Below are 57,671 nucleotides of genomic sequence, written 5' to 3'. Positions count from 1 at the left end.
TCGTCCATCTGGAACAGAGCCACTTATTCGTGTAATGGCAGAAGCACCAACACAAGAAGTTTGTGATGCATTTGTACATCGCATTGTAGAAGTTGTGAAAGCTGAAGTTGGCGCTGAATAATTAGCTGAATTTATATGAAAAAGGAGCACAATAAGTGCTCCTTTTTCATATGTTTTATAGACGATGAAAAAAATTTCATTGACGGTTTATCCATGTTTGTTATAAGATGGTCTTGTTCTTTTTCTCAAAGGAAATATTGTAAATTATAAAAGCGCCAGAACTACAAATAGTGTAGTTGACGAGGTGGGGTTTATCGAGATTTCGGCGGATGACTCCCGGTTGTTCATCACAACCGCAAACTTTTACTTAAATCATTAAGGTGACTTAGTGGACAAAGGTGAAAGTGTGATGAGAGAAGAGGAACGGATGAAAACTAGCTGTATAAGTATATACGGACTTAAACCCAATCGAGAGGAAGGTGAAAGCCGTTACAAGCTTACAGGGCTAGCAATATGTAATCCGTTTTTTAGTATAAATAAAAATGGTATCGGACTATGTCGTTACATGTTCGCAGAGCAGTGTAAGCATTTGTAACGGCGACTAAACATGTGTGGAATCGTAGGATTTATTGGAGAGCAAGATGCAAAGGAAATTTTATTAAAAGGTTTAGAAAAGCTAGAATATCGTGGATATGATTCAGCAGGTATTGCAGTACAAGCAGAGAACGGTGTTGTTGTATACAAAGAAAAAGGCCGTATCGCAAAACTTCGTGAAATCGTAGATGAGAACGTAGCAGCAAGCGTAGGTATCGGACATACACGCTGGGCTACACACGGTGTTCCAAGTAAAGTAAACGCGCATCCGCATCAAAGTACATCAAAACGCTTTACACTAGTTCATAACGGTGTAATTGAAAACTATGAATTAGTGAAAAAGGAATATTTACAAGATGTAACGTTCGTAAGTGAAACAGATACAGAGATTATCGTACAGCTTATGGAACAACAAGTGAGCACAGGATTAAGTGTAGAAGAAGCGTTCCGTAATACGCTATCTCTTTTACATGGCTCTTATGCAATCGGATTACTTGATGCTGAAAATCCAAACATGATTTATGTTGCTAAAAACAAAAGCCCGCTATTAGTAGGTGTTGGTGACAACTTTAATGTTGTGGCAAGCGACGCTATGGCGATGTTACAAGTTACAGATCAATTTATTGAGTTAATGGATAAAGAAATCGTAATCGTAACGAAAGAAAGTATTACAATTAAAAACTTACAAGGTGAAACGATTGAACGTGCACCTTTTACAGCGGAATTAGACGCAAGTGATATTGAAAAGGGAACATATCCTCACTTCATGCTTAAAGAAATCGATGAGCAACCACTTGTAATCCGTAATATAATTCAAAAGTATCAAGATGAAAATGGCGAAATTGAATTAAATCAAGACATCCGCAATGCGATTTTAGATAGCGATCGTATTTACATCATTGCATGTGGAACGAGTTATCATGCAGGTCTTGTTGGAAAACAATTTATCGAGAAGTTTGCAAAAATGCCAGTTGAAGTACATGTAGCAAGTGAATTCTCTTACAACATGCCATTATTAACAGAAAGACCATTCTTCATTTACATTTCACAAAGTGGTGAAACAGCTGATAGCCGTGCAGTACTTGTACAAACAAATGAAATGGGTCATAAAGCATTAACAATTACAAACGTGCCTGGTTCTACTCTTTCTCGTGAAGCTGATTATACACTTCCATTATACGCTGGACCAGAAATTGCAGTTGCATCAACGAAAGCTTACACAGCACAGCTTGCAGTACTTTCAATTTTAGCAGCTGATATTGCTAAAGCAAAAGGTGAAGTTCTTGATTTCGATTTAACACACGAACTAGGACTTGTAGCAAATGCAATGATAGAACTTTGTGATCAAAAAGAAGAAATGGACGCATTAGCAAAACAATTTTTAGCAACAACGCGTAACTGTTTCTTCATCGGACGTAGCGTAGACTTCTACGTAGGATTAGAAGGTGCGTTAAAACTAAAAGAAATCTCTTACATCCAAGCAGAAGGATTCGCTGGAGGAGAGTTAAAACACGGTACAATCGCTTTAATCGAAAATGGTACACCAGTTATCGCACTTGCTACACAAGAGCACGTAAACCTTGGAATTCGTGGTAACGTGAAAGAAGTAGTAGCACGCGGTGCTAACCCATGTATCATCTCAATGAAAGGCTTAGAAATGGAAGGTGACAGCTTCGTATTACCAGCTGTCCATGAAGCACTAGCACCGCTAGTAGCAGTTATTCCATTACAACTTATCTCATACTACGCAGCACTTCACCGCGAGTGTGACGTTGATAAGCCACGTAACTTAGCTAAATCTGTTACTGTTGAGTAGGAGATTGGTAGGTTAATAAATATAGTTATAGCTTTAAAATAAATTTACAAATTTGCACCCCTTTAGATATTTTATCTAAAGGGGTGTTTTTGTGCCGAAAAAGAACATCTAGAATTGGTAAGTGGATAGAACCCTATAGATTAATGTTTTACTTTTATTTATCTGAATTTTCCGTTATCATTTTAAGTATCTGTGAAAAATCTCCTTTATTACGACAAAAAGAGACGAGAGATTTATGGACATTTCAAGGGGGGATATTGATGAAAGTGAATAAAAAAACATATCTAAGTATAGAAGAGATTATTTCATTACCAACCTTATCAAGTACAAACATAAGTGATGATGGTAAAAACGTAGCGTTTGTTAAGAAGACGGCTAACTGGAAAGACAATACATATAGGAATCATGTATGGATATATGGAAAAGAAAAGGGACAGAGTTGTTTATTGATAAATGGAGATATAGAAAGTACATGCCCATTATGGTCTCCAAATTCTAGGGATATAGCATATCTTAGCCCCGTTGGTAATGGGAAAAATCAGATCTTTGTTAAGTCACTAGATGGTTATGAAGGGGTTCAAATTACTGATGAGAAAGAAGGAGTCAGTACATTCAAATGGGGTCCTACTGGCAAGGGTCTTTATTATGTTACGCAGTCAAAAGAATGTGTGGAGATAAAGAAGCGTAGGGATCTATATGGAGAGTTTCAACATATAGGTAAGGAACACCAGAATAATTGTTTATATTACATTGAAATAGAAAAGGTGATACAAAGTGATACATATGAACACGAGAAAAGAGTTGTTTATCAATTAACTGATGGTAAGGATTTTCATATCCATGAATTTGATATTTCAAATGATGGGAAGAAGATTGTGTTTATGGCGACACCAAGCTCAAATATGGCGGATTATATAAATGGAGATTTATACATACTCCATACTAAAGCTGGAGAGCTACAAAAGCTGAATGTGGATAAGTTGTTGGGCGGTAGCGTCTGCTTTTCTCCTGAAGGCAGTAAAATATGTTACACAGCAAGTATAAGAGAGAAGGATTACTATAGAAACCATATACAAGACAGTACGTTAGAGGTATATGATATAAATACAGGAGAGGTAATTCAACCTGTAACAGATTTTGATAGTACTGTTATGCCATTACAGTGGACAGCTAAAGGAATTTTAATTAGATGGCAGGATAAAACGAATTATCGTATTGGATTACTAGCTGAAGATGGTACTGTAGAAGCATTAAGCGAAAAAGTAGATGGCTTTATAATGGATGCTTCTATAACAAAGGATGGAAAACATATATCCTATAATAAGGCTATAACAAATGAAACCTTTGAAATCTATTTAGACGATAAAAAAATAACGGATGAAAATAACTTTTTCAAAGGGAAACTTAAAAGTAACAGGGAAATCATCTCATGGAAAAGTAGTGATGGTCTTGAAATAGAAGGTGTTTTATCAACGCCAGTAGAGTTTGACGTAAATAAAAAATATCCTTTATTAGTAGTAATTCACGGCGGTCCGGCTTGGGCATCCTTTCCGATATTTTCAGACTGCTTCAATGAGAAATATCCGATTGAACAGTTTATCGAAAAAGGCTTTATCGTTTTAGAGCCAAACTACAGAGGAAGTTCTGGTTATGGTAATGAATTTTTAAAAGCAAACTATAGAAAACAGGGAATCGCTGACTATGATGATGTTATATCAGGGGTGGATAAACTAGTTGATCAAGGGATTGTAGATAATGATAAAGTAGGAGTTATGGGATGGAGTAACGGAGGATATATATCAGCTTTCTGTTCTACATTTAGTAGCAGGTTTAAAGCTATTTCAGTTGGAGGCGGAATCACGAACTGGAGTACTCATTATGTAAATACAGATATCCCTTATTTTATTAGAATGTATTTAGGAAATACCCCATGGAATGATCGAGAGATATATACGAAGACATCACCTATGACGTATATTAAATCAGCTTGTACACCTACCTTAATTCAACATGGGGAAAAGGATGCAAGAATTCCAATTACAAATGCATATGATCTATATCAAGGATTAAAGGATATGGAAGTTGATACAGAATTAATTATATTTAAAGGAATGGCATATAGTCCTAATCAGCCGGGAATGAATGTAGCTATTATGAAGCAGAATTTGATGTGGTTTTCACACTATATTCTTGGAGAGAGTGTAGAGGGTTTTAGGACTTTATAATGGATGTTTGTAAAAGACATAAGGTTGAAACGCTCTTCATATTGAGATGATTTATTATAAAATATATACTTAAACTACTATCCGTACACATATCAGGGAGGATTAATATGACAGGAAATAAAAATGACTTACTAGTAGAAAAACGTGAAGAGTTATTGAAAGTATTGAAAGCTCGTTTTGAGAAAAACATGAACCGCCATGAAGGTCTTGAATGGGCTAAAGTTGAAGCGAAGCTGACTACTAATAATGAAAAATTGTGGTCACTTAATGAAATGGAAGTAACTGGCGGTGAGCCGGATGTTGTTGGTTATGATGAAGAAAAGGACGAGTATACTTTCTATGATTGTTCAAAGGAGAGTCCTAAAGGCCGCAGGAGTCTTTGTTATGATCTTGAAGCGTTAGAATCAAGAAAAAAACATAAACCAGAAAATAACGTTATTGATGTTGCAAATGCTATGGGCATTGAACTATTAACTGAAGAACAATATCGGGAATTGCAAAAACTTGGGGATTTCGACATGAAATCATCAAGCTGGGTACAAACACCTTCAGATATTCGAGAACTCGGTGGTGCTCTATTTTGCGATTATCGCTTCGGACATGTTTTCGTGTACCACAATGGAGCAGACTCTTACTATGCTGCCAGAGGTTTTCGTGGCTCGTTAAAAGTTTAAATTAGGATAAATAAGAAAAAGAGCCTATACTCAGGCTCTTTTTCTTATTTATATTTTAAAAGTAAACTGTTACTACGCAGTTTTACTTAATTTATATGTTCCGTGGTTGTTTTTATGGAAAAGTTTAGGGAAAATATAGCCATCTAATCCAATACGTCCAGCGTTCTGCCCTGCAACTAAAATGAATATAGTCAAAATAAGCAGGTTTGGGTTTACACTAACAGTTCCACTTAATAAAAATGAAAGATTCATTATGATTCCGAAAAATGCAGCTGTTTTTGTTAATCCGCCTAAAATTAAACCTAGACCTACTAAAATTTCTCCCCATTGAACTAAAAAGCTAAATAGGTCTGCGTTTGGAAGGACAAAATGTTGAAGAAAATCTGCCCACCAACTTTGTACTGCAGGGTGGTCACCTGATGCTTGAGCAATAGCACCCTTTAGAAAACCACTTGCGTCAAAAGATTGTCCGAAGACTTTGCCTATCCCAGCAGCGAGCCATGTATATCCTATGTAAAGACGTAAAAGTAATAATATGAAAGTAGCACGTTTATCAGTTCTTAAAAAATTGATAATCATTGAAATCCCTCCAATATTGTATTTACAAGTTTATTATATATTCAATGTGAAAAGATTCACAATGAAGAGAATGTGAACAAGGATAGGTTGTGAGTAATTGTTTTATTTTTTGTAACATTTTATCTGTTTTGGTAAACTAAGAATAGAGATATATGTAAAGGGGACAAAGACTTAATATGTGGATGAACTTGTAATGATTAGAAATTAGATAGATGAATTTTTCTCTCATAAGTGAGGGTTTATTTAGCTATCTGTAAATCATCCAAGGACTGCATATTTGGCTTGTACATCCCTTTTGTAAGGATAGATGCCTATTTTATGTATCTGTCTTTTTTTGTGGGAAATTTTATATCTCTTATATAAAGTATGCGCCCTTTAAACTTGGAGGAGTATATGATGAATCAATTAAAAAATAAAGTAGCAGTTGTTACAGGGGTAAGTCGTCTAGATGGTATTGGGGCAGCGATTTGTAAAGAATTAGCTGAAGCAGGATACAATATGTTTTTTACGTATTGGACAGCTTACGATAAAGAGATGCCTTGGGGCGTCGATAAAAATGAACAAATACAATTAAAAGAAGAGCTATTGCAAAACGGTGTTAGAGTATCGAGCATGGAGATAGATTTAACTCGGAATGATGCACCGAAAGAGCTTATAAATAAAGTTACTGAACAATTAGGGTACCCTCATATATTAATTAATAATGCAGCATATTCTACGAATAATGATTTCTCTACGTTGACTGCTGAAGAACTAGATAAGCATTACATGGTAAATATCCGTGCGACTACATTGTTAAGTAGTCAATTTGCCCGGAGATTTGATAAGAAATCTGGTGGTAGAATTGTTAATATTACTTCGGGGCAATTTCAAGGTCCTATGGCAGGAGAACTAGCTTATGCGACAACGAAGGGAGCTATTGATGCTCTTACTAGTACATTGTCAGCAGAGGTAGCTCATTTAGGAATAACAGTGAATGCAATTAATCCAGGACCAACCGATACAGGATGGATGACTGAAGAGATAACACAAGGGTTAAAGCCGATGTTTCCTTTTGGCAGAATTGGTGAGCCAAAGGATGCAGCTAGACTCATTAAATTTTTAGTAAGTGAAGAAGCTGAGTGGATTACTGGGCAAGTTATTCATTCAGAAGGTGGATTTAAAAGATAAAAAAAGAAGGCATCTCACCCTGGTGAGATGCCTTCTTTTTTTAATCTTTCTTCAATCTTCGTGCAACACCATTCCCTAAAGACTGTAATCCTTGAACGAGGATAATTAAAATAAAGACTGTTGCATACATTACTTCAGGTTCATAGCGTAAATGTCCGAAGCGGTATGCCAAGTCCCCTAGCCCTCCAGCACCTACGAGTCCAGCCATTGCTGTTGCGCCAATTAAGCCAATTGTTGCAATTGTTAATCCAAGTACAAGGGAGGGACGAGCTTCTTTCACCATGACGTGCCAAATGATTTTAATAGTAGAGATACCCATTGCTTGATAGGCCTCAATGACACCGCGATCTACTTCTAGTAAGGCTGTCTCCATTAAACGTGCGATATAAGGAGCTGTGAAGACGACAAGCGGTACGATCACACCTTGCACGCCAATGGATGTTCCCATTAGAAACTTTGTAAAAGGTAAGATGAAGAATAATAGAATGATAAATGGAAGAGAGCGAATTATATTAATAATTGTATTAAGAATAGGATAAATGATTTTATTTTCGTGCTGTCCACCAGGTCTTGTTAAAACAAGTGTTACACTAAGTGGCAGTGCAATAAGGATCGAGATGAGTAATGAAATAGATGTCATTTGAAAGGTTTGGATTGTGGCTTCCCATATGACTTTACTCCATTCATCCAAAAAGGACTTGTTTTCCATAGTCTGTTTTCCCTCCCTCTACGATGATACCTTTCTCTTGTAAGAATGCTAAAGCACGGTTTACTTCATTTTTTTCACCTTGCATATGAACGACAAGTTTCCCATATGCCTCATGTTTTAACTGTGTAATATTACCAGATAAAATATTTGGATATACTTGGAAACGTTTTGTGGCGACAGCTAGTGCTGGTTCCCCTGAAGAACTTCCTATAAAAGAAAGTGTTACAATTTCTCCAGTACTTTGTAGTTCTTTCTGTACCTCTTCTGGAATTTTCGCTGCAAATGCGCTATTTACAAATTTCTTCGTTGTTACATGTTGTGGGTTTGTGAAAATATCTTTCACAGTCCCGCTTTCGACTACAGATCCATGTTCCATAACGGCAACGCGGTCGCATATACGTTGGATGACATTCATTTCATGTGTAATGAGTAAAATCGTAATTCCAATTTCTTCGTTAATCTTTAATAACAAATCAAGAATAGAATCAGTTGTTTCTGGATCTAAAGCGCTCGTTGCTTCGTCACTTAATAACACTTCAGGCTCATGTGATAGTGCACGTGCAATTGCAACGCGCTGTTTTTGACCGCCAGAAAGTTCGCTTGGATAAGCATCTTTACGGTTAAAAAGATCCACGATGCGTAAATATTTTTCTACTCTTTTTTCAATTTCCGCTTTTGGAATGCCAGCAAGGCGTAAAGGTAATGCAATGTTTTCATAGATGCTAACAGTTTTAAGTAAATTGAATCCTTGAAAGATCATTCCAATTTTTTGTCTCGCTTTTGCTAGTTCTTTTGTCGATAACGTTGTTAAGTCTTGTTCGTTTACAATGATATTTCCTGTCGTTGGTTTTTCTAATAAATTTACACATCGAATCAATGTACTTTTACCAGCGCCACTATACCCAATGATTCCAAATACCTCGCCTTTTTCTACTTTAAGGGAAGTAGACTTAAGAGCCTCAACATTCCCTTTTTTTGTTGTAAATACTTTGGATATATTTTTTAATTCAATCATTATCGTCAGCTCCTACCAAGATGGTAAAACTGAACCATCAAATTTTTTCTCGATAAACTCTTTTACTTCTTTAGATTGATAAGCTTTCTTTAATTTATTTACAACGGCATCATCTTTATTTTCAGTACGAACAACGACCCAGTTCACATATGGTGAATCTTTTCCTTCGCGGAAAATAGAATCTTTCGCTGGACTTAATTTTGCACCTAATGCAAAGTTTGTGTTAATTGCAGCTGCTTTCACTTCACTTAGTTGCGTTGGTAATTGAGAAGCTTCTAATTCAACAATCTTTAAATTTTTCGGGTTTTCAATTACATCTTTCGCAGTCGCTTTTTCTGTAGCCTTCGGATCAACTTTTAAAACCCCTGCTTTTTCAAATAATTTTAAAGCTCGCAGTTCATTCGTTGGGTCATTTGGTACAGCAATTGCATCGCCCTCTTTTAAGTCTTTTACATCTTTTATGTTTTTAGAATATATGCCCATAGGGAATGTTACTGTTGAAAATACTTCAGCTAATTTCATATTGCGTTCAGCTTTAAATACATCTAAATACGATTTTGTTTGGTAGCTATTTACATCAAGGCTTTTTTCATCTAAAGATACGTTCGGCGCTACATAATCATTAAATACTTTTATATCAATTTCGAGACCATCTTTTGCTGCAACTTCTTTTACCTTTTCAAAAATTTGTTCATGTGGTCCACCTGTTACACCGACAGTAATCTTTTTCTCGTCTAATGCTTTTACCTCTTTATCTGAACTCACGCTACAGGCGCCTAATAATAATACTGCTCCGCTTACAATGCTTAATAATACCTTTTTCATCTATAAATCCCCCTTCATATACGTTCCAAAATAAAAAGCACCTCCCAAAAATAAGAGAGGTGCCGAATAGACGAAATAGATTCCTCTCTTATCTTCCAAAACGAAAACTCGTTTTGCAGGAATTAGCACCTTAGCTTATATGTTATAAGCTCGGTTGCCGGGCATCATCGGGCCAGTCCCTCCGCCACTCTTGATAAGAGTATGTGTATGTAGTTTTGAATATGGTACTAATAGTAAATCGTACAAAAAGAATTGTCAATGATATTTTCAGAATATATTTTATTTTAAGGTAATCGAAACATTTCCTTTCTTATGGCCCATTTCTACATACGTATGGGCTTCTACAACTTCTTCTAATCGGTAAGTTCTATCAATAACAGGTTTTAGCTTTTCTGTTTCAGCTAGTTGTTTTAGTAGGTTCATATCTTCTTTACTGACCTTTGCCATCATTCCATTCACAGATACATATTTTCCATTAGGCATTAATGCATCTGTACAAAGAGACTTTTTATATTTTCCAACTGCATCAAATATAATATCGTAGTGCTCGCCCTGCTTAGTAAAATCTTCTTTCATATAATCAATTACGTTGTCTGCCCCTAAGGATGTAACTAAATCGAAATTCGAACTACTACAAATAGCTGTGACAGTCGCCCCGAAGTATTTAGCAAGTTGTACGGCAGCTGTCCCTACTGAACCAGAGGCGCCGTATATAAGTACTCGTTGCCCTTTTTTTATCTGTCCTTTTCTAAGGAAGTGCAATGCTGAAGTTCCGCCAAAAGGAATAACGGCAGCTTCTTCATATGTCACATTGGTAGGTTTTAATGCTATTAATCCACTTTCATGCACGCATGTGTATTCGGCATAACCACCAAGGTTTAGTTCTGTTAATGCAAAAACTGGATCTCCTTTTTTAAATTGTGTTACATCTGTTCCAATGTCTTCGATTTCACCGGATAACTCTACGCCAAGTATAGGTTTCCTCGGTTTTCTGAAACCTAATATGATCCGCATAGGAATCCAAAATAAGAGGGGGCTATTAAAGCCACGTATTCTACAATCTCCAGTCGATACACTTGTTGCGTGAATTTTAACTAATACTTCATTTTTTTTAGGTTTAGGCTTTTCTACATTTTGAATCTGGAGAACATTAGGTGGTCCATACTTTGTGCAAATAATTGCTTTCATAATGACCTCCTGAAATGAGTTGTTATTATTTACATCATATTTAAACTTTTTCTCAAACATGTTGCTATATAGGAAAAAAATTAAAGAAGAATATTACGAATTATATAGATTTCATAGGAAAAGAGATGATATTATTTTTGGGAAGGAGGGGACGTTATGAAAAAACTTATTTTAATTTCAAGTTTAGTACTTGCAGTTGGTCTAGGAGTAGGGTGTAGTAATGAGGAAACAAAAAAGACTGATGAACCGAAAAAAGAAGCTGTGCAGAAAGAAAAGGAATTAACAGCGAAGGATGTTTTCAATAAAGCGAATGAAGCTTTTAAAAACGAAGAAAATGTAACGATGACATATGATGTGGGAATAAAGGCTGAAGGAACAGAGATGAATGTAATGAAGGCTAAAATGCAACTAGAGCCGAAGAAAAAAAACTCTCGTTCTGAAATGAATGTTTCTGGTACAGAGGTTATTGTTTATGATGTGGGTGGAAAAATTGCTGGTCAGGTGAAAAATCCTAATTCGGGTGAAGTTATGTCTGTACCAGAGGAACAATTAAATGCTAACGGAATGAATGCGACTCAAGGAATGGTAGATAATTTAGAGATTCCATCGGAAATTTTAAATAAAGTGAAGATGGAGAAAAGTGGAGATAATTATAAGCTGAAGTTTGCATTAAAAGGGAAAGAGACAGAGAGTATGCTAGCTAGTATGGATGAAAAGCAGAAACAAATGCTACAAGGCCAAAATGCAAAGATAGAAGAAATAGATGGGGAATATATTATTACAAAAGATTTTAAATATGAATCAGCAAAGATAGATATGGTTATGAGTAGCAATGGTGAAGATAAAGCGCACATTATTACGGATGCAAAGTTTACATCGTATGATAAATTTGATCCAATACAATTGCCAGCAGCAAAGTAATCACTGTCAAGAGAGGTACCTGAAAGAACGGGTATCTCTTTTTGTTGCTAATAAGGAGAGTGTCCTTTGAAAAAAAGAAAGATAGCAGTGGTCATTGCGGCATATACGGTTTTGCTTGCAACGTCTGTACATACGTATAAAAAACAAATTGATCATCCTATTATGAGTGATGTAGGTAAATTGCTTCCGACAAAAATAAAACGAGTTGAAAGTGCTACGGAAGAGCACTCGTTAATAAAATTAGTGCGAGATGCAAAAGTTTCAGGAGAGAAAATTTCCATTGCAGGTATGCAACATAGCCAAGGAGGACAGACATATTATCCGAATGGTACGATGCTCGATATGAAAGGATATAATAAAATATTAGAATTTGATCCAGAGAAGAAGCGGATTACAGTTCAAAGTGGTGTCACGTGGAATGATATTCAGAAGAAAATAAATCCATATGGCCTTGCGGTACAGGTCATGCAGTCTCAAAATATTTTTACTGTTGGTGGTTCATTAAGTGTAAATGTACACGGGCGTGATATTCGTCATGAGGCACTGATTGATACAATAGAGTCATTTAGATTGTTAATGGCAGATGGCACGGTACGTAATGTAAGTAGAGAAGAAAATGCAGCGTTATTTCCATATGTCATTGGTGGTTACGGTTTATTTGGAGTTATTTTAGATGTGACGCTGAAGTTAACAGATGATGAATTATATGAAATGCACACGAGAATGATAGATTATAAAGAATACGCATCTTATTTCAAAGAGAAAGTGAAAAGAGATGAGAATGTTCGTATGCACTTAGCACGTATTTCTGTTGCTCCAAATTCATTTTTAAAAGAGATGTATGTGACAGATTATACTTTGGCACAAAATCAAAATATGAGAGAAGAGTACAGTGAATTAAAGGAAGAAAATATTATAGCTGCACCGAAATTTTTACTTGGGTTATCACGTTATAGTGATTGGGGAAAGAATACATTTTGGAATATACAAAGAGGTTATTTTGAACGTACAGATGGAAAGTATGAGACGCGTAATAATGTTATGAGATCAGATAGTGCTTTTATGGAATATGAAAATCCAAATAGGACCGAAGTGTTACAAGAATACTTTGTGCCTATAGATGCTTTCACGGAGTATATAGATGATTTACGTAACGTATTAAATGAAGAAGAGTTTAATTTGCTCAACATTACGATTCGTTACGTGGAAAAGAATGAAAATGCAGTTTTGTCCTATGCGAAAGATGATATGTTTGCGCTGGTTCTTTTAATTAACCAGGGACGCTCAGATAGTGAGATAAAGAAAACAGAAGATGTCATTCGGAAGATGATTGATGTTACTTTAAAGCATAACGGTAGTTACTATTTGCCGTATTATTCTTATCCAACGAAAGAGCAGTTAAAGAAGGCATATCCTCGTATTGAAGAATTTCTCAAGAAAAAGAAGGAAGTAGATTCAGAAGAGAGATTTGTGAATTTATTTTATAGGGAGTATACGAAATGACATATAGAAGATTTGTAGCTTCGCAAAGTATCATCATGATGGCAGGAAGTATGGTATTTCCTTTTTATATATTATTGCTTCGAAACGTTGGAAATAGCTTCTCGCAATTTGGCTGGGCGTATGGCTTATTTGCTTTAACATCAGCACTTGTATATCCACTAGTGGGAAAGGTATCTGATCAAGTAGGTGATAAAAAATTATTAATAATATACGCTTGGTCCATGGCAATCTTAATGCTTTGTTTTCCGATTGCCACGGAAGTATGGCATGTGTATCTTCTTCAAATTGTAATGGGAGTTTTAGGTGCTGTGCAGCGTAATACTGAGAAGACTTCGTTAGCACGAAAGGTTGCGCAGGAAAAGGCTGGTTATGAGATTGGAAAATACCATGTGTGGACATCCATTGGCGGAGCAGTAGCGGTTATTGCCACGGGATATTTAGTAGATTTCTTTACGATTGGTACAATTTTTTATATTGCATCTATTCTATATGTAGTAAGCGGGATTGTATTAAGTAGTAAAAAAATATAACTATTCCTATTTTCACCTTAATACCCTTTATTTGTTATACTAAAAGGGAATACAAAAGAAAAGGGGACAGTGCCTTTGATGAAATTTGTAGTTTTAGCTATTCTTACTTTGTTTTTGATTCCATGGACAAGAAGTAGTAGTAAGCTTCGAGCAGTGGATAAGAAGGGAGATAAGAAGGTTGTAAAGGGTAAGAAATCATCTATTTTAGTTATTCCTGTTTTATTTTGGATAGGTATTGCAATCTATGAATACTTTTGGCTAATTGATGATCGAGTAGATTCGATTCTTACTCATTATTCTGTTGCAGTAGCAATTTTAATTGGGCTTGTTTTATTTTCACAAGATCAAATAGGTAAATTAGAAGGTACGTTAAAAGGACTTCTAATGTTTATTTTACTCGCAAGTTACGGTTACTTTGGTTATTTGCACGATATAGTAATCTCGCAAAAGAAATATGATTCTGTTGTTAAGGTAGAGAAAGATATTTCAGAGCCATTTACTGAAAATGACCAGCCGTTTACAGTGCCGCCAAAGACAGCGGAGAATAAGATGAAAAAAGTATTTGGTGATATTCCGAAAGTAGCTTATTTTGAGCTAGGAGAATTAACGCCACAAATGGTAAACGGCGAAGCTTTATATGTAGCGCCGATTGAAGTTTCAGGATTTTTTAAAGCGCGTAAAGCTGAGACAATTCCAGGGTATGTAACGATGTCAGGTACAAATCCTGATGCGGAAGCGAAACTGCACCTCGGTTATAAAATGAAATATGTGCCAAGCATGTTTTTTGGTAATAATTTAGAGCGTGTGGTAAGGCAAGCAGAACCAGATTTAATCTTTAAAGGAAAACCTAAATTTGAGGTTGATGATAAAGGGAAACCATATTATACAATGACGTATGGTGAATTTATTTCAGGAAGATCTGGATTTGAGGTAGAGGGTGTTGTCGTAGTAGACGCACAAACAGGTGAAGTGAAAAGGTATGATAAAGGAAAGGCACCTAAATTTGTTGATGGTGTATTAAATCATGAGACTGCATCTACGTTAAATACGTACTTTGGTAAATATATTCACGGATTTTGGAATACGAAATTCTCGCAAACTGATATGAAGATTCCGACTGAGTGGGGAACGAAAGAAGGCGTGACCCCGATCTTTGGTAAAGATGGAACACTATATTATTTTACAGACTTTACTTCTCCAAAAGAAGGAGTAGATTCAGCCCTAGGCTATTCATTAGTAGATGCACGCACAGGCAAGCTATATTACTATAATGGAAAAGAAGTGAAGGGGATTATGGATGGTTCAGCAGCTACAGAAGTAGTGGATAATTCCTTTAAGAGAGAGAAATGGCATGGGACAATGCCTGTCATTTATAACGTATACGGTAAACCAGCTTGGATTATTCCGGTTGTTGATGATGGAGGCCTAGTACGTGCACATACAGTTGTATATGCTGCTAATGCAAAAATATTTGCGACAGGTTCTTCGCAGAAAGAAGCGCTTGAGAATTATAAAAACGTAATGAACGGTAATGGTGATACCTTTAGACCAACCTCAACAGGAAAAGAAGCGCAAAAAGAAGGTATTGTACAACGTGTATATAAAGAGAAATCAGGTGAAAATACAATCGTGTACGTACTTTTAGAGAATGAACAAAAGGTATTTATGATACCGGTGAAGAAATTCCCGTATGCTATGTTTACAGAAGTAGGAGACCCAATTCAAATTACATATTTAGATACAGGAGAGACGATGGCCTCAGTATCTAAATTTACGAATAGCAATGTGAAAAAGTAAAGCGATAGAATTTCTATCGCTTTTTTTACATTATGAAAGAGGAAAATGCGCTGTACTTGACGTATGTTTATGATGTAACTATAATTGTTACGATTCAGTGTGTATAGGAAAGGGTGAATTGAAAAAGTGAATGAAGTTAATCACGAAATATATAAACCTGTAAAGGCAAACAGGTTATGGATGATTCTTGTATTAGGAACACTTACGGCGATTGGGCCATTATCTATTGATATGTATTTGCCTTCATTACCGAAGTTAACGGATGACTTGCAAACAGGTGCATCCCTAGCGCAGCTTACATTAACAGCTTGTCTGCTTGGGCTGTCAGTAGGACAATTATTTGTTGGCTCAATTAGTGACATTTACGGAAGACGCAAACCACTTATTATTGCTCTTATTATTTATGTTGCTTCTTCTTTACTTTGTGCTGTTGCGCCATCTATTTGGACATTAGTGTTATTGCGCTTCCTACAAGGAGCTTCAGGATCAGCCGGGATTGTTATATCACGTGCGATGGTACGTGATATGTACTCAGGTTCTGAAATGACGAAGTTTTTCTCATTGCTTATGTTAGTAAACGGAGCAGCACCTATTTTGGCACCGATTATTGGGGGGCAATTATTACAGTTTACAACGTGGCGCGGTGTTTTCATCGTTCTTGGAGCAATTAGCGTATTCATGTTAATCTCAGCTACTTTTGTATTGCGTGAAACATTACCTCCTGAAGAAAGAGAAACGGGTGGTTTGTCAGGGACTTTGGCGACGTACGGAAAATTGTTAAAGGACCGTCTGTTTATGGGATATGCATTGTCACAAGGATTAGTAACAGCGGCAATGTTTGCATACATTTCGGGCTCACCATTTGTGTTGCAGAACATATACGGAGCATCACCACAGCAATTTAGTTTATTCTTTGCGATTAACGGCATCGGTATTATTATTGCTAGTCAGGTAACGGGTCGTTTAGCGGGGAAAGTGAATGAGAAGACATTATTTGTTGCTGGTATTATTATCGCAGCTGTTGGTGGCCTATCTTTACTACTGACAATCGTACTAGGAATAGGTTTAATCGGTGTTTTATGTTCGTTATTCCTTGTTGTATCAAGTGTCGGGGTTGTATCAACAACTGGGTTCTCATTAGCGATGAGAAATCAGAAGCAAGCTGCAGGAACAGCGTCAGCTTTATTAGGCTTATTACAGTTCATTTCAGGAGCGCTTGTCGCTCCGCTAGTAGGTATTGGTGGGAGTAATACAGCGTTACCGATGGGTGTTGTTATTGCGCTTTGTGAAGTAGGAGCAGTATTATGTTATCTATTTATGGCCAGAAGAAGTGAGAAGCAGTTTGAACTGCAACAAAGGCAAAATTTAGAGGCTTAACAAAAAAGAACTGATTCAAAGGGAATGTTTGAATCAGTTCTTTTTTTCATTTCTTTGAAATACCTCATACATATTATTCATGATCGTATCATATAAAACAGCAAGTTTATCCCACACCCAGCGATTACTATCGACTTCTTTTTCCCCACAGTCGATAATATCGGTATGGTCAGTAATTTTATACGCTTTTTTAACGATAATAGGAGCAATCTTCGGTATACGTGGGATTTCCTTTAAGGTATCTGCAAAGTTTCCAATGTAGACATGACCGATGATTTCGATTGTTAATGATTTATCCGATATATTTAGCACGGTATGAAATTGATTTGTATGTTGTTGTTTTAAATATTGAGCTAACTTAAATGGAGCATGCTTCTTCTTTAATACGCGGCGAAGGCTCTCTGTATTTTCGATATGAAGTGATTTTTCGCGAATAAGGACACGAATATCTTCTCCCATAAAAGGCATTGTGTTGTACATAGATGATTCTCCTTAAAACCTTACATATGTTTGCGTTATGCATATGTAAGTCTAGCATGGTTTGTTCTTTATGTGTGCTTACAGTTTTGTAAGGTGATGTAGTAAAGCATTGCAAAAGTTATTTGTATAAAGTGACGATACTGTGACAAACATGTTGGTATATATATTACGATGTCGTCTTAAGTGTAAAAAGTAGGGCGTTCTCGGTATAATAACAAGTGGAGATAAAAGAAACTATAATGAGTAATAGCTGTAGATAAAAGGAGAAGAAGAGATGAAGAAGGTTTTGGGTATTGCTGTAATGGGAAGTATGATCCTTCTAGCAGGATGTAATGGAAATAAAGATACGAAAGAACCGAAAGAAAAGGTAGAGCAATCTACTGAACAAACAGAAGAGATGAAAGAATACCTTGCAGTACATGAAAAATACGATATAAAAATGAATAAAGAAATTAATAAAGCGCTGCAGTTATTTGAAGTGGCAAAAGAAAAGGGCGGTAAGGAAATAACGAATGCAACATATAAAGAAGACGTGCAAAAGGTAACAACGAGCATGTTAGAAGATATTGATCATATACGTAAAGAAATTCGTGTTCCGAAGTCGAAAGAGCAAGAACATGAGGTATATGTTGGTTTCTTGAATGAATCAGAACAAGCGATGAAAAAATTACAGAAGTTAGCTAAAGAAGAAGATTCATCGTTGATTCGTGATATAGAAATTAACTTTGCAACAGCATCGACATACTATAAACGTTTTCAAGCAGAAACGAAAAAATAACCTTGCCTGTGCAAGGTTATTTTTTCTTCTTGCCATCTCCGTCTTCATCCTCAGATACTAATATTTTCTGTTCTTCGTGAAATTCGGAAATAGTTTGCCCGGTAATATTATCGAAAGGAGTATAAAAAGAAGTAATACGTTTCTTTTTAATAAAGAGTTTATAGGAGCCGATGATGACAAGTATAACGATTGTTAAGGGTAATCCTATAGTAGCAAGAAGTAAGGGGTCCATCTTATAACTCCTTTAACATCATTTCTTTTTATGATAAGCCGAAAACTGTAATTTCGATAAATGAATTAAAAACTGATTTTTCTAAATTTATCCAATTCGATTGACTTTTCAATTTTTCAGAATTATAATTCGAAATATACAATTTGAACCAAATAATAATATAGCAATTTACTTATCCAGAGAGGTAGAGGGACTGGCCCTATGACACCTCAGCAGCGGGTTCTGTAATAGGAACACCGTGCTAATTCCAGCAAGCAAGTCTTGAAAGATAAGTGATGGGCCTTTGTTTGTTAAGCCTTGATCTTATTTTTTAAGATCAAGGCTTTTTGTATTCTAAAAAGAGAAAAGGGAGTAATGGAAAAAGTACATTCATAAAACAAAGTAAATTCATGTGTTTAGGGGGTTATTGAAGTGTATGTAATTAAAAAATTATCGGTTATGGTGTTCACACTATGGGTTATTACGACAGTGACATTTCTAATTATGCATATTATTCCGGGAGATCCATTTTCATCAGATGCAAAAATCTTTCCTGAAGAAGTGATCCAAAACATGAGAGCGAAGTATCACCTTGATGAACCGTTATGGAATCAATATGTTGCTTATTTAGACGGTGTAGTTCATTTTGATTTTGGTGAATCGGTTCAATCAACCGGGCAAGGTGTATCAGAAATTATAACAACTGGCTTTGGTCCATCAGCAATTATTGGTCTACAAGCACTTGTTATTTCATTGTTAGTAGGAATTGCGGCAGGGACATTTGCTGCTCTATATCATGGGAGAGTAATTGACTATAGTGTGAGTTTGCTCGCAATTTTAGGTATTTCTATTCCAAGTTTTATTTTAGCACCACTATTTATACAAGTATTCGCTATCCAATTTGAGTTTTTACCAGTAGCCTCTTGGGGAACATTCGAACATACGGTATTGCCATCCTTTGCATTAGCGTTAGGGCCAATCGCAGTTATTACAAGGTTTGTGCGTTCTAATATGATCGAAGTACTGCAGAGTGATTATATTAAGCTAGCAAGAGCAAAAGGTATACCAATTAAGAAGATTATTATAAGACACGCTCTTCGAAATGCGATTGTTCCAGTACTTACATTTGTTGGACCGTTAATGGCTGGACTCTTAACAGGGACTTTTGTTATTGAAAAAATCTTTTCAATTCCTGGCCTAGGAAAATATTTTGTAGATAGTATTTTTAACCGAGACTATCCGGTGATTATGGGAACAACGATTTTCTATAGTGCGTTATTAATTGCTTGTATTTTCATTACAGATATTATTCATCGCATTGTTGATCCGCGTATTCGTTCTATTACATAAGGAGGGGGGATATTTAAATGGGAGCTTATGAGATTAATGAACAGTTATTAACGAAAGAAGAGAAAAAAGAATTAACGATAAATAAAAATCAGCAAACAATTAGCAGAAAGAAAGAAGTGTTTCGTAAGTTTATATCGAATCCAATCGCAGTTTTAGGAACAGTGACGTTATTGCTAATTATTGTTTTCTCGCTTATTGGCGAAAGTTTAACTTTATTTACTGCGAGTGAACAAGTAAAAAAGGCAACAAATTTACCGCCGAGTAGTGAACATTGGTTTGGAACAGATGATCTAGGGAGAGATATTTGGGCACGTACTTGGGCTGGTGGGAAGATTTCACTAACAGTTGGATTAGTAGCAGCTGCCCTCGATATAGGGCTTGGTGTACTGATTGGTGGATTTAGTGGATATGTGAGAGGGCGTAATCGTCTTGGAACGTTAATAGATGAATGGATTATACGAGGGATTGAAGTGTTATATGGTATCCCATATTTATTAATTGTTATTTTACTATTGATCGTGATGAAACCAGGACTTTTTACAATTATAATCGCTCTTGCGTTAACAGGATGGATTGGCATGGCACGTCTCGTTAGAGCGCAGGTCTTGTCTTTAAAACAAAGAGAATTTGTTATTGCAGCAGAGCGATTAGGTACATCGCATATGAAGATTATATACGGACATATCATTCCGAACTTAACAGGCATTATTATCGTGAATTTATCATTTACAATTCCAGCAGCTATTTTTTCAGAATCATTTTTAAGCTTTATAGGACTTGGAGTACAATCACCAGCGGCAAGTTGGGGGACGATGACGAATGATGCACTCGGGACATTATTGAGCGGAGAATGGTGGCAGCTATTTTTCCCGGCAATCATGATTGCACTCATTATGTTCGCATTTAATGCAATTGGTGATGGTTTGCAAGATGCGATTGATCCAAAAATCGTCAAACGGAATCGAAAGGAGAAAAAACATGGCACAGCTCTTATCTTTAGAAAACGTAACATTGACCGTTGAAAAAGAGAATAGTAAGCAAGCAATTGTGAAGCATGTTTCCTTTTCTATTAATGAAGGTGAAATCGTTGCACTTGTAGGAGAAAGTGGTTCAGGAAAAAGTGTTACAGCACAATCTATTGTCGGATTAAATCAAGAATCTATTCATATCGATGATGGAAATATAGCTTTCCAAGCAAATGAATTAACGAATTTACAAGAGTCAGAATGGAATCAAATTCGCGGAAAAGATATTTCCTTTATATTTCAAGATCCGCTTTCATCTTTAAACCCAACGATGAAGGTAGGCAAACAAATTACAGAAGTAGTTTTGCAACATGGGAAAAAATCGAAAAGAGAAGCAAAGGAAATTGCGATTAACTTGTTAACGGGTTTAGGGATACATGAAGCAGAGAAACGCTTTGAACAGTACCCACATCAATTAAGCGGAGGTATGAGGCAGCGTATTTGTTTAGCAATTGCGTTTGCTTGTCACCCAAAGCTTGTAATTGCAGACGAGCCGACAACAGCGTTAGATGTAACGATTCAGAAACAAATTATGGGGCTATTAAAAGAAAGAAAAGAAAAACAAAATACGAGTATTTTATTAATTACACATGATTTGGCACTTGTACGTGAAGTAGCTGATCGAGTAGTTGTTATGTACGGGGGACGTGTTGTTGAAAAAGGAACGATACAGGAGGTAATAGGTTCTCCTAAACATCCATATACGAAAAGTTTATTACAAGCAATTCCGAATATGGATCATTCCGAAAAGGTATTACGTGCTATAGAAGGAACGACACCTTCCATTGAAACATTAAATAGCTTTGGTTGTCCTTTTGTAAATCGTTGTCCAGTAGCGATAAAAGAATGTATTCATCGTTTTCCAGAGAGAACCACATATTCTAAGGAGCATAGTTCACATTGTTGGCAACATGTTCTAGAGCATAATAAAGCGAAATCAAAAGAGAAGGTGAATGCCTCATGACGACAGATTTAATTACTATAAAGCAAGTAACGAAAACGTATGGAAGTAAAAGTAAAGAAATCACAGCGTTAAAAGACATATCACTTTCTATTCCGAAAGGAACAACACTTGGCATTATTGGTGAAAGTGGTTCAGGAAAAACAACACTTGGAAAGCTCATAGCAGGGATTGAGAGTCCAACGTCTGGTGAAATTGATTATAACGGTCAAGTCGTTCACAAGCTGAAATCAGCTCATAGGCGAGATTTTTTACAGAAAGTACAGTTCATTTTTCAAGATTCCACAGCAGCATTAAATCCGCGCTGGAAAGTACGCGATAGCGTAACGGAGGGTTATATTTCATTCGGTTTAGGTGATAAAGGATTAAAGGATAAAATAGCAGGTGATGTGCTAGAACGTGTGGGATTAGATAGACGATATATCGATCGCTATCCGCACGAATTTAGCGGAGGACAACGTCAACGAATTGCTATTGCAAGAGCGTTATTGTGTGAGCCAGAAGTATTGATTCTTGATGAACCAATTTCAGCATTAGATGTTTCATTGCAAATTCAAATTGTACATCTGCTGCAAAAGATTCAAAAGGAACAAGGCTATACATATTTATTTATCGCACATGATTTGCCGATGGTTCACTATTTATGTGAAAAAGTGGCTGTCTTATATAAAGGAGAACTTGTTGAATTTGGAAATACGGACGAAGTGTTCTGTAATCCACAACATTCTTATACAAAAACACTATTGGCATCAACACCAAAAATTTCAGGTTAAAGGAGAATGTAGGATGAAGAAGTTTTTACTGTTTGTCATTATGACTGTTTTAGCAATTACTTCTGTCGCTTGCGGTAAGAAAGAGACGCAAAAGGCGAGTGCTGGTAAGGGAGAAGGAGATCGATTAGTAACGAATATTGGTAGCGATCCATATACACTTGATTCCGCTATTGCGACAGATAGCACGTCAGGTTATGTAATTGGACATTTATTCTCAAGCTTATATACGCAAGATAGTGATGGGAAATATCAAAATGAATTAGCAGAGAAAGAAGAAGTAAATGCTGATGGAACTGAGTATACAATTCATTTAAAGAAAGATATTAAATGGTCAGATGGTTCTGCTATTACAGCAAATGATTTTGAATTTGCATGGAAGCGATTATTGAATCCGAAAACGGGTTCTATGAATGCAACAGAAATGTATTTTATTAAAGGGGCAGAGGCATACAATACTGGAAAAGGTGAAGAAGGACAAGTTGGTATTCAAGTCGTTGATCCTCAAACATTAAAGGTAACTCTTGAACATCCAGTTGCTTCTATTAAACAGAAATTAGCAAGCTCATTATTTATTCCATTAGCTAAAAAGTCGATTGATGATAATAATAAATTAAAAACAGATCCAAAAGAGTTAATTACGAACGGGCCATTCACATTAAAAGAATGGAAGCATAATCAGGCTATTACAGTACAAAAAAATAAAGAATACTATGATAAAAAGGTAACATTAAAAGAAATTGAGTTTCGTATTATTCCAGATTCTAAAACAGCGTACCAATTATATAAATCAAAAGAATTAGATTTACTAAGCGGTTTACCGCAAGAAATGATTGAAAAAGAAAAAGGAAATAAAGAATATAAACGTGTTGCAGGATTTTCATCTTATATTTATTCGTTTAACGTAGAAAAAGAGCCATTCACAAATGCGAAAGTACGTAAAGCATTCTCATTAGCAGTTGATCGTAAGTTTATTGTTGAAAAACTGTATAAAAACAATGCACAAGAAGCAAATGCATTCGTTCCAGAAGGAGCAAAAACACAAAGTGGGCGTGATTTCCGTAAAGAAAAAGGTGGTTACGTTAAATTTGATCCAGCAGAAGCGAAAAAATTATTAGAAGAAGGCATGAAAGAACAAGGCTGGTCTACATTACCTGAAGTAACATTAAAATTCACTACAGATACACAACATAAAAAAGTAGCAGAAGCAATGCAAGAAATGTTTAAGAAAAATCTTGGCGTAGATATTAAATTAGAAAATAAAGAGTGGAAGAGTTACATCGACACATATAAGCAAAGTGATTTCCAATTGGCTTATATGGGATGGGGCGGTTCTTTATTAGATCCAATTACTAAATTAGATTTATATGCAGGTGATGGTCCAAACAATTATGCAAAATGGCATAATAAAGAATTTGATGCTTTAGTGAAGGAAGCAGAAGTTGAACAAAATGAAGATAAGCGTTTTGACTTATTGCATAAAGCGGAAGATATTATGTTTACAGATTCACCATTAATTCCAATTATATTCCCGTCGGATTCCTATTTACAAAAACAAACGGTATCTGGACTTCAATATTATGTTGGATCTAAACCAGATTTAAGATATGCAAAAATAAAGAAGTAGGCAATCGCCTACTTCTTTATTTTATTTCTCTTTTATATTCTTTTTTCGTTCCATCAGAGAAGACAACTTCTAAATCGAATTTTTGGTAGTCTTTATCAAGTTTGAACACGTTCACTACTTGATCGATTACTTCTTGGTCAGGAGTATCTTTATCAAATTTTAATTCTTGTAGAAGTGGGCTTAATTTTGTAATAGCCTCGTCACCTGTAAACTTTGCATTTGTTTTATGGTCTTCAAGCTTTGCTTCCATTTTCTTATCAGCGGCTACATTCTTATAATCAGCTTCGTAGTCTTTCTTCGTATCTTGATAGTCTGCATCTAAACTAAATTCATTAAAGTTTAGTTTTAAATCTGCAGGAGCCTCATTTTTTGCTTCTTCAGTCGTCTTTTTATTAGAAGTTGTGTCTTCTTTTGCAGGGGCTTTACATCCTGTTAATGCAGGTACTAGCATAAGAGCTAATAAAACTGATAGTAGAATTCTCATTATAAATTCCTCCTTATGTAAATTCGTTCTATACAAGTTTTTCCCAAAAACATGTAATTATGTATGTGTTGAAAATAAATTATTATCCTGCAGTCACAAGGGCTCATCCGCAATTTAAATCAAAAATGATTTGTATGTATATGGTAAATTGAAGTTGTGAGGAGGTACTGAAATGCTTTCTAAAACGTATCAAACGATCGGTGAATTATTTCAAGCAACATATGCAGCAAATGGCTATTATACAATAATATTCGGAGGAGTTAGTTTAGAGAGAAATATTATTTCATTATTAGTTATTGTATTGGTTACACAATTAGTAGCAGTGACGACTTTAGCTATAAAAGGAATGGTAAAGGGAAGAGGAAGCTCTGTAGTTAAAGTTGTATAAAAGTAAAAGGTATCCTTCGTAGGATACCTTTTACTTTTGTTATTTTGCAACTTCTGTCCACTTATAGTTAAATTCACCGCCGAAGTCAGTCGTTACAAGTCCTTTAATGAAAGAGCGTTGTAAGTAAGAACGACCTTGTTGGTATAAAGGAGCGACAGCGCCGTCTTGTAATAGAATTTTTTCAGCTTGCTTCATTGCTTCAAAGCGTGCTTTTTCATCGCCAGCTAAATCTGTTTTCACTTTATGAATGAGCTCATCGTACTCTTTGTTAGAGTACTTATCGAAGTTATAAGCACTATCTGTTGTAAATAAATCTAAGAATGTAATTGGATCAGCGAAGTCAGGGCCCCAGCCGTCAATACCAATTTCATAGTCACCACTTAATAGTAGTTTCAACTGTTGTTTACGTGGTTGCGGTTTTAAATTCACTGTTAATCCATCTAAGTTCTTTTCTAACTCACCTTTTAAATATTCACCAGTCTTTTTAGCTAAAGCATTGTCACTTGTTAATAGTTCGATTGTTACTTTGTCAGTACCAAGTTCTTGTTTTGCTTTTTTCCAGTTTTCTTTCGCTGTTTTCACATCATCCTTGACTAGATTTCCATTTTCTTTACGGAAGTCATTGCCTTCTGGACTTTTTGCAAATTTCGCAGGAACCATTCCTTCAGCTGGAACAGCACCGTTATTTAAAATTGTTTCTACGTATGCTTTTTTATTCATTGCGCCGTTAATAGCAAGGCGTGCATGTTGATTTTTTAATGTTTCATTTTTCTGATTTAGTCGTAAGAATTGAATGCCGACTTCAGCGCGTTCCTTGAAGTTTGGATCGCTCTTATATTTATCAACAAACTCTGCAGTTAAAGCAACGCGATCAATTTGTCCTGAATCATATAAATTCACTTCTGTAGACTTATCTTTAACGACATTGAAGTTGATTTCTTCTAATTTTACCGTTTTAGCATCCCAATAGTTAGGGTTTTTCTTCAATTGGAAACTTTGTTCGTGTTTCCAGTTATCTAATGTGAAAGCACCGTTGTAAATTAAATGATTTGTTTCTAAACCGTATTTATCGCCCTGAGACTTTAAGTACTCTTCATTAATTGGCAAGAATGTTGAGAATGTCGTTAAGCTTAAGAAGTAAGGAACAGGACGGTCTAGTTGTACTTCTAACGTTTTGTCATCAACAGCTTTGACCCCTAGTTGATCAATTGGTAATTGTTTTTGGTTTATTTGTTTCGCATTCTGTACATCGAAGAATAAGAATGCGTATTCAGCTGCTGTATCAGGATTTACGGCACGTTGCCAAGCAAAGACGAAGTCCTTTGCTGTAACAGGAGTACCGTTTGACCATTTTGAATCACGCAGATGGAATGTATATTTTGTTTTATCGGGACTAATGTCAACCGACTCAGCAACACCAGGAATCGGTTTATTATCTTCTCCCATTGCATATAAACCTTCAAAAACATTGCGCATTACATTCATGGATTCCCCATCCGTTGCTTTTGCAACATCCATTGTTGGAATTTCTGAAGCGAATGATAAGTTAATTGCTTGTTTATCAGGTACTTTATCGTTTGCTTTCGCTCCGCCTGCATTATCTTTATTTCCCCCGCAAGCAGTTAGTAATAGACTTGCCCCTAAAACAGATGCAACAACAGGTACAACTTTTTTCTTCATTGTTCGTTCCTCCCTAAATGTGTTGTTCGTAACGTCATAATGTCCATGTCTTGAAGTAGCTATAGAAGGAGATGAAACCTATTATAAATATTTGTTTATAGGTAATCAGGTGTTCTATATGTATATACATGTTGAGCTATAATCTATCGTTATATGTTTCAACGTAGTAGACATTATATTTTGATGGTGAAATATTTTGTTTCTTTGATTATTTAGAATATTAACACTGGAAAGAACTATATGTCAATAATAAAAATAGAATGTTAATTTCTTAGAATAATATATTAAAAAAGTAGATTCTCTTGTGTGAGAGAACCTGCTTTTAATATATTTTGCTAAAAAAACAATTGGTGTGGGCTAATAATAAGTGGGGATGAAGAACCCTCACTTATTACGGTTTTACTTTATTTTTCAATTTTTGCCCACTTGAAATTTAATTGACCCGCAAAGTCTACTTGCACAATTCCTTTCACATAAGAACGTTCTAAATAAGATTCGCCTTTTTGGTAAAGAGGAGCGATAACAGAGTCTTTAAATAATATTTTCTCGGATGCTAGTAATGCTTCCCAGCGAGCTTTTTCATCACCAGCTAAAGTTGTTTTCACTTTTGCTATTGTTTCATCGAATTCCTTATTAGAGTAATGATCTAAGTTATAAGGGTTATTCGTTGTAAATAGCTCAAGGAATGTAATTGGATCCGCAAAGTCAGGGCTCCAGCCGTCAATTCCGATTTCGTAGTCACCTTTTAATAAAAGCGAAACTTGTTGCTTACGCGGTTGCGGTTTTATATTTACTGTTAATCCATCTAAATTCTTTTCTAGTTGCCCTTTTAAGAATTCACCAGTTTTCTTATCAAGGTCAGCATCACTCGTTAATAATTCTAATGTTATCTTTTCAGAACCAAGCTCTTGTTTAGCTTTTTTCCATAACTCTTGTGCAGATTTTGTATCAACTTTTGTTAAATCGCCGTTTGCAGTACGGAAGTCTTTTCCTTCAGGTCCTTTTGCAAAGTTTTTTGGAACGAGACCAAGTGTTGATGTAGAGCCATCATTTAATAACGTATTTACAAAGGATTTTCTATCAATTGTTTGATTAATTGCTTGGCGTGCAGAAACATTTTGAAGTACTTTGTTTTGTTGATTCATACGTAAAAATTGTACGCCTACGTTTGGACGTTCTTTAAAGTTAGCATCCTTTTTATATTTATCGACAAAGTCAGATGTTAGTTTTATACGATCTAATTGTTTTGACTCGAATAAATTTACTTCTGTTGATTTTTCTTTTACGACGTTAAAATTGATTTCTTCTAGTTTGACAGTATCTTTATCCCAATAGGTAGGGTTTTTCTTGAATTTAAAGCTTTGTTCGTGCTTCCAATCGCTTAGTGTAAAAGCTCCATTGTACAAGATTGTATGATCTTCTAAAGCGTACTTATCACCTTGTGCTTTAAAGAATTCCTCGTTAATTGGTAGAAATGTTGGGAACGCTGTTAAGCTAATAAAATACGGAACAGGACGCTCCAATTCTACCTCAAACGTATGGTCATCAACTGCTTTTACACCAAGTTGGTCGGCTGGAAGTTCTTTGTTGTTAATTTTTGTTGCATTTTTAATATCAAAGAATAGAAATGCATATTCAGAGGCTGTTGCTGGATCTACGGCTCTCTGCCAAGCGAACACAAAATCTTTCGCTGTAACAGGAGTGCCGTTTGACCATTTTGAATCCCGCAGGTGGAATGTGTATTTTGTTTTATCGCCACTTACTTCATGAGATTTTGCAACGCCAGGGAAAGGTTTGTTACCTTCACCAAGATTATACAAACCTTCAAATACGTTTCTCATTACTTGACCAGAATCAGTATCTGTAGCACGGGCCGTATCCATTGTTCGTATTTCAGTAGGTGAAGATAAATTTAAAACCTGTTTGCTAGGTGCCTCGTCTTTTGCATTTGCTCCGCTTGCTTCGTTTTTATAACTACCGCAACCAGTTAATAAAATACTTACTCCTACAACTGATGCAATACCGGGTACAAACTTCTTTTTCATTTGATTTTCCTCCTAAATAATTAAGTTTGGATGATGATGAGGGAAATGAAAAATAAAAAATCCCTCTTTTCATATTGAGAAAGAGGGATTTTTACGTACAAGTTATGCACCCGTATATAAACGAAGTCCCTCATTCTATCTTTCAAGCATAAAGCTTGCAGGAAGTGGCACAGTATTCAAAATGAACCTGCTGCCGAGGTTTCAAAGGGCCAGTCCCTCCACCTCTCTTGATACAATGAGTAAACGAATAAATTTTATTAATTTTTGTGTTTCTTTGATAATTCAAAATCTTACACCTTGAACAATGAAGTGTCAACCAAATGGAATATAGTTTAAATTTTCAGTTATCTCAAATGAAAAAACCACTGCATATGGCAGTGGTTTTTCGCTTAGAAGTTAAAGTTATCTGGATCTGGACCGACGCGACGATCTTCATTTAAAGCTTGAATTGCTTTCATATCATCAGCACTTAATTCAAAGTCGAAGATGTTTGCATTTTCAATAATGCGATGTTCTTTAATTGATTTAGGGATTGTTACAACTTCGTTTTGTAAATCCCAGCGTAAAATAATTTGCGCAGTTGATTTATTATATTTTGTCGCAATTTCTTGTAACGTTGGATTATCTAGTAGTTGTCCTTGCATTAATGGTGACCAAGCTTCAAGCTGGATATTATGTTCTTTACAGAAAGCGTGTAACTCTTCTTGTGCTAAACGTGGGTGGTATTCCACTTGGTTGACCATTGGCTTAATTTCAGCAATTTCAAATACGTCTTGTAAGTGGTGAATGTGGAAATTACTCACACCGATAGCGCGAACACGGCCATCTTTATAAAGCTTTTCTAATGCTTTCCATGATTCGGTATATTTCCCTTTTACAGGCCAATGTACTAAATATAAATCTAAATATTCTAGACCTAATTTCTCTAATGTAGTTTCAAATGCTTGAAGTGTTGTTTCATATCCTTGATCGCTATTCCATACTTTTGAGGTAATAAATAATTCTTCACGTGAAACACCGGATTCACGAATCGCTTGTCCAACGCCTTCTTCATTTTGATAGATTGCTGCAGTATCGATGCTGCGGTAGCCATTTTTAATTGCTGCTTTTACAGAATCAATTACTTCTGAACCATCTTCTACTTTAAAAACACCTAAACCAAACCAAGGCATTTTTACACCGTTATGTAATGTTGTATAGTCCTTTAAACTTGTTAAAGTCATATTATTTCCCCCTAGCTTTTTTGTTTGTTGCTTCTACTGCTTTTTGAATTGCCTCTGAAAAATTATATTCATATAAATTTTTGAGACCCTCAGCTGTGGAACCACCTGGCGTTGTTACTTGTTCGCGGAGGTTAGCTGGATCTTGCGTTTGTTCGAGCATAGAAGCAGAGCCAGAAATCATTTGAATGACAAGATGTTTTGCGGTTTCTTCATCGACTCCATAACTTTTTGTTGCTTCAATTAAGCTTTCAGCAAAGTAATAAAGGAAGGCTGGTGCACTTCCAGTAACTGCAGTAAGCTGATGAACTTCTTCCTCAGTACAAAGTTGCGAAGTACCAATACCTCTTAAAAGCAGTTGCAGGGTTTCTTGATGCATCTCTTTTATTGATTGTCCCATTGTATATAAGGAGATAGACTTTCCAATTTCAGCAGCTGTATTAGGCATAATCCAAGCAACAGGCGTGCCTTTTGGGAGTCTAGCTTCTAAATAAGATGGTCCAATGCCAGCTGCTACTGTTACGACAAGTTGATTTGATATTAACGGAGATAGCTCAGCTAATAACTCTTCATGAGCAGAAGGTGGCATTGCTAAAACAACCGTATCGACAGATGTAACATGCTGCTTCCAATCTGTTGCAGTAGACACATTATATCGATGTTGTAACTGTTTTAGTTTTTCTGCGTTGCTTCGGTTAGAGACGATAATTTCTTCGATGTACTCTTTGCTTGTTTTAAGTAATCCGGAAAATATAGCTTCGGCCATACGACCGGCACCAATAAATAAAATTCGATGTTTAGTTAGCATATCCTTTATTCCTTTCTAGTAGAGATATGTTATAAAAACGATATCATCTTTAAGAGAATTTTGTAAAAAGAAAAGACTTACCGTAGATGGAATGGATAATGGGAAGGCGGAAATTCATGGTAAAGGAAAGGGCTATTACTTATACTGGTTTCTATGTCATACTAATATTAGCTGTTATTAATCTCTTTATATGTGTAGCTGGTTTGCTAGAGTGGAAGAGAAATTATAAGGGGCAAGAACATACAAATAATTATATCTAGAAAATAATTAGAATTGAAAAACCCCTGAAGCATATATGCTTCAGGGGTTTACTGATAGAATATAAGATTATGCTTTTGTCATACCAAGTAATACAGCACCGCCGATAATTAAAACACTGCCTAGTGCAATAAAGATCAATTGACGTTTTGTTTTCTTTTCACCTAAGAAGACAATTGCACCGAATGTTGAGATAACGATTCCAGTTTGAGATAATGGGAAGCTTGTTGCTACTCCGACACGTGGTAATGAAAGAAGTAAGAATAAGTTTCCCGTTCCCCATAGTAAACCGGATAAAGCATTACGAATTGCATATTTGTTAAATGGTTTATGTTTAGACGTCAGTACAACCGCACCAACAAACATACCAACTGCTTGTGGTAAAATAGCAGACCAACCATCGATATTATACCAACGAATAATAATTACATATACAAGATAGCCGAAAGTAGAAACAATTAAAGTAAGAAGTCCTTTTTTCAATTGTCCTGGTGGCTGAGCATTTTCTTTATCATCTAGTGATGTGAATACAACACCAACTACGATTAATAGGATTGCAATCGTTCCCAGAACAATTGTTGTCGTAGTAGTCCATTCACGGAAAGCGATAACCCCAAAGATAGAAGTTGCAACAAGTTGCATACCAGTAGAAATTGTTACGGTAGTTGAAACACCTAGTTTTTCAACTGTTTTTAATTGGTTTACTTGTCCTAAAGCCCAGAATAAACCTGAAATAAAACCAACAATTAAGACTGTCATTGTTAAAGCTGGTTGAGTAAATACATACATAATTGTTGCGAAGAATAGAGCACCGATTGTCATACCTACCGTTTGGCTATATGCACCACCGCCCATTTTTACGCTTACTAATAAGATGTTTCCCCATGCAATTGCAGGAAGAAGCGCTAATAAAATGTCCATTACAAGACTCCCTTCGGTTTCCTATACCAATATAATTACATATCGTTCTAACGATCGGTAATGCCCCACTAATAGAGTAGAAGATTACCGATCGCTAAAACAGGATGAAGAATTCACGATATAAATGCGTTTTCATTTCTTCATTTTTTGAAACACCTCCATATAATAACAGGAAATTGCCTATTTTAGAAAGTGAATTCAAATAAAATGTATATTTCAATAAGAGGTAAAATTCAGTTATTTCCCAACGACTTATTTATTTCCTAAGAAATAAATAAGCAGCTTCCAAAAAAGCTGCTTTAAAGGTTAGTAATTCTTTTGTTAATAAGCTGAATACATAGCAGAAATAGGAGTGACATACTAATAGTGATAACCACAAGTGTCCAGGCGAGTTGCATATTACTTGCGTCAATGGCCATGTAAATTGCAGTTGGGATTGTCTGTGTTTTACCAGGAATGTTCCCGGCAAACATGAGTGTAGCACCAAACTCACCGAGCGCGCGGACAAAGCTCAAAATCATCCCGCTTAGTAATGCAGGAAATGCGAGCGGAAGTGTAACGTGCAGAAAAACTTGATATTCACTTGCGCCAAGGTCACGAGCACTTTCTTCAATTTGTACATTTGCGATAGAAAATCCCGTTTTCGCTGATTGGTACATAAGCGGAAATGCAACAACTGTAGAAGCGATGATCGCAGCGGTAGATGTGAACATAATAGACTGCTGAAATAATGATTCAACCCACCTTCCGATCGGGCTGTTGTTTCCAAAGATGATAATGAGAAAGAAGCCGATAACAGTTGGTGGAAGTACCATTGGTAATAAAAATATGGTTTCTAATAGTACTTTATATCGCCATGAGGAGCGAGCTAGTGCTCGCCCGACAATCGTCCCTAAAATTGTAACGAGAATAGTGGCACACGCAGCTACTCTTAAAGATAGAAAGACAGGCGATATAATAGCATCAATGCTCATAGTAATTACGACAGGACTGTAAATCCATATTTCTTAAAGATAGATTGTGCATCTTTTGACTGCAAATACTCATAAAATGAAGTCGCCTCTTTCTTATGTTTAGATTCCTTTATAACACCTAAAGGATAGTGGATTGGCTCATGAGAAGTAGCTGCTGCTGTTTCACCAATCTTTACTTTATCTGAAATGAGAGCATCTGTTTTGTATACGATACCAGCATCGATATTCCCTGTTTCTACATATGTTAACACTTGGCGAACATCTTTTGTAAATACGACTTTATTTTGGACATCATTCCAAAGGTTTTCGTGTGTTAGAGAAGCCTTTGCATATTTTCCAGCAGGTACAGATTCAGGTGTACCAAGTGCAATTTTTTTGATTTTCTCATCTTTTAAATCTTGAAATTTTGTAAGAGAACTATCTTTAGGGATGACTAGAACTAGTTCATTTCCAAGAAGATTTTTCCCTTCTTTTTCATTAATGAATCCTTTCTTTACAAGGGTTTGGAATTTATCTTCTGCTGCAGAGAAGAATAAATCAGCAGGTGCACCTTGTTCAATTTGTTGTTGAAGTGCTCCAGAAGCACCGAAGTTAAAAGAAAGTTTGATATTTGGCTCTTTTTCTTTATATTGTTTTTCAATTTCTTTTAATGCATCTTGTAAGCTTGCAGCAGCTGAGATAGTCAGTTCAACTGTTTTATCTTCTTTAGCAGCTGACTTTGTATTCTTTTCCCCACTTGTACAAGCAGCACTAAATATAAGAAGGAAAGAAAGTATAAGTGCCCCAATAGAACGTAATGTAAATTTATTCATAAAAAAATCCCCTTTCATTTTGATATAACTAATTATAACTAATTATAACTAAATATAACTAGTTATAATTGAATATAATTTGAACACATATCTATTTTTAAAAAATAGGAGAAATATTCTTTTCTTTGTTACAATGAAAGGAGAAAGTGAGGAATCGTCTATGGATCATCATTCCTACACAACGGAAGAAGTAGCAAAGCGATTAAAGGTATCAAAATTAACTGTATACGACTTAATTAAAAAAGGAGAACTTCCTTCTTATAGAGTTGGTAGACAGATGCGCATTGATGCAGTGGATTTAGATCAATATATAAAACAAATGAAAACAGGAAAGGTACAAGTTACTCCTGTGAAAAACGATGGTAGTAGTATCTTGAACACGTGTATTATTAGTGGTCAAGAACTAACGTTAGATATGTTAGCTAAACGTATAGAAAATCGTTTGCCAAGTTCTAATGTTTTAAGAGCGTATCAAGGTAGCTTAACAAGTTTAGTGAAAATGTATCAAGGAGAAGGAAGTATCGTTAGTTTGCATTTGTTTGATGGTGAAACGGGTACATATAATGTTCCTTACGTAAAACGCATTTTAGTAGGTCAACCATGTATTATGATTAATTTATTGTCCAGAAATGTAGGGTTTTATGTCCAAAAAGGAAATCCGAAGAAAATAAAGACATGGGCTGACATATCCGGATCCACTATAAAGTTTGTAAATCGAGAAAAGGGTTCTGGTATTAGAGTGTTAGTGGATGAACAATTACGAATCCAAAAATTAAATAAAGCTGATATTAGTGGATATGAATGGGAAGAATCGAATCATCTGGGTGTTGCCACGCAAGTTGCAAATGGAAAAGCTGATGTAGGAGTAGGTTCAGAAAAGTTTTCGCAAATTGTAAATGTGGACTTTATTCCAATCATGAAAGAACAGTATGATTTAGTAATTTTGAAGAATAAAGAAAATGAAGAGCTGATTGAAGTCGTGAAAGACATTCTGCAATCGGAAGAATTTCATAATGAATTAAATGCAATTGGCGGATATGATATTAAGAAAACAGGTCAAATTATATATGAAACAAACTAAAAAGCTGCTTGTCTATAAGACGAACAGCTTTTTCTATATATAAAGGGGTTTGGGGAAACAAAGTATTAAATAAGACCTTGAGCAAGTGTGTAAATGAAAGCTGTAAGAAGAGTAGCTCCACTTGCAAGTCCGATAAAGTGAAACTTTAATCAGTGAGGGCGGGGTATCCCTCGCTGATTATTAGTTGAACCAATCGGGCTTTTACGGGCAGTTGATCCTAAACCTAACTTCTTTGATTTCGCTGAATTTTGAAGTGGGAGTCTTACTGCCCGTTAATGCGGGGTAAAGTCCGATTTGTTGAAAGTAATGTTGTTCATTATAATCTCTCCTTATTTGTTTAATGTAGTTGCAACAGCTTTTGCATCGACAAGTGCGGATAGCACCATGCCCATTGTATGTAAAAATTTATTTGATTTCATATTGTTCATCATGCGTATCCGCTCCTTTTCGAATTGTTGTTGCCCTGCTTATGTCTTAATTATAGGGAATATGGCTACTTGCAACTATCGAATTAGCTTACGAAAGACTTACACTTTTGTAAGAAAAAAAGACATTCATGTAAGAATGTCTTTCACAGCATATTGATATGATGATGTTCTTCAATTGTTTTTAAAAAACTACGCATTGAATTCGTCATATAGCTATCTTTACGGCGTATGAAAACCGTTGAAATACTGCCGTATTTTTGAGGGATTGCATGACAATGTACCTTACCTGCTTTAGAAAGATGATGGACAGCAGACTGTGGTACGAGTGTAATTCCGAGGCCGAGTGCAACGCTGTTTAATATTGTCTCTAATATATTGAATTCCATAATTCTTTTTGGTAGCAAACCTTCGTCTTTCAGCCATCGTTCTAGTTTGGAACGGTATCCGCATCCTTGGTTAAAAACGAGTAGAGGCGTTGTTGTAAATTCTTCTATATGAAAAGCTTTATTTTGTGTTACAAGCACTAATTTTTCTGTACTAACATCGTATTGTTCGATTAGTGGATGTTTAATAGGACCTGATATAAAGGCACCATCTAATTGATGATCAAGTACTTCTCTAATCAATTCTTCTGTTAGACCCGCTTGTAATGATAAATCGACATTCGGATAGCTTTTATAGTAAGAAGATAAAATGGTAGGTAATGTACTTACTGTTTCTACTGTACCGATTTTTAATATACCGGAGGGTGTTTCACTATCTAAAAATACTTGTTTTAGTTCGTCGACATCTTGCAAAATTTTATTAACATAAACGAGCATTTTTCTTCCTTCAGCTGTTAAAGTCATTCCTCGTTTATGGCGGTAAAAGAGTGGGGTTTTTAATTCGTTTTCTAGTTGTTTAATACGTGCAGTTACATTTGATTGTACATAATTTAATTCCTTTGCTGCGTTACTTACACTACCCTGGTCGGCAACGCTTTTAAAGATTTGTAAGTCTCTTAATTCCATTTTGTAATCCCCCTTGATGTTAACTATCATTATAAATGATAGTTAACATCGTTTTGAATCATTTTACGTGATATATTTTTTCTTTTACAATTCTCTTTGTGCAAATAGAAAGAAACGGGGGATTGCGGTGAGAAGAGGTCAAATGATAATAGGGGCTTTAGCGTGTTTAATTGCGAGTATGTCATGGGGAGCGATGTTTCCAGTTGCTGATCATGCGCTAGAATACATAGATCCATTTTATTTTTCGCTTATTCGTTATGGAGCAGTGGCGATAATGCTGATTGTATTGTTGTTAATGAAAGAAGGAAAACAGGCATTTCGTTTAGAGGGAAGAGGAAAGTTACTCGTCTTTTTTGGAACGATGGCATTTACAGTATATAATGTCCTCATATTTTTAGGGCAAATGTTAATGGGTAAGTCGGGTGTAATGGTAGCTTCCATTATGGAATCACTTATGCCGATGATTTCTATTTGTATTTTATGGGGATATAAGCATATAAAACCGAAGAAGTATATGATAACGAGTATGGTTATTGCTTTTGTAGGAGCTGTGTTTGTTATTACAAAAGGTGACATGAGTTTCTTTGTAACATTGAAAGATAATATGTTCTCATTAGCATTTATATTTATTGGTGTTGTAGGCTGGGTTATTTATACGATGGGTGGTCAAACGTGTAGTGATTGGTCAACATTACGTTATTCTACGTTGACGTGTGTATTCGGTACGACTGTTACAGGAATTATAACGGTAATTATTACGTCGCTTGGATATGTTTCAGTTCCTAGTATGGGAACGATTTCTATTGTGAAGTATGATTTGTTATTTATGATGACATTGCCAGGTATTGTAGCGCTACTTGCTTGGAACTACGGTGTGAAAATTTTATCATCCATTAATGGGATTTTATTTATTAATTTTGTACCAATTACGACTTTAGTTATTATGATGATGCAAGGGTATCAGATCACAATGTTTGATATTATAGGGACTGTACTTGTTATTGCAGCACTTATTCGCAATAACGTTTGCCAGAGAAAAGAAGAAAATATAAATAAGAGAGTTTTACAAGAAGAACAATTACGTCAAGCTGTTTAATAGGCAAATGGAGGATTTCACATGTTAGAAAGTTTATTGTTTTTCTTCGCCGTCGGAGTTGCCTGTGAGCTTGCAGCAATTAATCGAAATGGTCGTAAAAAGATAAAACAACAAGCTGAGCTGATACAGCTTTTAAAAGAGTTGAAAGAAAGAAAAAATTAAAAAGACGACCGGGCATAGACGGTCGTCTTTTTCTATATAAAGGGGAAAGGGGACACAAAATTATACAAGCGTAGCAGCGTAAATGAAAGCAGTAAGAAGAAGAGAGCCGCTAGCTAATCCTAAAAAATCTAATTTGTTAAAAGTACTGTTATTCATAATACATTCTCCTTACTTGTTTAATGTAGAAGAAACAGCTTTTGCATCGAAAAGAGCTGATAATACCATGCCCATTGTATTTAAGAAATTGTTCGTTTTCATTTTGTTCATCATATTAATCCACTTCTTTTCGAATAATTGTTGCCCTGTTTCTGACTTAATTGTATGAAATATAGTAAGAAGTAACTATCGAATTAGCTTACAAGAAAATTACACTTTTGTAAGAATTGAAATTTAACAATTCATACTTAATTTTATTACCAACTCCTAAAACTTAGTGTTATAATTGTTATAAGGATATGATTATACTTCGGATGTTTAGAAAGGAACGAAACAAATGTATAAACCAATTACATTTTTGTTGAAATATATATTTAAAACAGCTGGAAAAGTAGAAGTACAAGGGAGAGAAAAGCTACCAGAAGGTGGACCGTATGTTGTTGCATGTACACATACAAGTTTTATGGATGTATTAATGTTAGCTACAGGGATGTATCCAACTCAAATTCATTACATGGCCAAAAAAGAATTATTTGAAGGGAAATTCAAAAAATGGTTCTTTAAAAATGTAAATGCATTCCCTGTAGATCGTGCGAACCCAGGACCAAGTACACTTAAAATTCCATCACGTTTATTAAAAGAAGGAAAGGTAGTAGGGATTTTTCCGAGTGGAACGAGATCAGCGGAAGATGTTTCATTAAAAGCGGGTGCTGTGACAATTGCGATGCGTTCTAATGTTCCGTTAGTACCAGCAGCTTATGTTGGTCCATCAAGTGTAAAAGAATTAATAAAGGGGAAAAAGGCACAATTGATTTTTGGAGATCCAATTCAAATTGAGGCTGGAGAACAAATAGATCGAAAAACCGCTATGAAAATGATGACAGATCAATTAAATGAGAAGTTTGAGGAGTTAAAAGAAGCTTTGCAATCAAATCAAAAATAAGAAAAGACGACCGGGCATAGACGGTCGTCTTTTCTATTACTATTTATAATAAAGGGGAAAGGGGACACAAAGTTATACAAGCGTAGCGGCGTAAATAAAAGCAGTAAGAAGAAGCGAGCCACTAGCTAGTCCTAAAAAATCTAATTTGTTAAAAGTGATGTTATTCATAATACATTCTCCTTGCTTGTTTAATGTAGAAGCAACAGCTTTTGCGTCGATAAGAGCGGAAAATACCATGCCCATTGTATTTAAGAAATTGTTTGTTTTCATTTTGTTCATCATATTAATCCGCTCCTTTTCGAATAGTTGTTACCCTGTTTCTGACTCAATTGTATGAAATGTTGCGGAAAGTCACTATCGAATTAGCTTACAGAAAAATTACACTTTTGTAAGAGAAACGAATGAAGGTGTAATGATAAGAAGATTTGACATATGTTCATGAGATTCATTAAGTTAAAGGTAGAGGTGAGTGTATGGCTAATATTAAAGATATTGCAAAGATGGCGGGAGTTTCAGTTACGACTGTTTCGAGAGTGTTGAATGATCACCCATATGTAAGTGAAGAAAAAAGAAAAGCGGTTATAGAGATAGTTGAGAAATTGAATTACTCGCAAAACGCAAATGCTGTTCATTTATCAAAAGGAAAAACGAATATTGTTGGTGTGATTTTACCGTATATTAATCATCCGTGTTTTGATGCGATGGTGAGCGGAATGATGGAGACTGCGTTAGCGCATAATTACAGGGTGCTACTTTGCCAAACGAATTATAATAAAAAAGAAGAAATGAAAAGTTTACATATGTTAAAAACAAAACAATTGGATGGTCTTATTATTTGTTCACGTGCAAATGATTGGGAAACGATAGAACCGTATGCTTCTTACGGCGCAATAATTGCTTGTGAAGACAATGATATTTCAAACATCTCAAGTGTATATACGAATCATTCAGCGGCCTTTCAATTAGGAATGGATTATTTGATTGAGAAAGGTTATAAAAAAATTGGTTATTGTACGGGAAGAAAATTAGGGCCGAGTAGTCAAAAGCGTTTTGATGTTTATAAACAGCAATTGCAATCTATAGACGAAGATGTTAATGAAGAATGGATTTTTACAGAATGTTTTACACTAGAAGATGGTGTGAAAGTAGCTCATAAGTTAAAAGAGATGCAGGATCTTCCTGAAGCATTAATAGTAGCAGGTGATGAGGTTGCGATTGGTGTTATGACAGAGGTTGAAAAATTAGGCATTCAAGTTCCTGAGGATTTAGCGATTATTGGCTTTGATAATCAACCTATCTCACAAGTGTTACAACTGACAACTATTGATCAAAATTTAAAGGAGATAGGGAAAACTGCTTTTGAAATGTTGCATAGAAAAGTGAATGACGAGAGTTCTGAACAAGAAAAGCTGGAAATTCCATATGAACTTGTGGAACGCTCTACAGTTTAATTTTAATCCGTTATGTGTATAATCGCATAACGGATTATTTTTTTTGAAATATCTTTGACAGGAAACGCGTTTCATACTTTATAAAGGAGTTAAACCGGTTTGTAATAATCCATGGATTCTTTTCAAGTGTTAATGCAATGAATAGAATTTGGAGGAATATGCATGAATGAACTTTTATCGAGTATGAAAAAGTATGTAGATGATGATGAAAAGATTCTGGCTTTTGTGGTAGGGATATTTGAGAAGGATAATTTTATATTATCGTATCAACATGGGGTTTTTGTTGCCACTACTAGACGTCTCCTTTTTTACGGGAAATTTCCGTACTATTCTTCAACATTTAAAGAGTATTCATATTTGCATATAGATAGCATAGATTTTCATCCGTATTTTGAATTTACTTGTAATCATGAAACCATTCGCGCTAAGTATATTCAGAAAGGGAATGTGGAGCAATTTGTCCGTGCAGTTAGAGTAAATATGAATAATTAATCACCCCTATGTTTAAACATAATATTTCAATTTTTAACAGGGAAAAAGCGGAATAAAAACCACTTCTAAACCTCTAGGAGATAGTGATACAATGTCAAATGGGGGGAGGGTATGAACTATGGTTAATCAACGTATAAAGGAAATAACACTAATTACAATTGGTTCATTATTATTCGCAATTGGTATTAATTACTTTGCAATTCCAAACCGTTTATCGGAAGGTGGAATTATTGGTTTAACGGTTGTTACGTACTACTTATTTGATTGGTCACCAGGAATTGTGAACTTTGCTATAAATGCAATTTTACTAGCTGTTGGTTATAAATTTTTTGATAAGAAAACAATGATTTATACAATTTTAGGGATTGTAGAAACATCTTTGTTTTTATACGTTACAGAACATATTGAGTATCATGTAAATAGTGATACATTATTAGCAGCTTTATTTGCTGGTTTATTTGTGGGTATTGGATTAGGCTGTATGTTCAAAGCCGGAGGTACATCGGGAGGATCAGCAATCTTAGCTCAGTTAGCAAATCAATATTTAGGTTGGAGCGTAGGTAAAGGCGTACTAATTATTGATATTGTTGTAATTGCTGGTTCTGTATTTATAATAGGGCAAGAAAAGGCAATGTATACACTTGTAGCTGTGTTCATCGGAGCGAAGGTGATTGATTTCATTGTAGAAGGAATGGATACAAAAACGGCTGTTACGATTATTTCGAATCAACCAGATTTAATTCGTGAGGCTATTACGAAAAATATGACACGCGGTGTTACTGTATTAGAAGGGCGCGGCGGATATACTGGTAAAAATAAAGAAGTTTTATATGTTGTTATTAATAAACAAGAGCTTGTTAAGTTAAAACAAGTTATTAGCCGGGTAGATGAAGATGCTTTCGTTGTTATACATGATGTACGTGATGTACTTGGCGGTGGCTTTAAAGCAAGCTAAAAGGTGAACGAGTAAATTCGTTCACCTTTTTTAATTCTTACAAAAATGTAAGTGTAATGTAATGAGATTCAATAGTAGATTTTATTCCCCCTTTTTAAAATGGATGTATATATATCCTGCAGAGGAGGAATGTTTATTATGAAGAAAAAAATGATCACTACTATAATAGCGATGATAGTAATAGTAGTAATGTTACTGCCTACGAAACTTGGACCGGTTATCGATAAATATAATCCATTTTATAAGACGAAAGAATACTATACGGTTGTGAATACAATTGGTCAGCATATTGGTGATGAGTGGTATGAATATGAATTTATTGCATTCGATGAACGTGGTAGAGAGCAGAAAATAAAGAAAACGGTTAAGCATATGTTAAAGAGAGATGAAGCATTAAAGGTTTTTGCAAAAGGACGTTACGGTGAATCGATTGAAGAGATTGAGGTTGCAAATATTCCTATAAATGCGAAGAGCAAACTTTTAACGATGAGATAGTAAAATATACCCCCAGCTATTTTTTGTCGAAAATAAAAATACTGGGTAAGGGTATTTTTGAGATTAACAAAAAAGCCTTAGTACATATAGACTAAGGCTTTTTTATTATATAAAGGGGAAGGGGGTACATTGTAGTAGCATAGGTGAAAGGTATAAGAAGAGTAGCTACTAGCAATGTAATTTGGTTATGTGAGTGTTCTTCTTATTTGGCTTACTTTCTAACGTTATTGTACGAAATATAAGTAAGGGGAACTATCGAATTACATTACACATAACTTACAAACATGTAAGCCTTCTGTAATGTAATTCGATAGTTAAAAGATAGTAATTTTCATATAGTATAACTAGAAAGTCTCAATGTATTACTTTCTGTTTGTAATGAAGAATGAAAATCCAACTAATTTTTAATAATCCTCATCTGAATAAAGATGGGGATCTTTTTTAAAACCTTACAACATTGTAAGGTTTACGTAAGTTAATTCGATAGTAAATTTGTCATATTTTTTGCATAATAGATACAGATAGAAAAATAATTAGGGATCTAGTAAGAAGGGAGAAAAATGGGATGCGTAAAGAAGAAGTAGTGAAGTTACCAATTAAAGATTTCTGTAGCTACTTTACTGTTGCCGTAGTGTGTATTGGATTATTTGATATCATAACAAACTTAATTGTTAAATAATATAGATGCTAAAACAAGAAAGGAAGTCCTTTCTTGTTTTTTTTATGGGGGCATAAAGATGAAATGGATTGATAGTCATATACATGTTGATCAATATAAGGATGAAGAGAAGAGCAGATTACTAAAAGAGGTGGAAAATAGTAATGAAATAAAGGGGCTTATTGCAGTATCTATAAATTATCACTCTTGTAAGGAAACGTTATCTTTAGCGAAGAAGTATCCTTTTATATATCCAGCGATAGGGTTTCATCCAGAGCAACAGATTCATAAAGAGGAGTGTGAACAGATTTATCAACTTATTGAACAGAACGCAGAGGGAATTGTTGCGATTGGTGAAGTAGGTTTGCCCTATTATTTGAGAAAAGAAGATGAAAGGATTGCTGCAGATCCATACATAGCTGTATTGAAAAAATTTATAGAACTAGCTAGTAAGTATAATTTGCCGATTGTATTACACGTAGTTTATGAAGATGCTGACATTGTATGTGATTTGCTAGAGAAATATAAAGTTTCACGTGCACACTTCCATTGGTTTAAAGGAAGCGATGAAACAATGAAACGGATGATGAGAAATGGTTATTATATTTCGATTACACCGGATGTTTTACATAAGGAGAAGATTAGAAAAATCGTTTCGTATTATCCGCTTGAATATATGATGGTAGAAACAGATGGACCGTGGGGATTTCAAGAGGGTGTTATAACGCATCCAAGAATGATTCGAGAGGTATTAAAGGAAATTAGTTCTATAAAAAACATATCCATCGATAAGGTCGCAGAAACAATATATGAAAATACAAGTCGATTTTATTTGAAAGGATAGGAGAATTATAGTTTTAATCATGTAACGGAAAAAGTAAAAGTTGAATTTATTTAATAAAATGCCACGGTTTGATATAGGACAAAAAACCACCAAGCGTTCCGCTCGGTGGTTTTGTATTAGGATTCTAATTTTTTCGCGCGTTTTAATAATAAAAGAAAGACAATAATAACGAATCCTAGTATAAGGAAGAAGCCATATTGCTTTATATAATCAATTATGTCATTTGCACTTGTTGGTTTTTTAACGTGAATGCCTTCTTTATTCGTAGTAATATGAATATCTTTCATTTTTACTTCATTCTTTTCCTTTTGTAAATCAATCCATTCTATATTTGGAATACTTTCTAGATCCTTTAACACTTCTTTTAATGGTTTCACACCTAAGTAAGGATGATAGAATGCTCCAATAATCCCATCGGATAATTTAGCAACAGATAAAGCATTTTCTTTCATTTTAGCAATAGCTTGTGGCTTATCTTCTTCAATAAAACCGACTGTTTCAGGCATTAATTTCATTCCATGTAGAAATGATGGTGTACTTCTATATGCTGGAGAGTGCATGGATTTCCAAGTTGTATCACTTAACTGTAGTTGTCCTACATAAGTTGAAAAGTATCTTGATAATATTTCATACCCTTTTTGAGACATTGTGTAATGAGGTGCTTCAAAGGCGACAGGATATAGTTTAGCATCTACAAGTTCTTGAATCCCCTTTTCGATATGATCTGTCGTATATTTTTCCTCAAACTCTTCCCCCTTTTTTACATATTGGTTATATGACTCTATATTTGGAAATTCATCTTTTGTCTTCGGTTTTTCATGTTTCGGTTGGCGAATTGGTTGATCCGTCTTTACGTCCCAAAATTCAAAACCTTCCCCAGTTTCACTATCATAAAATTGATGAGTGTAACCATGCATAATAATCGCTGCGCCATCATCTTGCATAGAGCGTAAAAGATCGACTAGTTCGGGTTTATCTTTTAAATGTAGTGTTTTACCTGTATCTGGATCTGTATATACAGGAATAACAGTGATCATGTAAGGAATCTTCTTCTCTTTTAGTAATTCAGCAATTTCTTTCAATTGATTTATATCTGCTGCTGGGTGAACATCCTCAAGACGTAAATAAGCTAATTTTTTATTTGTTTCGGGTTTTTGCTGAAAATAAGAAAATAGGCTTTCGCCAATATAATAAGATATCCAATCAAAGAGGTTAGAAGTTGCTACATAATAAGAATTATTTTGCTGTACAATTAATGGATAAGTATTATTTCCTCTTAAAGCATGGGCGAGAATTGTTCCATTTGTGTCAAGTTGTTTAATTTTTCTTTCTTCTTCTAATATATTCTTTAGTTTACGTGTTGGATATTCAATTGTATCAGAGTTTATATCTTCATTTTTAAGTGTGATAAATGAAAAACGATTAGATAACTGTTCTATATTTTGACCTAAAACTAGTAATGGTCCTGGGAATCCTTCTAGAAATTTCTTTGCTTCAGTAGAAAGTTCTTCTTGTTTTTCACTCATGTAAATAACATGTGTATACGAAGATTTATCAGTTATTTCAGCTAACTGTTTTATGTTTTTAATTGTTATATTATTAGTGAAATGTCCTACTTGTGTATTAAGTATTTGGATATCACTTGTAATTTGATCATCGTTTGAACTGTATAAAATAAGGGTTTTTGGTTGTTCGGTTTTTTGTGCGGAAATAGGGACAGGAATTAATAGTAGTAAACTAAATAAGAGTAACAGCCATTTTTTCATATTATTATTCTCCTAGTTTATATTTAGAATTCAATTTACAATTATATACAATAAATGCGTTATAGTCTATGAAAGTTACATTTTTGCACGTATTTACCAGCTGTTTTTTCACAAAATCGGTCTAAAGCATGATGATAATACGTATAGTTATTTGCTATGATAAAAGAGTAGTAGAATGTAGGTAATTGTAAAGGGAAGGCTGAAAGGGGACAAATTTCAGCGGAGAAAGAGGTAGAGGTAGTGAAGAAATTCTTTGTAGGATTTTTAGTTGTTCTTGGAGTATATTTATATTTCCAAGGAAAGTCTGAAGGAATGGATAAGCTAGTGAATGGAACAAGCTATGTTGATTCAGAAGAAGCAAAACAGATGAAACAAATCATTATAGAGGAAGCGAAGAAAGTAAATCTTCCGGAATGGATACCTCTTGCAATTGCTGAGCATGAAAGTCGATTAAATCCAAGAAGTGTTGGAGATAATGGAACTTCATTCGGATTGTTTCAACTACACCGCGGCGGCGGGCTTGCACCAGAACATTTAACTGATGATGAGCTGAAAGATCCACGTACAAATGCGCAAATTGCAATGCCGCATTTAATGAAAGGATATAAGCGTGGGGTGCAAAAAGGTTTGACTGATTTTGCATTACTGAAATATATAGCGAATACATCTGGATGGCCAGGGAATTTAGGGCCAGAGTGGACGGATAATAACATGAAGTATAACATCGGATTAGAAGATGTGTACTATCGAAATAAAGGTGTAATTAAAGAGTAGGTTTTGATACCTACTCTATTTTTTTTTGATAATCGTTTCATTTTGTGAAATACTCCGCTAGTTGTATTTTTACGTATTCTAGTTTTGTGGAAACTTGAGGTATTTTATATCCTACATACAGCGGTGAAACGACAAACCTAGGAACAACTTTACAAATGATTTTTCCATTTAAGTAATAGAAGAATAAGTTATAACTACTGCATCCTTTATGGAAATCTGTCAGTATGTAACGTACAGTTTGCTGAATGTAATTTGCCATGTCATCTATATATGAAATATTATCAATGATTATATTGAATTCAGTGAAGCCAATAATGGGACGCTCTGAAATATTAAGCTCAATGCGTTCATTTTTTTGAACAATTACCCCTTGGAAATTTTCTTCTTCAATATTTTCAAGATAATCTACATATTTCATTCCGATAATTTGCATGTGTGCATGATGCAAACTTCCACCTGAAAATGGACCGTGATTTTTGTATAAAATTACAGATGCGAACTCTTCTTTCTTCTGTAAGTGTAACCAATGTTGAATAGAAAATTGCATTAATTTCCGCATATGTTCTTCTGTATATGTTGCGATATGATCTTCGCAATTATCGGTTTCAATTAACACTGTTTGAAATGTATCTTGTAATGTAGGAAATTTATTTTTTAACCAAATAATAGAACCATCAGTTGCTAAAATATCCGTTAAATGTTCTGTATCGCAAAATGGACATGCAGCGCTTCTATTACGAATACTTTCTGGTTTTTGTTTACCGATATCGTTTAAAAAATATAGTTGTTGTGTATCCATTTATATATATGCCCCTTTAAAATATGTGTAAAAATCCCGCTTAATACATTCGGGAAAAGGAGAAGGAAATCCTCTAAAGGAATATGGGGAAAAATAAAAGACAAGATATCCTCATTACGATAGGGTACCTTGTCTTTTATTTTTTCTCTAATAGTGTGTATGGATAATATAGAACATTTTCAGTATTTTTCTTTTTTCTATTTTTTATTGTGTATAAGGTAATTGCTGTGCTTGCAATTATAATAATGGCTTTCTTCATATTCATATACCCCTTTTTATTGTTGGTTTAATTCTTGGCTAACTGCTTTTGCATCGACCAAAGCGTGTAAAATCATTTTTACCATGTTCATCATATTTCTTCACTCCTTTTTATAGTTCATTTAGTTCTTTTACAACTGCTTGTCCGTTCACTAATACCTCAAAGATTGCTTTTACGATTTCTTTTATCATGTTTGTTTCCTCCTTTTGTTTGTCTCTCTTGTTTACATCTTTATTGTATAGGGAGGCATCTTTTCGTACTATCGCTTTCCATTACGTGAACATAACAGTTTTGTAAGATTTGATGTCACTCATTGAAATGTTTAGTCTATCTTCATTATTTTCAGAAAAATGACTATTCAAACATGAAATAGGGAAGTATAATAAAGAAGTAAGTATTAAATTCCGTACGAAAGGGGTGAATGAGATGAAACGTTCTTTAGCTGCACGTGCCAAATTTTTAGATTTTATCTATTTTTGTCGTGCGATTTTTCATGATGTAGTTGTTAACGGGATACGTATGCCCTTTTTTAACAATTGCATAGTGACTATTGAACGATAGGAATCTCTTCACCCATTTTTAATAAACGTGTGAAAAGGGAGCTATTTGGCTTCCTTTTTCTATGCCGAAAACCATGGGGAATGTTTCTTTCTCATGGTTTTTTATATTGAAAGGAGTACGGAAAATGACTATTTGTAGTGTAAATAATGTAACGAAATCTTTTGGTGGAAACATCATATTTGAAAATATATCGCTTGAAATAAAGAATGGTGAACGTGTTGGGTTAGTTGGTCGTAACGGTAGTGGGAAGACAACAATCTTTGGGCTTCTAACGGGAATGGAGAGTTTGGATGCAGGAGCTATCCATATGAAGAAAGGTACACGTATTGGTCATGTCGCACAAATTCCGAAGTTTGATGAGGCCATGACTGTATATGATGTATTGAGTTCCGCTTTTAAAGTAGAAAAGGAATTAGAAAAAGAAATGCATGCTCTAGAAAAAAATATGGCAGAAGAGCAGGAACAATCTTCTTTGCAAAAGCTAATGGAGAGATACGGAGTAATTCAAGAAAAGTTTGCGTTCCTTGGTGGTTATGAAATAGAAGCAAATATAATGAAGGTAGCAAATGGCTTACAAGTGACAGACTTATTTTCAAGAGTATTTACGGAATTAAGTGGAGGAGAACAGACGAAAGTAAGCCTTGCATATATGCTATTGCAGAAACCAGATTTACTTCTATTAGATGAGCCAACAAATCATTTAGATTTATTTGCAGTTGAATGGTTAGAGCAATTTTTAAAAGAATACACTGGAACAGTTATGGTTATTTCACATGATCGTTATTTCCTTGATGAAGTTGTAACGAAAATTTTTGATTTGGAAGATGGAGAGATTCACGTGTACCATACGAATTATTCTCAGTTCGTTGAGGAGAAGGAAGAAAGATTACTTCAAGAGTTTCAAGCTTATCAAGAGCAGCAAAAGAAAATAAAGAAAATGAAAGAAGCAATTAAGCGTCTACGTGAATGGGCAAATCAAGCGAACCCTCCGAATGAAGGATTGCATAAAAGAGCGAGAAATATGGAACGTGCGTTAGAACGTATAGAGAAATTAAAGAGGCCAATCTTAGAACGAAAACAGATGGGTCTTCAGTTTGAAGGGCAAGAGAGAAGCGGTAAAGATGTTGTTGTAATGAAAGAAGTGAGCAAAGGTTTTGCTGGCCGACCTTTATTTGAACAAGCGAATTTACATGTTCGTTTTCAAGAGCGTGCTGCTATCGTTGGTCGCAACGGCACAGGGAAGACCACTTTACTAAAATTACTATTAAAAGAAATGGAACCAGAAGCTGGCGCAATTAGGGTTGGTAGTAGTGTGAAAATCGGTTATTTATCACAGCATACGTATGAAAATATGAAGAGTAATGTATTGGAAGCATTCAGGGAGAATGTGGCTGTAACAGAGGGAGAAGCAAGACATATATTAGCTAAGTTTTTATTTTATGGTCCAGCAGTATTTAAGAAAGTAACGCAACTTAGTGGTGGAGAAAAAATGAGGTTAAGACTTGCGCAACTTATGTATCAAGACATCAATTTTCTAATTTTAGATGAGCCGACAAACCATCTTGATATTGAATCAAGAGAAGTTTTAGAGGAAGCCCTTGAGCAATATAACGGGACGATTTTAGCTGTTTCACACGATCGATATTTTTTAAATAAGTTATTTGAAAAGACGTACTGGATTGATGAATGTAAATTATTTGAGTTTGCAGGAAACTATGCATGGGCTCGTCAAAAGTGGGAAGAAAAGCTTGAGAAGCAAGTAATAAAGCAGAAACGCCAAGGAAAAAAAAGTGTTGAAACGGTTCCTGTAAAAGAGAAAGAAGCTAGGAATCTTGAAGAGATTGAAAACGAGTTAATGCATGTAGAAGAAGATGTATATGCAATAGAATGTGAAATGGAACATGTAGCTGATGTTGAAAGACTTGAAAAATTATATGAGGAAAAAACGAAGAAAGAGTTGTTACGAGCAGAGTTATATAATGAATTAGAGAATATTGTGGAGTAATGAGTAGAAAGCCACTTCCTTTCAGTTTTGCTGGAGGAAGTGGCTTTTTTCATAATGATATTTGGCTTTAAAGGTTAAATAAAGCGATGTGTTTCACGTGAAACAGTAACTTAGATAAATTCGTGTTCCTCAATTTGCATAGCTTGTGAAACATATGAAATGATAAGGTGAAAAATAAATGTCATTAGTGGTTTTTCGATAGGAGTAATTACAAAAACAAAGGCTAATTATTTCCCGAGAGATAAAGTGAGACTTTAATCAGTCCTCACGAATCGGGCTTTTACGGGCAGCACGCCCCCCACCTAACTTCTTTGCTTTCGCTGAATTTTGAGGTGAGGGTCTTACTGACCGGAAAATAGTGGGATAAATATGTGTAAAAGAGACTAGTGAATGAAAACGAAAAGAGAGCAAAGTTACAGCTTTACGCGCTGAACTCTGCTCTCTTTTTGCGTGGTATCTTCTCTCGTTGAAATTATAATAGCGATCCCGAGCATGATAAAAAAAGCTAAAAAGAGGACGAACTTTGGGAAGAACGGGAATAGTAATAGCGCCCCGACTATCATAATTGTTAATAATACGTAGTGCAGGACGTATTGGAATAGGTTGTCCATATTTTCGCCCCCTTTTTGGTAATTGGTTATTAGTATTCTATGTTTCATGCTGAAGAAATAGAAGTAGATTTTTAAGTTTTTAATACGAATTATAGCTGAGTTTTCTTAAAGTATAAGGATAGAGTGATAATTTTGGAAAAATTCTCAAAATATTTATTTAGAAAGAATTGACAAAATATACTGAACGATATAAGCTAATAACCATAAAGTCTACCGGAAAGGTCGGAATAAGATTGTTACCCCTCAAAAACATCTATTTTTTTTCTGATTAAAACCGACTTTTCCGATTGGCTATAAATGTGCTGTGGGAGGCATACATAAGCTAATAAGTTCAAAGGGTATAACTATTAAACAGTTAGGGTGGGGACAATGAAGAAAAAGACAAAAAAATGGGCTGGTGTATTTTCAGTATTACTTAGTAGTTCGCTTGTGTTATCTGCTTGTGGGGGACAGGAGGATACGGCTTCTACAGAACCGGTTAAACAGCAGGATTTAAAAAATGTGAAAATTGAAAAGATCGCTGCGACAGATAAAACGAAAGTGCCAGACAAAGCGAAGAATAGAAAAGATACGTTAGTAGTTGGTATTAGTAAGCCAGGCGGCGTATTTTTACCATACTTCCAACAAAATGGTTGGGATGGAAACGTAACTTCAGTTATTTTTGCATCTCTCGTATCAACCGATAAACAAGGGAAACCAATTCCAGAATTAGCTGAGAAGTGGGACGTTTCTTCTGATCAGTTAACATATACATTCCATTTACGTAAAGATTTGAAATTTAGTGATGGATCGCCATTAACGGCGGATGATGTAGCTTTCACATTGACGCTTTTACATGATAAGGCATATGAGGGTGAAGTAGATATCTCTCAATATGCGGTTAAAGGTGGTAAAGAATATAAAGAAGGAAAAGCAACTTCAATTGAAGGTATTCAAGTTGTTGATCCACAAACAATTAAAATTACAACTGAAAAAGTGAATTCACAAGCTATATTTGTTTTAGGAGGTACAGTACTATCAAAAGCTTATTATGGAAAAGATTATAAGCAAAATACAAGCTTAGATTACTTAAAAGATTTATATGGAAAGCCATTAGCTGCGGGTCCATATAAATTTGAAAAGTATATTCCAGGTCAAGAAGTTCGTTTTGTAGCAAACGAAAATTATTATGCGGGTAAACCAAAAATTCAAAACTTCATTTATAAAATTACTTCTGGTGATACGAAGCTTCAGTTGTTCCAAACAGGAGAAGTTGACCATACTGGCTTAGGTACTGGTGATGAGGTTCTTGAACAGGCTAAGGCTTTAGAATTCGCAAATATCCAAATCGAAACAGCACCGTCATATAGTTATATTTATATGAATAATAATAAGCCTTACTTAAAGGATAAAAAGGTTCGCCAAGCACTTATTTACGGATTAGACCGCAAAAAATATGTTGATACAGCGTTAAAAGGGTACGGTACAGTAGCCAATGTACCAATTCATCCAACTTCTTGGGCTTATACGGAAGAAGGAGTTAATAAATACGAATACGATAAAGAAAAAGCGAAAAAATTATTAGATGAAGCAGGGTGGAAAGTTGGTTCGGATGGAATTCGTGAAAAAGATGGTCAAAAATTAAAACTTTCTTATTTCGGTCCAAGTTCGGCTAAAGATAGTGATTTATTAATTCCGATTGCGAAAGAGAATTATAAAGAAATAGGTGTAGAGTTTAATCCTGAATTTATGGACTTTAATACGATGCTTTCTAAGGTAAACAAAGGGGATTATGATTTAGCTTCTGTTTCGACACCGATTACAAGTGACCCGAGTGAAACAGCTGGTGAATATTTGTCTACTGCAAATGAAACTAGTCTTGGTTATAAGAATGCAAAAGTAGATGAGCTAATTCAAAAAGGTATTGAAACTGTAGATATCGAAAAGCGTAAACCTATTTATAAAGAATTGTATAAAGAATTAAGTGATGATCCACCAGTAATTCTATTAAACTACCGTAGAACAATTACTGGTTATAACGGGAATATAAAAGGAATTGATCCTGAAAAGTACAACAGTATTAGTGCAAACTTACCAGTATTATCATTTGAAAAATAACGATAAGAATGTATAAGTAGAAGACATTTTTTCATTCGGTTAGTAATGTGCCGCTTTGAAAAAATGTTCTTCTATTTTAAGCATAAGATTGGAGAGAAAAAGGGTGAAAACATATATTGTTCGTAGGTTGTTACAAATGATTCCTACACTGCTTGGTACATCAATTATTATCTTCGTCCTGTTCGCACTTCTTCCTGGGGATTATATTGATTCAAATCCGAAAATTACACCGGAAAGAGCAGCTGAACTGAGGGAATTATATGGGTTGAACAAACCGATTGTTGAGCGTTATTTTCATTGGTTAGGTAATGCATTGCAAGGGGACTTTGGCTTCTCGCTTCAATATCAAGAGCCTGTAACGTCATTATTAAATAAATTTATTTGGAATTCTTTTAGTGTAGCAATTATTGCATTGTTTTTTATTTGGCTAATTGCACTTATTATCGGTGTATTCTCGGCGACGAAGCAACATTCTTTGTTCGATAAACTTGTAACAATCGGTGTTTTTGCAGCAATGTCATTCCCTTCATTCTTTATCGGTTTGTTTTTAATTAAGGTGTTTGCGGTTGACTTTAAGTTATTACCGATAGGTGGAATGATTGATGTTGGCAGTAATTCAACAGGATTTGCTTACGTGATAGAAGTTGCAAAACATATGATTTTACCAGTATTTATTTTGACACTTCTTGGGGTCGGCTCGCTAACTCGTTATTTTAGAACAAGTATGTTAGAGGTTGTAAGACAAGATTACATACGAACAGCAAGAGCGAAAGGTTTGAAGGAGAAGACGGTTATTTATAAGCATGCATTAAAAAATGCAATTTTACCGGCAATTACGTTATTAGCATTTGAATTACCTGGCTTGTTTTCTGGGGCAATTATTATTGAACAAATTTTTAACTGGCCAGGGATTGGTAATATTCAATTAGAAGCATTAAATTTCCGTGACTATACAGTATTGATGGCATTTACGATGTTTCTTTCTTGTTTAACAATCGTTTCAAACTTTTTAGCAGATATCGTATATGCAGTTGTTGATCCACGAATTCGGTTGAAGTAAGGTGGGGAAAGAAATGGAGACTGTTACAGTAATTACAGAAAAAAAAGAAAAAAAGAGAAGAAACGCATCATCACCATGGCGACAAGCTTTTAAAAAGATAAAGAAAAATAAGATGGCACTTGTAGGGTTTTATGCATTAATTTTTATGTTTTTATTTTGTTTTATCGGTCCGTTCTTTTCTCCATATGCATCAGGAAAAATACAAGTTGCGCTCATTAACAAACCACCTAGTTTTTCTCATTGGCTTGGTACAGATCAATTAGGAAGAGACATTTTAACAAGGCTTATGCAAGCGGGACGTATTTCATTAACCATTGGTTTAGCTTCAATGGTTTTATCAGTTATACTTGGAGCTTTATTAGGAGCGATTGCAGGTTTTTATCGTGGTATTGTGGACAATATTATTATGCGGCTTGCAGATATTTTAATGTCGATGCCAGGATTACCGTTACTTATTATAATGGGTGCGATTTTATCAGAGTGGAAAGTACCGTCTGATTATCGGTTGTATGTCATTATGATTATTTTAAGTTTAGTAGGTTGGCCAGGGCTTGCACGCCTTGTAAGAGGGCAAATTTTATCACTTAGGGAGCAAGCATTTATGCAAGCTGCTGATGTGTTAGGAATAAAAGATTACCGGAAAATTATATATCACTTAATACCTAATGTTTTACCCATTTTAATTGTCGTATCTACATTAGGTGTTGCAGGTTCTATTTTGGGAGAATCCGCGCTAAGCTACTTAGGTCTCGGCGTCGTCCCACCTACACCATCATGGGGGAATATGATTAGCGCAGCTAACTCATTAATTGATTTTCAAAAGCGTCCGTGGTTATGGATTCCTCCTGGTTTCGCAATCTTTATAACAGTTGTATCCATTAATTTACTTGGTGATGCACTTCGTGATGCGTTAGATCCAAAGATGAGACGGTAGGTGAGAGAATATGAGTAAAGCGGTAGTAGAGCTGAAAGACTTACAAACACACTTTCAAACGGAGGAAGGAACAGTAAAGGCTGTAAATCATGTTAGTTTTGCTGTTCGAGAAGGTGAAACTGTTTGTGTTGTAGGTGAATCAGGTTGCGGGAAAAGTGTAACAGCTTTATCTATTATGGGGCTTATTGCTGAATCAGGTAGTGTAGTAGGCGGAGATATTCTATATGAGGGAAAAAGTCTTTTAGGAATGAAAGAGAAAGAGCTTCGTAGTTTACGAGGTAATGATATTGCGATGATTTTCCAAGAACCGATGACATCGCTGAATCCGGTCTTCACTGTAGGGGAACAAATTGTAGAGACGTTAAGGGAGCATGAACTGCTTAGTAAAAATGAAGCATATAAGAAGGCTATTGAATTAATTCGTAAAGTTGGCATAGCTCGTGCGGATGAAATCGTCCATTCTTATCCACATGAACTGAGTGGTGGTATGTTACAACGTATTATGATTGCTGTTGCGCTTAGTTGTAATCCTAAGTTATTAATTGCTGATGAACCGACAACGGCTCTTGATGTTACGATCCAAGCTCAAATATTAGACTTATTAAGACAAGTAAAAGAAGAGTTTAAAACATCCATTTTACTAATTACACATGATTTAGGCGTCGTAGCAGAAATGGCTGATTACGTTGTTGTTATGTATGGCGGGAAAGTTATTGAAGAAGGCCCAGTACTAGAGATATTCCAAAATCCGAAACACCCGTATACGAAAGGCTTGTTGAAATCAAAACCAGTGATGGGAAAACGAATAGATAAACTATATTCTATTCCAGGGCAAGTTCCTAATTTAGTTGGTTTGGATGAGTTTTGCTACTTTAGCGGGCGTTGTGAGCATTGTATGGAAATATGTGAAAAAGAAGTCCCAAATCTAAATGTAAATGATGAAAATCATAAAGTAGCTTGCTGGTTATATGAGGAGCGTGCGGAGCAATGAGTGAACCATTATTAGAGGTAAAAAACCTAAAGACATATTTTCCAATTAAAGGTGGCATATTTAGTAGAACGATCGGACATGTAAAAGCAGTTGATGGAGTAAGTTTTACTATTAATAAAGGCGAAGTGTTTGGTCTCGTTGGCGAATCAGGGAGCGGAAAAACAACGATAGGAAAAACAATTTTACGTCTCGTTCAAAAAACAGAGGGGGAAGTGAAGTTTAAAGGGAAAGATGTTCATTCTTTATCCAAGGATGAATTGAGAAAACATCGCCCTAATATGCAGCTCGTTTTCCAAGATCCATTTAGCTCATTAAATCCGAGAATGAGAATTGGAGAAGCACTTGGAGAGCCGATGTTGGCCCACGGATTAGCGACGAAAGAAAAGGTTCGTGAAAAGGTAATTGAAGTATTGGAGTTATGTGGCTTAGCTCCTTATCATATTGACAGGTATCCCCATGAGTTTTCTGGTGGACAACGTCAACGTATCGTAATAGCAAGAGCTATGGTATTAAATCCAGAATTCATTGTAGCTGATGAACCTGTGGCGGCACTAGATGTATCTATCCAAGCACAAATTATTAATTTATTTAGTGAGTTACAGGAGAAAAAGGGATTATCTTATTTATTCATTTCACATGATTTGAGTGTAGTAGAACATTTATGTACGAAAATCGGAATTATGTATTTAGGTACGATTGTGGAGACGGCGCCGCGTGATGAGTTATTTACCAATCCGCTACATCCGTATACAAAAGCATTGTTATCAGCCGTTCCAATACCAGATCCAACAGTGAAGCGAGAGCGAATTATACTAGAAGGGGATATTCCAAGTCCAGCAAATCCACCTTCAGGTTGTCGTTTTCATACACGTTGCCCGTTTGCAACAGATGTTTGTAAAAAAACAATACCAGAATTTCGTAATGTTGGTGATGATCATTTTGTTTCTTGTCATCATGTATAAAAAAAGGACTCTTTCAAATGGAAAGAGTCCTTTTTTTATTTACTAGATGAAGTTTGTTTCAATACAAATTGCTCGATTGCGTGAGCAACACCATGTTCATTGTTTGTTAATGTTACAACATCACATAGTTTTTTTACATCTTCTTCAGCGTTGCCCATTGCAACAGATAAGCCTGCTACTTCTAACATTGGTACATCATTAAAATTATCACCAATAGCAACTGTATCTTCAATAGGAATATTAAAATGAGCTGCCATCTGCTGTAGCCCGTTTCCTTTATGTCCATTCTTATCCATAATTTCTAAGTTAGTAGGAGCTGATGCTGTAACCATAATATCAGCGTCTTCTTGTAACACGCTTAATAGCTGTGCGCGATGCGCTGCATTAAATGTTGAAATGAAGAATTTAGATATTTCTAGTTCTTGGTTATTTACAACATCTTCTATTTTTTTGAAATCAGTAATTAAGTTCGATTTCTTTTGCTTTTCTGTAATTCGTTCAAGTTCCTCTAATGTAACATCGAGCGCCTGCTTATTTTCTTCGAACGCTTGCATCACTTGATCTTGCCATGTATATGGAGAATAAACTCCTTTATTTGTATATAACTTATATGGGAAACTTTCAGATTCTAGTAATTTTGCAAGTTTGTACACTTTGTCGTTTTGTATACAACGCGAGTTAATTACTTTTCCATCCACATAAACAATGGCCCCATTGCTTGCTCCGACTGGAAGAGATAATTTATATTCTTCCAATAGCTTTAAAGCATCCTCTTTCGCACGACCAGAACAAATCATTACAATATGACCAGCTTCTTGTGCAGTTTGGATTGCTTGTAGGTTTTCTTTGGAGATTTCAAGATTAGATGATAGTAGTGTACCATCCATATCTAATGCGATTAATTTCAAAATGACCACCTCTTTGTTTTTATTATACATAGTTATATAGAGGAAACATATAAACTTATCTTGGAAAGACGGTATTTTATCTCATATTAAAAGTAAGTAAAGATTAGATAGGTTTAGTGTCACTAAATAAACTGTTTGTAACAAAAATAGAGAGGAGTATGACTATATTTCACTTTATGACTGTAATATTACATGAATGTTACAAACGTGAGCTTAGTGAAAAGTGCATTAAATAAAGGTTTTTGGGGATTATTATAAAAAAACGTAAAAAAAGTGTAATAAATTTCACGTTATTATATTGCAACGTAACAATAGTTATGTTACATTAACGTTACAAACGTTACGTTATCAAATTTAATGTAACGTTAACATAAAAACTATGAAATAAACATTTCTTAGAAATTACATATAGATAACTTATGAAAAGGGAGGATAAATGATATGAAAGAGCAAGTATT

Annotated in this window: 58 protein-coding genes, 1 pseudogene and 3 riboswitches (1 of these 62 running past the window's edge); of the genes and pseudogenes, 35 read left to right on the top strand and 24 right to left on the bottom strand. The window is 35.1% G+C overall.

All coding sequences use genetic code 11. The annotated features are described in order from the left end of the window. The 5 genes from glmM to CN409_RS29120 form a co-directional block, all read left to right on the top strand. Positions 1-121, top strand: partial view of a phosphoglucosamine mutase gene (glmM, locus tag CN409_RS29140; RefSeq protein ID WP_000521478.1) — the end only. 1,226 nt of this gene lie to the left of the window's left edge; only the last 121 of its 1,347 coding nucleotides appear in the window; its start codon lies off the left edge, out of view; its stop codon occupies positions 119-121. A gap of 288 nt (positions 122-409) precedes the next feature. Continuing rightward, the gene (locus CN409_RS29135; protein WP_001206405.1) at positions 410-595 is read left to right on the top strand and encodes a hypothetical protein; all 186 of its coding nucleotides are present in this window, start codon (positions 410-412) and stop codon (positions 593-595) included. 12 nt (positions 596-607) lie between these two features. After that, a complete protein-coding gene (gene glmS / locus CN409_RS29130) occupies positions 608-2,410 on the top strand; it encodes a glutamine--fructose-6-phosphate transaminase (isomerizing) (RefSeq protein ID WP_000334155.1) in 1,803 nt (600 codons plus the stop codon). Between the two features lie 260 nt (positions 2,411-2,670). Next, positions 2,671-4,635 (top strand): S9 family peptidase, encoded by a 1,965-nt coding sequence (locus CN409_RS29125; protein ID WP_000867577.1) that lies wholly within the window; start codon positions 2,671-2,673, stop codon positions 4,633-4,635. A gap of 107 nt (positions 4,636-4,742) precedes the next feature. Continuing rightward, a complete protein-coding gene (locus CN409_RS29120; RefSeq protein ID WP_000147385.1) occupies positions 4,743-5,309 on the top strand; it encodes a DUF4256 domain-containing protein in 567 nt (188 codons plus the stop codon). A 72-nt stretch (positions 5,310-5,381) separates the two neighbouring features. Here the strand turns inward: CN409_RS29120 and CN409_RS29115 are convergent, their stop codons facing one another. Continuing rightward, positions 5,382-5,888 carry a DoxX family membrane protein gene (locus CN409_RS29115; RefSeq protein ID WP_097981846.1) on the bottom strand — a complete coding sequence of 169 codons (507 nt, stop codon included), beginning with the start codon at positions 5,886-5,888 and terminating at the stop codon, positions 5,382-5,384. Between the two features lie 393 nt (positions 5,889-6,281). Here CN409_RS29115 and CN409_RS29110 point away from each other — a divergent pair, with 393 nt between their 5' ends. Then, entirely contained in the window at positions 6,282-7,058 is a 777-nt protein-coding gene (locus tag CN409_RS29110) for an SDR family oxidoreductase (protein WP_141527752.1), read from the top strand. A gap of 40 nt (positions 7,059-7,098) precedes the next feature. Here the strand turns inward: CN409_RS29110 and CN409_RS29105 are convergent, their stop codons facing one another. The 4 genes from CN409_RS29105 to CN409_RS29090 all read right to left on the bottom strand — a co-directional run bounded on the left by CN409_RS29105 (position 7,099) and on the right by CN409_RS29090 (position 10,795). Then, the gene (locus CN409_RS29105) at positions 7,099-7,767 is read right to left on the bottom strand and encodes a methionine ABC transporter permease (protein ID WP_000428878.1); all 669 of its coding nucleotides are present in this window, start codon (positions 7,765-7,767) and stop codon (positions 7,099-7,101) included. Continuing rightward, positions 7,742-8,782: a methionine ABC transporter ATP-binding protein gene (locus tag CN409_RS29100; RefSeq protein WP_097981849.1), complete on the bottom strand. Its 1,041-nt coding sequence runs from the start codon at positions 8,780-8,782 to the stop codon at positions 7,742-7,744. The genes CN409_RS29105 and CN409_RS29100 overlap by 26 nt, the downstream gene beginning before the upstream one ends. A gap of 12 nt (positions 8,783-8,794) precedes the next feature. Further along, complete coding sequence (locus CN409_RS29095; RefSeq protein WP_000756989.1) at positions 8,795-9,607, bottom strand: MetQ/NlpA family ABC transporter substrate-binding protein; 813 nt, start codon at positions 9,605-9,607, stop codon at positions 8,795-8,797. A gap of 85 nt (positions 9,608-9,692) precedes the next feature. Further along, a riboswitch (SAM riboswitch) is annotated at positions 9,693-9,807 on the bottom strand. Positions 9,808-9,886: 79 nt separating this feature from the next. Beyond that, positions 9,887-10,795, bottom strand: coding sequence for an NAD(P)-dependent alcohol dehydrogenase (locus tag CN409_RS29090; RefSeq protein WP_097981851.1), 909 nt, complete (start codon positions 10,793-10,795; stop codon positions 9,887-9,889). A 156-nt stretch (positions 10,796-10,951) separates the two neighbouring features. Between CN409_RS29090 and CN409_RS29085 the strand changes: the two genes are divergently transcribed. The 5 genes from CN409_RS29085 (at position 10,952) to CN409_RS29065 (ending at position 16,923) form a co-directional block, all read left to right on the top strand. Then, positions 10,952-11,716, top strand: coding sequence for a DUF6612 family protein (locus CN409_RS29085; RefSeq protein ID WP_000733608.1), 765 nt, complete (start codon positions 10,952-10,954; stop codon positions 11,714-11,716). Positions 11,717-11,782: 66 nt separating this feature from the next. After that, entirely contained in the window at positions 11,783-13,219 is a 1,437-nt protein-coding gene (locus CN409_RS29080) for an FAD-binding oxidoreductase (RefSeq protein WP_000746278.1), read from the top strand. Beyond that, positions 13,216-13,749 (top strand): MFS transporter, encoded by a 534-nt coding sequence (locus CN409_RS29075; protein ID WP_000222368.1) that lies wholly within the window; start codon positions 13,216-13,218, stop codon positions 13,747-13,749. The genes CN409_RS29080 and CN409_RS29075 overlap by 4 nt, the downstream gene beginning before the upstream one ends. A 78-nt stretch (positions 13,750-13,827) precedes the next feature. Next, entirely contained in the window at positions 13,828-15,546 is a 1,719-nt protein-coding gene (locus tag CN409_RS29070) for a DUF3981 domain-containing protein (protein WP_000674042.1), read from the top strand. Between the two features lie 117 nt (positions 15,547-15,663). Continuing rightward, the gene (locus tag CN409_RS29065; protein ID WP_223266695.1) at positions 15,664-16,923 is read left to right on the top strand and encodes a multidrug effflux MFS transporter; all 1,260 of its coding nucleotides are present in this window, start codon (positions 15,664-15,666) and stop codon (positions 16,921-16,923) included. Positions 16,924-16,956: 33 nt separating this feature from the next. Here the strand turns inward: CN409_RS29065 and CN409_RS29060 are convergent, their stop codons facing one another. Then, entirely contained in the window at positions 16,957-17,403 is a 447-nt protein-coding gene (locus tag CN409_RS29060) for a hypothetical protein (RefSeq protein ID WP_000282869.1), read from the bottom strand. A 274-nt stretch (positions 17,404-17,677) separates the two neighbouring features. Between CN409_RS29060 and CN409_RS29055 the strand changes: the two genes are divergently transcribed. Further along, the gene (locus CN409_RS29055) at positions 17,678-18,181 is read left to right on the top strand and encodes a hypothetical protein (RefSeq protein ID WP_000756523.1); all 504 of its coding nucleotides are present in this window, start codon (positions 17,678-17,680) and stop codon (positions 18,179-18,181) included. A 16-nt stretch (positions 18,182-18,197) separates the two neighbouring features. Here the strand turns inward: CN409_RS29055 and CN409_RS29050 are convergent, their stop codons facing one another. Then, the gene (locus tag CN409_RS29050) at positions 18,198-18,413 is read right to left on the bottom strand and encodes a DUF3951 domain-containing protein (protein WP_000371395.1); all 216 of its coding nucleotides are present in this window, start codon (positions 18,411-18,413) and stop codon (positions 18,198-18,200) included. A gap of 169 nt (positions 18,414-18,582) precedes the next feature. Next, a riboswitch (SAM riboswitch) is annotated at positions 18,583-18,688 on the top strand. 136 nt (positions 18,689-18,824) lie between these two features. Between CN409_RS29050 and CN409_RS29045 the strand changes: the two genes are divergently transcribed. From CN409_RS29045 to CN409_RS29025, 5 genes are read left to right on the top strand one after another with little or no spacing between them, the layout of a single operon-like run. Then, positions 18,825-19,742: an ABC transporter permease gene (locus CN409_RS29045; RefSeq protein ID WP_000289326.1), complete on the top strand. Its 918-nt coding sequence runs from the start codon at positions 18,825-18,827 to the stop codon at positions 19,740-19,742. 17 nt (positions 19,743-19,759) lie between these two features. Continuing rightward, positions 19,760-20,764 (top strand): ABC transporter permease, encoded by a 1,005-nt coding sequence (locus CN409_RS29040; protein WP_000501533.1) that lies wholly within the window; start codon positions 19,760-19,762, stop codon positions 20,762-20,764. Then, positions 20,721-21,731 carry an ABC transporter ATP-binding protein gene (locus CN409_RS29035; RefSeq protein WP_097981852.1) on the top strand — a complete coding sequence of 337 codons (1,011 nt, stop codon included), beginning with the start codon at positions 20,721-20,723 and terminating at the stop codon, positions 21,729-21,731. The genes CN409_RS29040 and CN409_RS29035 overlap by 44 nt, the downstream gene beginning before the upstream one ends. After that, positions 21,728-22,501, top strand: a complete 774-nt coding sequence (locus CN409_RS29030) for an ABC transporter ATP-binding protein (RefSeq protein ID WP_097981854.1) — start codon at positions 21,728-21,730, stop codon at positions 22,499-22,501. Before CN409_RS29035 ends, CN409_RS29030 begins: the two co-directional genes overlap by 4 nt. Positions 22,502-22,514: 13 nt before the next feature. Beyond that, positions 22,515-24,125: a peptide ABC transporter substrate-binding protein gene (locus CN409_RS29025; RefSeq protein WP_000714110.1), complete on the top strand. Its 1,611-nt coding sequence runs from the start codon at positions 22,515-22,517 to the stop codon at positions 24,123-24,125. A 16-nt stretch (positions 24,126-24,141) separates the two neighbouring features. Here the strand turns inward: CN409_RS29025 and CN409_RS29020 are convergent, their stop codons facing one another. Then, positions 24,142-24,609: a YusW family protein gene (locus tag CN409_RS29020; protein ID WP_001221557.1), complete on the bottom strand. Its 468-nt coding sequence runs from the start codon at positions 24,607-24,609 to the stop codon at positions 24,142-24,144. 172 nt (positions 24,610-24,781) lie between these two features. Here CN409_RS29020 and CN409_RS29015 point away from each other — a divergent pair, with 172 nt between their 5' ends. Beyond that, positions 24,782-24,997, top strand: a complete 216-nt coding sequence (locus CN409_RS29015) for a hypothetical protein (protein ID WP_000949587.1) — start codon at positions 24,782-24,784, stop codon at positions 24,995-24,997. Positions 24,998-25,036: 39 nt separating this feature from the next. On the opposite strand, the gene CN409_RS29010 is transcribed toward CN409_RS29015, so the two are convergent. The 7 genes from CN409_RS29010 to modA form a co-directional block, all read right to left on the bottom strand. Continuing rightward, on the bottom strand, positions 25,037-26,677 hold the full coding sequence (locus CN409_RS29010; RefSeq protein ID WP_000731066.1) for a peptide ABC transporter substrate-binding protein: 1,641 nt from the start codon (positions 26,675-26,677) through the stop codon (positions 25,037-25,039). A 404-nt stretch (positions 26,678-27,081) separates the two neighbouring features. Next, the gene (locus CN409_RS29005; protein WP_000726448.1) at positions 27,082-28,722 is read right to left on the bottom strand and encodes a peptide ABC transporter substrate-binding protein; all 1,641 of its coding nucleotides are present in this window, start codon (positions 28,720-28,722) and stop codon (positions 27,082-27,084) included. 132 nt (positions 28,723-28,854) lie between these two features. Then, a riboswitch (SAM riboswitch) is annotated at positions 28,855-28,959 on the bottom strand. Between the two features lie 152 nt (positions 28,960-29,111). Next, entirely contained in the window at positions 29,112-29,945 is an 834-nt protein-coding gene (locus CN409_RS29000; protein ID WP_000176912.1) for an aldo/keto reductase, read from the bottom strand. A 1-nt stretch (position 29,946) separates the two neighbouring features. Further along, positions 29,947-30,750 carry a pyrroline-5-carboxylate reductase gene (proC, locus tag CN409_RS28995; protein WP_097981855.1) on the bottom strand — a complete coding sequence of 268 codons (804 nt, stop codon included), beginning with the start codon at positions 30,748-30,750 and terminating at the stop codon, positions 29,947-29,949. A gap of 327 nt (positions 30,751-31,077) precedes the next feature. Beyond that, complete coding sequence (locus CN409_RS28990; protein WP_000353549.1) at positions 31,078-31,929, bottom strand: GRP family sugar transporter; 852 nt, start codon at positions 31,927-31,929, stop codon at positions 31,078-31,080. A 299-nt stretch (positions 31,930-32,228) separates the two neighbouring features. Continuing rightward, complete coding sequence (gene modB, locus CN409_RS28985; RefSeq protein ID WP_000020519.1) at positions 32,229-32,903, bottom strand: molybdate ABC transporter permease subunit; 675 nt, start codon at positions 32,901-32,903, stop codon at positions 32,229-32,231. Positions 32,904-32,908: 5 nt separating this feature from the next. Then, positions 32,909-33,715, bottom strand: a complete 807-nt coding sequence (gene modA, locus CN409_RS28980; RefSeq protein ID WP_001032237.1) for a molybdate ABC transporter substrate-binding protein — start codon at positions 33,713-33,715, stop codon at positions 32,909-32,911. Between the two features lie 160 nt (positions 33,716-33,875). Here modA and CN409_RS28975 point away from each other — a divergent pair, with 160 nt between their 5' ends. Then, positions 33,876-34,796 carry a substrate-binding domain-containing protein gene (locus CN409_RS28975; protein WP_002083993.1) on the top strand — a complete coding sequence of 307 codons (921 nt, stop codon included), beginning with the start codon at positions 33,876-33,878 and terminating at the stop codon, positions 34,794-34,796. A 65-nt stretch (positions 34,797-34,861) separates the two neighbouring features. Here the strand turns inward: CN409_RS28975 and CN409_RS31625 are convergent. Both CN409_RS31625 and CN409_RS28965 read right to left on the bottom strand, forming a co-directional pair. Continuing rightward, positions 34,862-34,942 (bottom strand): annotated as a pseudogene (locus tag CN409_RS31625) (DUF3948 family protein); the annotation flags it as partial. A gap of 425 nt (positions 34,943-35,367) precedes the next feature. After that, positions 35,368-36,234 carry a LysR family transcriptional regulator gene (locus CN409_RS28965; protein ID WP_063546223.1) on the bottom strand — a complete coding sequence of 289 codons (867 nt, stop codon included), beginning with the start codon at positions 36,232-36,234 and terminating at the stop codon, positions 35,368-35,370. Between the two features lie 127 nt (positions 36,235-36,361). On the opposite strand from CN409_RS28965, the gene CN409_RS28960 reads away from it, so the two are divergent. Next, complete coding sequence (locus tag CN409_RS28960; protein WP_002004285.1) at positions 36,362-37,330, top strand: DMT family transporter; 969 nt, start codon at positions 36,362-36,364, stop codon at positions 37,328-37,330. A 21-nt stretch (positions 37,331-37,351) separates the two neighbouring features. Further along, entirely contained in the window at positions 37,352-37,492 is a 141-nt protein-coding gene (locus tag CN409_RS28955) for a YrzO family protein (protein WP_000894065.1), read from the top strand. Between the two features lie 60 nt (positions 37,493-37,552). Here CN409_RS28955 and CN409_RS31620 read toward each other — a convergent pair whose 3' ends face one another. Continuing rightward, positions 37,553-37,648: a DUF3948 family protein gene (locus tag CN409_RS31620; RefSeq protein WP_001066117.1), complete on the bottom strand. Its 96-nt coding sequence runs from the start codon at positions 37,646-37,648 to the stop codon at positions 37,553-37,555. A gap of 337 nt (positions 37,649-37,985) precedes the next feature. On the opposite strand from CN409_RS31620, the gene CN409_RS28945 reads away from it, so the two are divergent. After that, a complete protein-coding gene (locus CN409_RS28945) occupies positions 37,986-38,591 on the top strand; it encodes a lysophospholipid acyltransferase family protein (protein WP_000277776.1) in 606 nt (201 codons plus the stop codon). A 72-nt stretch (positions 38,592-38,663) separates the two neighbouring features. Here CN409_RS28945 and CN409_RS28940 read toward each other — a convergent pair whose 3' ends face one another. Beyond that, positions 38,664-38,759, bottom strand: coding sequence for a DUF3948 family protein (locus CN409_RS28940; protein ID WP_001060007.1), 96 nt, complete (start codon positions 38,757-38,759; stop codon positions 38,664-38,666). A gap of 305 nt (positions 38,760-39,064) precedes the next feature. On the opposite strand from CN409_RS28940, the gene CN409_RS28930 reads away from it, so the two are divergent. The 5 genes from CN409_RS28930 (at position 39,065) to CN409_RS28905 (ending at position 43,486) form a co-directional block, all read left to right on the top strand. Further along, positions 39,065-40,042: a LacI family DNA-binding transcriptional regulator gene (locus CN409_RS28930; protein WP_001273902.1), complete on the top strand. Its 978-nt coding sequence runs from the start codon at positions 39,065-39,067 to the stop codon at positions 40,040-40,042. Positions 40,043-40,204: 162 nt separating this feature from the next. Beyond that, complete coding sequence (locus CN409_RS28925) at positions 40,205-40,534, top strand: PH domain-containing protein (protein ID WP_001004243.1); 330 nt, start codon at positions 40,205-40,207, stop codon at positions 40,532-40,534. Between the two features lie 118 nt (positions 40,535-40,652). Then, complete coding sequence (locus CN409_RS28920) at positions 40,653-41,489, top strand: YitT family protein (protein WP_000248045.1); 837 nt, start codon at positions 40,653-40,655, stop codon at positions 41,487-41,489. Positions 41,490-41,627: 138 nt separating this feature from the next. Next, positions 41,628-41,984: a YxeA family protein gene (locus CN409_RS28915; RefSeq protein WP_000728422.1), complete on the top strand. Its 357-nt coding sequence runs from the start codon at positions 41,628-41,630 to the stop codon at positions 41,982-41,984. Between the two features lie 737 nt (positions 41,985-42,721). Further along, a complete protein-coding gene (locus CN409_RS28905; protein ID WP_097981859.1) occupies positions 42,722-43,486 on the top strand; it encodes a TatD family hydrolase in 765 nt (254 codons plus the stop codon). Positions 43,487-43,602: 116 nt separating this feature from the next. Here the strand turns inward: CN409_RS28905 and CN409_RS28900 are convergent, their stop codons facing one another. Continuing rightward, positions 43,603-45,252 carry a DUF2334 domain-containing protein gene (locus tag CN409_RS28900; protein ID WP_097981860.1) on the bottom strand — a complete coding sequence of 550 codons (1,650 nt, stop codon included), beginning with the start codon at positions 45,250-45,252 and terminating at the stop codon, positions 43,603-43,605. A gap of 240 nt (positions 45,253-45,492) precedes the next feature. On the opposite strand from CN409_RS28900, the gene CN409_RS28895 reads away from it, so the two are divergent. Further along, positions 45,493-46,026 carry a transglycosylase SLT domain-containing protein gene (locus CN409_RS28895; RefSeq protein ID WP_000713249.1) on the top strand — a complete coding sequence of 178 codons (534 nt, stop codon included), beginning with the start codon at positions 45,493-45,495 and terminating at the stop codon, positions 46,024-46,026. Positions 46,027-46,063: 37 nt separating this feature from the next. Here CN409_RS28895 and CN409_RS28890 read toward each other — a convergent pair whose 3' ends face one another. Together CN409_RS28890 and CN409_RS28885 are read right to left on the bottom strand one after the other, a co-directional pair. Then, positions 46,064-46,825, bottom strand: coding sequence for a DUF4931 domain-containing protein (locus CN409_RS28890; RefSeq protein WP_002162952.1), 762 nt, complete (start codon positions 46,823-46,825; stop codon positions 46,064-46,066). A 136-nt stretch (positions 46,826-46,961) separates the two neighbouring features. Further along, complete coding sequence (locus tag CN409_RS28885; protein ID WP_002083998.1) at positions 46,962-47,090, bottom strand: hypothetical protein; 129 nt, start codon at positions 47,088-47,090, stop codon at positions 46,962-46,964. A gap of 420 nt (positions 47,091-47,510) precedes the next feature. Between CN409_RS28885 and CN409_RS32475 the strand changes: the two genes are divergently transcribed. Together CN409_RS32475 and abc-f are read left to right on the top strand one after the other, a co-directional pair. Then, positions 47,511-47,645 (top strand): RAxF-45 family protein, encoded by a 135-nt coding sequence (locus CN409_RS32475; protein ID WP_000830643.1) that lies wholly within the window; start codon positions 47,511-47,513, stop codon positions 47,643-47,645. Between the two features lie 124 nt (positions 47,646-47,769). Beyond that, a complete protein-coding gene (gene abc-f, locus CN409_RS28875) occupies positions 47,770-49,650 on the top strand; it encodes a ribosomal protection-like ABC-F family protein (RefSeq protein ID WP_000150887.1) in 1,881 nt (626 codons plus the stop codon). A 413-nt stretch (positions 49,651-50,063) separates the two neighbouring features. Here the strand turns inward: abc-f and CN409_RS28865 are convergent, their stop codons facing one another. Further along, the gene (locus CN409_RS28865; protein WP_000369259.1) at positions 50,064-50,261 is read right to left on the bottom strand and encodes a hypothetical protein; all 198 of its coding nucleotides are present in this window, start codon (positions 50,259-50,261) and stop codon (positions 50,064-50,066) included. A gap of 369 nt (positions 50,262-50,630) precedes the next feature. Here CN409_RS28865 and CN409_RS28860 point away from each other — a divergent pair, with 369 nt between their 5' ends. The 5 genes from CN409_RS28860 to CN409_RS28840 all read left to right on the top strand — a co-directional run bounded on the left by CN409_RS28860 (position 50,631) and on the right by CN409_RS28840 (position 56,305). Further along, a complete protein-coding gene (locus CN409_RS28860; RefSeq protein ID WP_000730687.1) occupies positions 50,631-52,358 on the top strand; it encodes an ABC transporter substrate-binding protein in 1,728 nt (575 codons plus the stop codon). 103 nt (positions 52,359-52,461) lie between these two features. After that, positions 52,462-53,418 (top strand): ABC transporter permease, encoded by a 957-nt coding sequence (locus tag CN409_RS28855; RefSeq protein WP_000860748.1) that lies wholly within the window; start codon positions 52,462-52,464, stop codon positions 53,416-53,418. Positions 53,419-53,431: 13 nt separating this feature from the next. Next, positions 53,432-54,352 carry an oligopeptide ABC transporter permease gene (gene opp4C / locus CN409_RS28850; protein ID WP_000451075.1) on the top strand — a complete coding sequence of 307 codons (921 nt, stop codon included), beginning with the start codon at positions 53,432-53,434 and terminating at the stop codon, positions 54,350-54,352. A 10-nt stretch (positions 54,353-54,362) separates the two neighbouring features. Further along, positions 54,363-55,343, top strand: a complete 981-nt coding sequence (locus tag CN409_RS28845; RefSeq protein WP_097981861.1) for an ABC transporter ATP-binding protein — start codon at positions 54,363-54,365, stop codon at positions 55,341-55,343. Continuing rightward, positions 55,340-56,305, top strand: coding sequence for an ABC transporter ATP-binding protein (locus CN409_RS28840; RefSeq protein WP_097981863.1), 966 nt, complete (start codon positions 55,340-55,342; stop codon positions 56,303-56,305). Before CN409_RS28845 ends, CN409_RS28840 begins: the two co-directional genes overlap by 4 nt. Positions 56,306-56,340: 35 nt before the next feature. Here the strand turns inward: CN409_RS28840 and CN409_RS28835 are convergent, their stop codons facing one another. Then, the gene (locus CN409_RS28835) at positions 56,341-57,213 is read right to left on the bottom strand and encodes a Cof-type HAD-IIB family hydrolase (RefSeq protein WP_000766426.1); all 873 of its coding nucleotides are present in this window, start codon (positions 57,211-57,213) and stop codon (positions 56,341-56,343) included. Positions 57,214-57,671 lie beyond the last annotated feature (458 nt).

It is taken from the genome of Bacillus sp. AFS012607, from assembly GCF_002558005.1.
In the GTDB taxonomy this organism is placed as follows: Bacteria; Bacillota; Bacilli; order Bacillales; family Bacillaceae_G; genus Bacillus_A; species Bacillus_A thuringiensis_S.
This window is presented reverse-complemented; position numbering and strand designations above follow the sequence as displayed.

What these genes read in the sequence shown, in the direction of transcription:
- CN409_RS28990 (WP_000353549.1), bottom strand. Translation starts at nt 31,929, where the DNA reads ATGGACATTTTATTAGCGCTTCTTCCTGCAATTGCATGGGGAAACATC.
- CN409_RS29015 (WP_000949587.1), top strand. Translation starts at nt 24,782, where the DNA reads ATGCTTTCTAAAACGTATCAAACGATCGGTGAATTATTTCAAGCAACA.
- CN409_RS28940 (WP_001060007.1), bottom strand. Translation starts at nt 38,759, where the DNA reads ATGAATAACATCACTTTTAACAAATTAGATTTTTTAGGACTAGCTAGT.
- CN409_RS29120 (WP_000147385.1), top strand. Translation starts at nt 4,743, where the DNA reads ATGACAGGAAATAAAAATGACTTACTAGTAGAAAAACGTGAAGAGTTA.
- CN409_RS28865 (WP_000369259.1), bottom strand. Translation starts at nt 50,261, where the DNA reads ATGGACAACCTATTCCAATACGTCCTGCACTACGTATTATTAACAATT.
- CN409_RS28915 (WP_000728422.1), top strand. Translation starts at nt 41,628, where the DNA reads ATGAAGAAAAAAATGATCACTACTATAATAGCGATGATAGTAATAGTA.
- CN409_RS29035 (WP_097981852.1), top strand. Translation starts at nt 20,721, where the DNA reads ATGGCACAGCTCTTATCTTTAGAAAACGTAACATTGACCGTTGAAAAA.
- CN409_RS28900 (WP_097981860.1), bottom strand. Translation starts at nt 45,252, where the DNA reads ATGAAAAAATGGCTGTTACTCTTATTTAGTTTACTACTATTAATTCCT.
- opp4C (WP_000451075.1), top strand. Translation starts at nt 53,432, where the DNA reads ATGGAGACTGTTACAGTAATTACAGAAAAAAAAGAAAAAAAGAGAAGA.
- CN409_RS29125 (WP_000867577.1), top strand. Translation starts at nt 2,671, where the DNA reads ATGAAAGTGAATAAAAAAACATATCTAAGTATAGAAGAGATTATTTCA.
- abc-f (WP_000150887.1), top strand. Translation starts at nt 47,770, where the DNA reads ATGACTATTTGTAGTGTAAATAATGTAACGAAATCTTTTGGTGGAAAC.
- CN409_RS28975 (WP_002083993.1), top strand. Translation starts at nt 33,876, where the DNA reads ATGGATCATCATTCCTACACAACGGAAGAAGTAGCAAAGCGATTAAAG.
- CN409_RS29095 (WP_000756989.1), bottom strand. Translation starts at nt 9,607, where the DNA reads ATGAAAAAGGTATTATTAAGCATTGTAAGCGGAGCAGTATTATTATTA.
- CN409_RS28930 (WP_001273902.1), top strand. Translation starts at nt 39,065, where the DNA reads ATGGCTAATATTAAAGATATTGCAAAGATGGCGGGAGTTTCAGTTACG.
- CN409_RS28920 (WP_000248045.1), top strand. Translation starts at nt 40,653, where the DNA reads ATGGTTAATCAACGTATAAAGGAAATAACACTAATTACAATTGGTTCA.
- CN409_RS29050 (WP_000371395.1), bottom strand. Translation starts at nt 18,413, where the DNA reads ATGGACCCCTTACTTCTTGCTACTATAGGATTACCCTTAACAATCGTT.
- CN409_RS32475 (WP_000830643.1), top strand. Translation starts at nt 47,511, where the DNA reads ATGAAACGTTCTTTAGCTGCACGTGCCAAATTTTTAGATTTTATCTAT.
- CN409_RS29135 (WP_001206405.1), top strand. Translation starts at nt 410, where the DNA reads ATGAGAGAAGAGGAACGGATGAAAACTAGCTGTATAAGTATATACGGA.
- CN409_RS28965 (WP_063546223.1), bottom strand. Translation starts at nt 36,234, where the DNA reads ATGGAATTAAGAGACTTACAAATCTTTAAAAGCGTTGCCGACCAGGGT.
- CN409_RS29060 (WP_000282869.1), bottom strand. Translation starts at nt 17,403, where the DNA reads ATGTACAACACAATGCCTTTTATGGGAGAAGATATTCGTGTCCTTATT.
- CN409_RS29100 (WP_097981849.1), bottom strand. Translation starts at nt 8,782, where the DNA reads ATGATTGAATTAAAAAATATATCCAAAGTATTTACAACAAAAAAAGGG.
- proC (WP_097981855.1), bottom strand. Translation starts at nt 30,750, where the DNA reads ATGCTAACTAAACATCGAATTTTATTTATTGGTGCCGGTCGTATGGCC.
- CN409_RS28905 (WP_097981859.1), top strand. Translation starts at nt 42,722, where the DNA reads ATGAAATGGATTGATAGTCATATACATGTTGATCAATATAAGGATGAA.
- CN409_RS29010 (WP_000731066.1), bottom strand. Translation starts at nt 26,677, where the DNA reads ATGAAGAAAAAAGTTGTACCTGTTGTTGCATCTGTTTTAGGGGCAAGT.
- CN409_RS29105 (WP_000428878.1), bottom strand. Translation starts at nt 7,767, where the DNA reads ATGGAAAACAAGTCCTTTTTGGATGAATGGAGTAAAGTCATATGGGAA.
- CN409_RS28945 (WP_000277776.1), top strand. Translation starts at nt 37,986, where the DNA reads ATGTATAAACCAATTACATTTTTGTTGAAATATATATTTAAAACAGCT.
- CN409_RS29025 (WP_000714110.1), top strand. Translation starts at nt 22,515, where the DNA reads ATGAAGAAGTTTTTACTGTTTGTCATTATGACTGTTTTAGCAATTACT.
- modA (WP_001032237.1), bottom strand. Translation starts at nt 33,715, where the DNA reads ATGAATAAATTTACATTACGTTCTATTGGGGCACTTATACTTTCTTTC.
- CN409_RS29020 (WP_001221557.1), bottom strand. Translation starts at nt 24,609, where the DNA reads ATGAGAATTCTACTATCAGTTTTATTAGCTCTTATGCTAGTACCTGCA.
- modB (WP_000020519.1), bottom strand. Translation starts at nt 32,903, where the DNA reads ATGAGCATTGATGCTATTATATCGCCTGTCTTTCTATCTTTAAGAGTA.
- CN409_RS29075 (WP_000222368.1), top strand. Translation starts at nt 13,216, where the DNA reads ATGACATATAGAAGATTTGTAGCTTCGCAAAGTATCATCATGATGGCA.
- CN409_RS28885 (WP_002083998.1), bottom strand. Translation starts at nt 47,090, where the DNA reads ATGAATATGAAGAAAGCCATTATTATAATTGCAAGCACAGCAATTACC.
- CN409_RS28955 (WP_000894065.1), top strand. Translation starts at nt 37,352, where the DNA reads ATGTTAGAAAGTTTATTGTTTTTCTTCGCCGTCGGAGTTGCCTGTGAG.
- CN409_RS29040 (WP_000501533.1), top strand. Translation starts at nt 19,760, where the DNA reads ATGGGAGCTTATGAGATTAATGAACAGTTATTAACGAAAGAAGAGAAA.
- CN409_RS29030 (WP_097981854.1), top strand. Translation starts at nt 21,728, where the DNA reads ATGACGACAGATTTAATTACTATAAAGCAAGTAACGAAAACGTATGGA.
- CN409_RS29055 (WP_000756523.1), top strand. Translation starts at nt 17,678, where the DNA reads ATGAAGAAGGTTTTGGGTATTGCTGTAATGGGAAGTATGATCCTTCTA.
- CN409_RS28890 (WP_002162952.1), bottom strand. Translation starts at nt 46,825, where the DNA reads ATGGATACACAACAACTATATTTTTTAAACGATATCGGTAAACAAAAA.
- glmS (WP_000334155.1), top strand. Translation starts at nt 608, where the DNA reads ATGTGTGGAATCGTAGGATTTATTGGAGAGCAAGATGCAAAGGAAATT.
- CN409_RS29070 (WP_000674042.1), top strand. Translation starts at nt 13,828, where the DNA reads ATGAAATTTGTAGTTTTAGCTATTCTTACTTTGTTTTTGATTCCATGG.
- CN409_RS29000 (WP_000176912.1), bottom strand. Translation starts at nt 29,945, where the DNA reads ATGACTTTAACAAGTTTAAAGGACTATACAACATTACATAACGGTGTA.
- CN409_RS29115 (WP_097981846.1), bottom strand. Translation starts at nt 5,888, where the DNA reads ATGATTATCAATTTTTTAAGAACTGATAAACGTGCTACTTTCATATTA.
- CN409_RS28860 (WP_000730687.1), top strand. Translation starts at nt 50,631, where the DNA reads ATGAAGAAAAAGACAAAAAAATGGGCTGGTGTATTTTCAGTATTACTT.
- CN409_RS28925 (WP_001004243.1), top strand. Translation starts at nt 40,205, where the DNA reads ATGAATGAACTTTTATCGAGTATGAAAAAGTATGTAGATGATGATGAA.
- CN409_RS29110 (WP_141527752.1), top strand. Translation starts at nt 6,282, where the DNA reads ATGATGAATCAATTAAAAAATAAAGTAGCAGTTGTTACAGGGGTAAGT.
- CN409_RS28845 (WP_097981861.1), top strand. Translation starts at nt 54,363, where the DNA reads ATGAGTAAAGCGGTAGTAGAGCTGAAAGACTTACAAACACACTTTCAA.
- CN409_RS29090 (WP_097981851.1), bottom strand. Translation starts at nt 10,795, where the DNA reads ATGAAAGCAATTATTTGCACAAAGTATGGACCACCTAATGTTCTCCAG.
- CN409_RS29005 (WP_000726448.1), bottom strand. Translation starts at nt 28,722, where the DNA reads ATGAAAAAGAAGTTTGTACCCGGTATTGCATCAGTTGTAGGAGTAAGT.
- CN409_RS28840 (WP_097981863.1), top strand. Translation starts at nt 55,340, where the DNA reads ATGAGTGAACCATTATTAGAGGTAAAAAACCTAAAGACATATTTTCCA.
- CN409_RS31620 (WP_001066117.1), bottom strand. Translation starts at nt 37,648, where the DNA reads ATGAATAACAGTACTTTTAACAAATTAGATTTTTTAGGATTAGCTAGC.
- CN409_RS29085 (WP_000733608.1), top strand. Translation starts at nt 10,952, where the DNA reads ATGAAAAAACTTATTTTAATTTCAAGTTTAGTACTTGCAGTTGGTCTA.